The 56,080-nt window shown below is 69.4% G+C and carries 53 protein-coding genes (2 of these 53 cut by a window edge); 23 read left to right on the top strand and 30 right to left on the bottom strand.

The annotated features are described in order from the left end of the window. Positions 1-424: the 3' portion of a TIGR03086 family metal-binding protein gene (locus tag ABZX61_RS03425; RefSeq protein ID WP_350728603.1), read on the top strand. 119 nt of this gene lie to the left of the window's left edge; 424 of the gene's 543 nt are visible here — the last part of the coding sequence; its start codon lies beyond the left edge, outside the window; its stop codon occupies positions 422-424. 187 nt (positions 425-611) lie between these two features. On the opposite strand, the gene ABZX61_RS03420 is transcribed toward ABZX61_RS03425, so the two are convergent. The 4 genes from ABZX61_RS03420 to ABZX61_RS03405 all read right to left on the bottom strand — a co-directional run bounded on the left by ABZX61_RS03420 (position 612) and on the right by ABZX61_RS03405 (position 4,266). Next, a complete protein-coding gene (locus ABZX61_RS03420) occupies positions 612-1,526 on the bottom strand; it encodes a polyphosphate polymerase domain-containing protein (RefSeq protein WP_355191160.1) in 915 nt (304 codons plus the stop codon). A 44-nt stretch (positions 1,527-1,570) separates the two neighbouring features. After that, on the bottom strand, positions 1,571-2,110 hold the full coding sequence (locus ABZX61_RS03415) for a DUF4956 domain-containing protein (RefSeq protein ID WP_355191456.1): 540 nt from the start codon (positions 2,108-2,110) through the stop codon (positions 1,571-1,573). Positions 2,111-2,197: 87 nt separating this feature from the next. After that, entirely contained in the window at positions 2,198-2,866 is a 669-nt protein-coding gene (locus ABZX61_RS03410) for a response regulator transcription factor (protein ID WP_350728600.1), read from the bottom strand. Then, positions 2,863-4,266 (bottom strand): ATP-binding protein, encoded by a 1,404-nt coding sequence (locus ABZX61_RS03405; RefSeq protein ID WP_350728599.1) that lies wholly within the window; start codon positions 4,264-4,266, stop codon positions 2,863-2,865. The genes ABZX61_RS03410 and ABZX61_RS03405 overlap by 4 nt, the downstream gene beginning before the upstream one ends. Before the next feature lie 553 nt (positions 4,267-4,819). Between ABZX61_RS03405 and ABZX61_RS03400 the strand changes: the two genes are divergently transcribed. Both ABZX61_RS03400 and ABZX61_RS03395 read left to right on the top strand, forming a co-directional pair. Further along, entirely contained in the window at positions 4,820-5,020 is a 201-nt protein-coding gene (locus ABZX61_RS03400; RefSeq protein WP_355191158.1) for a hypothetical protein, read from the top strand. 397 nt (positions 5,021-5,417) lie between these two features. Continuing rightward, positions 5,418-6,206, top strand: coding sequence for an SDR family NAD(P)-dependent oxidoreductase (locus ABZX61_RS03395; RefSeq protein WP_355191156.1), 789 nt, complete (start codon positions 5,418-5,420; stop codon positions 6,204-6,206). A 309-nt stretch (positions 6,207-6,515) separates the two neighbouring features. On the opposite strand, the gene ABZX61_RS03390 is transcribed toward ABZX61_RS03395, so the two are convergent. Next, the gene (locus ABZX61_RS03390) at positions 6,516-7,181 is read right to left on the bottom strand and encodes an alpha/beta fold hydrolase (protein WP_355191154.1); all 666 of its coding nucleotides are present in this window, start codon (positions 7,179-7,181) and stop codon (positions 6,516-6,518) included. 36 nt (positions 7,182-7,217) lie between these two features. Continuing rightward, positions 7,218-8,168, bottom strand: a complete 951-nt coding sequence (locus ABZX61_RS03385) for a zinc-binding dehydrogenase (RefSeq protein ID WP_355191152.1) — start codon at positions 8,166-8,168, stop codon at positions 7,218-7,220. 80 nt (positions 8,169-8,248) lie between these two features. Between ABZX61_RS03385 and ABZX61_RS03380 the strand changes: the two genes are divergently transcribed. The 3 genes from ABZX61_RS03380 (at position 8,249) to ABZX61_RS03370 (ending at position 11,081) form a co-directional block, all read left to right on the top strand. Next, positions 8,249-8,854, top strand: coding sequence for a helix-turn-helix domain-containing protein (locus ABZX61_RS03380; RefSeq protein WP_355191150.1), 606 nt, complete (start codon positions 8,249-8,251; stop codon positions 8,852-8,854). A 218-nt stretch (positions 8,855-9,072) separates the two neighbouring features. Further along, entirely contained in the window at positions 9,073-10,041 is a 969-nt protein-coding gene (locus ABZX61_RS03375) for a hypothetical protein (protein WP_355191148.1), read from the top strand. Beyond that, positions 10,038-11,081 (top strand): hypothetical protein, encoded by a 1,044-nt coding sequence (locus tag ABZX61_RS03370; protein WP_355191146.1) that lies wholly within the window; start codon positions 10,038-10,040, stop codon positions 11,079-11,081. The genes ABZX61_RS03375 and ABZX61_RS03370 overlap by 4 nt, the downstream gene beginning before the upstream one ends. A gap of 16 nt (positions 11,082-11,097) precedes the next feature. Here ABZX61_RS03370 and ABZX61_RS03365 read toward each other — a convergent pair whose 3' ends face one another. Then, positions 11,098-11,799, bottom strand: a complete 702-nt coding sequence (locus tag ABZX61_RS03365) for a helix-turn-helix domain-containing protein (RefSeq protein WP_355191144.1) — start codon at positions 11,797-11,799, stop codon at positions 11,098-11,100. A gap of 114 nt (positions 11,800-11,913) precedes the next feature. Between ABZX61_RS03365 and ABZX61_RS03360 the strand changes: the two genes are divergently transcribed. After that, positions 11,914-13,071 carry an FAD-dependent monooxygenase gene (locus ABZX61_RS03360; protein WP_355191142.1) on the top strand — a complete coding sequence of 386 codons (1,158 nt, stop codon included), beginning with the start codon at positions 11,914-11,916 and terminating at the stop codon, positions 13,069-13,071. Positions 13,072-13,089: 18 nt separating this feature from the next. On the opposite strand, the gene ABZX61_RS03355 is transcribed toward ABZX61_RS03360, so the two are convergent. Beyond that, positions 13,090-13,785 (bottom strand): class I SAM-dependent methyltransferase, encoded by a 696-nt coding sequence (locus ABZX61_RS03355; protein WP_355191140.1) that lies wholly within the window; start codon positions 13,783-13,785, stop codon positions 13,090-13,092. An 86-nt stretch (positions 13,786-13,871) separates the two neighbouring features. On the opposite strand from ABZX61_RS03355, the gene ABZX61_RS03350 reads away from it, so the two are divergent. The 4 genes from ABZX61_RS03350 (at position 13,872) to ABZX61_RS03335 (ending at position 18,430) form a co-directional block, all read left to right on the top strand. After that, positions 13,872-14,066 (top strand): hypothetical protein, encoded by a 195-nt coding sequence (locus ABZX61_RS03350; protein ID WP_185079465.1) that lies wholly within the window; start codon positions 13,872-13,874, stop codon positions 14,064-14,066. A gap of 3 nt (positions 14,067-14,069) precedes the next feature. After that, complete coding sequence (locus ABZX61_RS03345) at positions 14,070-15,170, top strand: histidine kinase (RefSeq protein WP_355191138.1); 1,101 nt, start codon at positions 14,070-14,072, stop codon at positions 15,168-15,170. After that, on the top strand, positions 15,167-15,799 hold the full coding sequence (locus tag ABZX61_RS03340; protein ID WP_355191136.1) for a response regulator transcription factor: 633 nt from the start codon (positions 15,167-15,169) through the stop codon (positions 15,797-15,799). Before ABZX61_RS03345 ends, ABZX61_RS03340 begins: the two co-directional genes overlap by 4 nt. A gap of 84 nt (positions 15,800-15,883) precedes the next feature. Then, positions 15,884-18,430 carry a tetratricopeptide repeat protein gene (locus ABZX61_RS03335; RefSeq protein ID WP_355191134.1) on the top strand — a complete coding sequence of 849 codons (2,547 nt, stop codon included), beginning with the start codon at positions 15,884-15,886 and terminating at the stop codon, positions 18,428-18,430. Here the strand turns inward: ABZX61_RS03335 and ABZX61_RS03330 are convergent. Then, on the bottom strand, positions 18,406-18,774 hold the full coding sequence (locus tag ABZX61_RS03330) for a hypothetical protein (RefSeq protein ID WP_355191132.1): 369 nt from the start codon (positions 18,772-18,774) through the stop codon (positions 18,406-18,408). The two genes, ABZX61_RS03335 and ABZX61_RS03330, sit on opposite strands and share 25 nt — an antisense overlap. Before the next feature lie 148 nt (positions 18,775-18,922). Here ABZX61_RS03330 and ABZX61_RS03325 point away from each other — a divergent pair, with 148 nt between their 5' ends. After that, the gene (locus tag ABZX61_RS03325) at positions 18,923-19,636 is read left to right on the top strand and encodes an expansin EXLX1 family cellulose-binding protein (protein WP_355191130.1); all 714 of its coding nucleotides are present in this window, start codon (positions 18,923-18,925) and stop codon (positions 19,634-19,636) included. A gap of 6 nt (positions 19,637-19,642) precedes the next feature. Here the strand turns inward: ABZX61_RS03325 and ABZX61_RS03320 are convergent, their stop codons facing one another. Continuing rightward, a complete protein-coding gene (locus ABZX61_RS03320; protein WP_355191128.1) occupies positions 19,643-20,632 on the bottom strand; it encodes a GlxA family transcriptional regulator in 990 nt (329 codons plus the stop codon). Positions 20,633-20,763: 131 nt separating this feature from the next. Here ABZX61_RS03320 and ABZX61_RS03315 point away from each other — a divergent pair, with 131 nt between their 5' ends. Further along, the gene (locus ABZX61_RS03315; protein WP_355191126.1) at positions 20,764-21,399 is read left to right on the top strand and encodes a DUF2238 domain-containing protein; all 636 of its coding nucleotides are present in this window, start codon (positions 20,764-20,766) and stop codon (positions 21,397-21,399) included. Between the two features lie 65 nt (positions 21,400-21,464). Here ABZX61_RS03315 and ABZX61_RS03310 read toward each other — a convergent pair whose 3' ends face one another. From ABZX61_RS03310 to ABZX61_RS03300, 3 genes are all read right to left on the bottom strand, one after another. Further along, positions 21,465-22,295: a maleylpyruvate isomerase family mycothiol-dependent enzyme gene (locus tag ABZX61_RS03310; RefSeq protein WP_355191124.1), complete on the bottom strand. Its 831-nt coding sequence runs from the start codon at positions 22,293-22,295 to the stop codon at positions 21,465-21,467. Positions 22,296-22,354: 59 nt separating this feature from the next. Next, positions 22,355-22,546, bottom strand: a complete 192-nt coding sequence (locus ABZX61_RS03305) for a hypothetical protein (RefSeq protein ID WP_355191122.1) — start codon at positions 22,544-22,546, stop codon at positions 22,355-22,357. A 333-nt stretch (positions 22,547-22,879) separates the two neighbouring features. Further along, positions 22,880-23,725 carry a helix-turn-helix transcriptional regulator gene (locus ABZX61_RS03300; protein ID WP_355191120.1) on the bottom strand — a complete coding sequence of 282 codons (846 nt, stop codon included), beginning with the start codon at positions 23,723-23,725 and terminating at the stop codon, positions 22,880-22,882. 59 nt (positions 23,726-23,784) lie between these two features. On the opposite strand from ABZX61_RS03300, the gene ABZX61_RS03295 reads away from it, so the two are divergent. Beyond that, positions 23,785-25,356, top strand: a complete 1,572-nt coding sequence (locus ABZX61_RS03295) for an FAD-dependent oxidoreductase (protein WP_355191118.1) — start codon at positions 23,785-23,787, stop codon at positions 25,354-25,356. Between the two features lie 12 nt (positions 25,357-25,368). Here the strand turns inward: ABZX61_RS03295 and ABZX61_RS03290 are convergent, their stop codons facing one another. The 9 genes from ABZX61_RS03290 to ABZX61_RS03250 form a co-directional block, all read right to left on the bottom strand. Further along, positions 25,369-26,982: an FAD-dependent oxidoreductase gene (locus ABZX61_RS03290; RefSeq protein ID WP_355191116.1), complete on the bottom strand. Its 1,614-nt coding sequence runs from the start codon at positions 26,980-26,982 to the stop codon at positions 25,369-25,371. Further along, complete coding sequence (locus ABZX61_RS03285) at positions 26,982-28,094, bottom strand: hypothetical protein (RefSeq protein ID WP_355191114.1); 1,113 nt, start codon at positions 28,092-28,094, stop codon at positions 26,982-26,984. Before ABZX61_RS03285 ends, ABZX61_RS03290 begins: the two co-directional genes overlap by 1 nt. Continuing rightward, on the bottom strand, positions 28,091-29,059 hold the full coding sequence (locus ABZX61_RS03280) for an acetylxylan esterase (protein ID WP_355191112.1): 969 nt from the start codon (positions 29,057-29,059) through the stop codon (positions 28,091-28,093). Before ABZX61_RS03280 ends, ABZX61_RS03285 begins: the two co-directional genes overlap by 4 nt. A 36-nt stretch (positions 29,060-29,095) precedes the next feature. Continuing rightward, entirely contained in the window at positions 29,096-29,992 is an 897-nt protein-coding gene (locus ABZX61_RS03275; RefSeq protein WP_355191111.1) for a carbohydrate ABC transporter permease, read from the bottom strand. After that, positions 29,989-30,861 carry a sugar ABC transporter permease gene (locus ABZX61_RS03270; protein ID WP_355191109.1) on the bottom strand — a complete coding sequence of 291 codons (873 nt, stop codon included), beginning with the start codon at positions 30,859-30,861 and terminating at the stop codon, positions 29,989-29,991. Before ABZX61_RS03270 ends, ABZX61_RS03275 begins: the two co-directional genes overlap by 4 nt. A gap of 114 nt (positions 30,862-30,975) precedes the next feature. After that, positions 30,976-32,340 carry an extracellular solute-binding protein gene (locus tag ABZX61_RS03265; protein WP_355191107.1) on the bottom strand — a complete coding sequence of 455 codons (1,365 nt, stop codon included), beginning with the start codon at positions 32,338-32,340 and terminating at the stop codon, positions 30,976-30,978. Between the two features lie 44 nt (positions 32,341-32,384). Continuing rightward, positions 32,385-33,650, bottom strand: coding sequence for an enolase C-terminal domain-like protein (locus ABZX61_RS03260; protein ID WP_355191105.1), 1,266 nt, complete (start codon positions 33,648-33,650; stop codon positions 32,385-32,387). Continuing rightward, positions 33,647-34,564: an NAD(P)-dependent oxidoreductase gene (locus tag ABZX61_RS03255; protein WP_355191103.1), complete on the bottom strand. Its 918-nt coding sequence runs from the start codon at positions 34,562-34,564 to the stop codon at positions 33,647-33,649. The genes ABZX61_RS03260 and ABZX61_RS03255 overlap by 4 nt, the downstream gene beginning before the upstream one ends. Positions 34,565-34,747: 183 nt before the next feature. Next, on the bottom strand, positions 34,748-38,263 hold the full coding sequence (locus ABZX61_RS03250) for a hypothetical protein (RefSeq protein ID WP_355191101.1): 3,516 nt from the start codon (positions 38,261-38,263) through the stop codon (positions 34,748-34,750). Between the two features lie 227 nt (positions 38,264-38,490). Between ABZX61_RS03250 and ABZX61_RS03245 the strand changes: the two genes are divergently transcribed. Further along, on the top strand, positions 38,491-39,495 hold the full coding sequence (locus ABZX61_RS03245; RefSeq protein ID WP_355191099.1) for a LacI family DNA-binding transcriptional regulator: 1,005 nt from the start codon (positions 38,491-38,493) through the stop codon (positions 39,493-39,495). Positions 39,496-39,558: 63 nt separating this feature from the next. On the opposite strand, the gene ABZX61_RS03240 is transcribed toward ABZX61_RS03245, so the two are convergent. After that, on the bottom strand, positions 39,559-39,939 hold the full coding sequence (locus ABZX61_RS03240; RefSeq protein WP_350728579.1) for a helix-turn-helix domain-containing protein: 381 nt from the start codon (positions 39,937-39,939) through the stop codon (positions 39,559-39,561). Between the two features lie 146 nt (positions 39,940-40,085). On the opposite strand from ABZX61_RS03240, the gene ABZX61_RS03235 reads away from it, so the two are divergent. After that, positions 40,086-40,490 (top strand): RidA family protein, encoded by a 405-nt coding sequence (locus tag ABZX61_RS03235; protein ID WP_355191097.1) that lies wholly within the window; start codon positions 40,086-40,088, stop codon positions 40,488-40,490. A gap of 34 nt (positions 40,491-40,524) precedes the next feature. Here the strand turns inward: ABZX61_RS03235 and ABZX61_RS03230 are convergent, their stop codons facing one another. Next, positions 40,525-41,172 (bottom strand): response regulator transcription factor, encoded by a 648-nt coding sequence (locus ABZX61_RS03230; RefSeq protein ID WP_355191095.1) that lies wholly within the window; start codon positions 41,170-41,172, stop codon positions 40,525-40,527. Positions 41,173-41,176: 4 nt separating this feature from the next. Further along, on the bottom strand, positions 41,177-42,307 hold the full coding sequence (locus ABZX61_RS03225) for a histidine kinase (RefSeq protein WP_355191093.1): 1,131 nt from the start codon (positions 42,305-42,307) through the stop codon (positions 41,177-41,179). Between the two features lie 160 nt (positions 42,308-42,467). Here ABZX61_RS03225 and ABZX61_RS03220 point away from each other — a divergent pair, with 160 nt between their 5' ends. The 4 genes from ABZX61_RS03220 (at position 42,468) to ABZX61_RS03205 (ending at position 47,353) form a co-directional block, all read left to right on the top strand. Next, positions 42,468-43,181, top strand: a complete 714-nt coding sequence (locus ABZX61_RS03220; RefSeq protein ID WP_355191091.1) for an ATP-binding cassette domain-containing protein — start codon at positions 42,468-42,470, stop codon at positions 43,179-43,181. Beyond that, positions 43,178-43,939 carry a hypothetical protein gene (locus tag ABZX61_RS03215; RefSeq protein ID WP_355191090.1) on the top strand — a complete coding sequence of 254 codons (762 nt, stop codon included), beginning with the start codon at positions 43,178-43,180 and terminating at the stop codon, positions 43,937-43,939. The genes ABZX61_RS03220 and ABZX61_RS03215 overlap by 4 nt, the downstream gene beginning before the upstream one ends. A gap of 196 nt (positions 43,940-44,135) precedes the next feature. Then, positions 44,136-44,552: a hypothetical protein gene (locus ABZX61_RS03210; RefSeq protein ID WP_355191088.1), complete on the top strand. Its 417-nt coding sequence runs from the start codon at positions 44,136-44,138 to the stop codon at positions 44,550-44,552. Continuing rightward, complete coding sequence (locus tag ABZX61_RS03205) at positions 44,549-47,353, top strand: tetratricopeptide repeat protein (protein ID WP_355191086.1); 2,805 nt, start codon at positions 44,549-44,551, stop codon at positions 47,351-47,353. Before ABZX61_RS03210 ends, ABZX61_RS03205 begins: the two co-directional genes overlap by 4 nt. A 140-nt stretch (positions 47,354-47,493) precedes the next feature. Here ABZX61_RS03205 and ABZX61_RS03200 read toward each other — a convergent pair whose 3' ends face one another. Further along, positions 47,494-47,709, bottom strand: coding sequence for a hypothetical protein (locus ABZX61_RS03200; protein ID WP_355191084.1), 216 nt, complete (start codon positions 47,707-47,709; stop codon positions 47,494-47,496). Between the two features lie 366 nt (positions 47,710-48,075). Here ABZX61_RS03200 and ABZX61_RS03195 point away from each other — a divergent pair, with 366 nt between their 5' ends. Next, positions 48,076-48,927, top strand: a complete 852-nt coding sequence (locus tag ABZX61_RS03195) for an aminoglycoside phosphotransferase family protein (RefSeq protein ID WP_355191082.1) — start codon at positions 48,076-48,078, stop codon at positions 48,925-48,927. Between the two features lie 612 nt (positions 48,928-49,539). Here ABZX61_RS03195 and ABZX61_RS03190 read toward each other — a convergent pair. Further along, on the bottom strand, positions 49,540-49,965 hold the full coding sequence (locus tag ABZX61_RS03190) for a MarR family transcriptional regulator (RefSeq protein WP_350728571.1): 426 nt from the start codon (positions 49,963-49,965) through the stop codon (positions 49,540-49,542). 91 nt (positions 49,966-50,056) lie between these two features. Here ABZX61_RS03190 and ABZX61_RS03185 point away from each other — a divergent pair, with 91 nt between their 5' ends. Beyond that, positions 50,057-50,788, top strand: a complete 732-nt coding sequence (locus tag ABZX61_RS03185; protein WP_355191080.1) for an SDR family oxidoreductase — start codon at positions 50,057-50,059, stop codon at positions 50,786-50,788. A gap of 529 nt (positions 50,789-51,317) precedes the next feature. Here the strand turns inward: ABZX61_RS03185 and ABZX61_RS03180 are convergent. Together ABZX61_RS03180 and ABZX61_RS03175 are read right to left on the bottom strand one after the other, a co-directional pair. Next, entirely contained in the window at positions 51,318-53,960 is a 2,643-nt protein-coding gene (locus tag ABZX61_RS03180; RefSeq protein WP_355191078.1) for a tetratricopeptide repeat protein, read from the bottom strand. Between the two features lie 9 nt (positions 53,961-53,969). Further along, the gene (locus ABZX61_RS03175) at positions 53,970-54,383 is read right to left on the bottom strand and encodes a hypothetical protein (protein WP_355191076.1); all 414 of its coding nucleotides are present in this window, start codon (positions 54,381-54,383) and stop codon (positions 53,970-53,972) included. Between the two features lie 428 nt (positions 54,384-54,811). Here ABZX61_RS03175 and ABZX61_RS03170 point away from each other — a divergent pair, with 428 nt between their 5' ends. Continuing rightward, complete coding sequence (locus ABZX61_RS03170; protein ID WP_355191074.1) at positions 54,812-55,384, top strand: Pycsar system effector family protein; 573 nt, start codon at positions 54,812-54,814, stop codon at positions 55,382-55,384. Between the two features lie 38 nt (positions 55,385-55,422). Here ABZX61_RS03170 and ABZX61_RS03165 read toward each other — a convergent pair whose 3' ends face one another. Beyond that, on the bottom strand, positions 55,423-56,080 hold the 3' portion of the coding sequence (locus ABZX61_RS03165; RefSeq protein WP_355191072.1) for a hypothetical protein. The gene runs 113 nt beyond the window's last position; only the last 658 of its 771 coding nucleotides appear in the window; its start codon lies off the right edge, out of view — the gene reads right to left on this strand; its stop codon occupies positions 55,423-55,425.

Here is a 56,080-nt window from a genome sequence, read left to right as displayed (position 1 = left end):
CCTGATCAACCACCTCGAGTGGGTGGCGGACCTGTTCGAGTCGCTGGGCCGCCAGGGGGAGAGAATCGAGCAGGAACCGTACGCGGGCGACTTCCCCGAGCGCGCGGAGCGCACGCTGGCCGCCTGGTCCCGCCCCGAGGCGTGGGAGGGCACCAGCCCCGCCATGGGCCTGCCGATGACCACGCTGGCCCACATGTACCTCGTCGACATGGTCGTACACGGCTGGGACCTGGCCAGAGCCACCGGCCAGGACTACGAGCCGGACGCTGAGACCGTCTCGCGGGCACTCCACTTCACCGACCAGATGGCGGAGATGGGCCGGCAACGCGGCGCCTTCGGCCCACCGGTAGACGTGCCGGACAGCGCCCCGCAATTCGACCGCCTCCTCGGCATCATCGGCCGCGACCCAGCCTGGACCCCGTAAACCGCACCACCCTGATCAGCCGCCGTCACAACGAAGGGAGACACACCGATCCCCCCGCCCGCCGAACCAATCCGAGCACGGCGACCCCCCTCTCGCCGAACGAACCGGCACGCGGCGACCCTCCTCCCACCGAACCAAACCCGAGCACGGCGACCCCCCTCCCACCGAATCGAACCCGGACACCGAATCACCCCTGAATGCCGATGCCGAGGCCGCTGCTCCTCCCCCCGGCGTGTGCTCCCCGAGGCGCCGCCCACCTCCTTCCCCGCGCGGCCGCCTGGCCCCAGCACCCTGCCGAGCCCCGGGACACCAGGCGTTGGACACCCGATTCGGGACGATGGACGAGATAGCGCTGCAGCACCGGGTGCCAGCGGTTGGCGGGCAGGTTCCGAAGCGCCGCGACGGCCAGGCAGTACTTGCTCACGGTGACCGGCCGCACCCCCAGCCCGCGCAGGACCTTGTCCACCAGCGCCTTCCCGTCGGCGGACTTCGACTCCAGCAGCACCAGGTCGCGGCGCGCCGGCGCGCTGGAGCGCCCGTCGTGGCAGAGCAGGCCCGTGTCGCAGGTGAGCCTGGCCGCGCCCGAGGGGTCGATGAAGGTCACCCGCTTGTAGTCGGTGGACAGCACCGGCCCCAGCGTCTCCGGGGCGATGAGGTGTAGCTCGGCGAGAAGGGTGTCGCGCACGAAGTCGAACGCCTCCCGGGTGAGCGTCCGGCTCGGCGCGTCGTCGTACGGGATGCGGTGCTTGTCGGTGCTGCCACGGGTGCCGTTGAGCTTGAGCTCCAGCCACCGGCCGCCCCCGTCCAGGTAGGTGCGGGTGCGCAGCTTGAACCTGCGCCGCCGATCCTGCCGGTGCTGGTGGAAGGTGAGCAGGTCAGGCGTGTCGAAGTAGGTCGACGTGTAGCGGAACTGGCGTCTTGCCCCGATGCGCAGCACGGCGAACCGGTCTCCCAGCTCGGCCGCGAGTGCCGCCATGGTGGCGGCCGTCACGATGTATTTGCGATCGACCCGGCTCATCAGCTCCGGCACGTCCTCGAGCCCGATCGGCGCCACCTCGGCCGCGATCCCGGCCAGCAGCACATCCGCGTCCAACTCACCCATCACCACATCTCCACCACCTTCTGCATGACTCCGGCTCACGGGGTTCAGCGGACGCCGGCCCGTTGGGGAGGGGCCACGTAGCGGACGTCGACCACCGTTATGTCGCGGACGTAGTCGATCTGGGTGACCACGTAGTGGAGGACGTGTGCCCGCAGGCGGCTCTCCAGGTCGACCCGGAGCAGGTCCGGGTCCGAGTGGACGACGTCCAGGGTGATGACCTGGTGGCGGGTGCGGCCGAGCAGGGCCGGGTGGTCGGCGACGTACATCACCACCAGCAGGACGCCGTCCAGCAGGAGGGCGGTCAGCGGCCACGCGCCCGCGATGCCGTTGACCAGGCCCAGCACGATGGCGATGAAGTAGTAGGCGATCTCCTGCTGGGTGATCTCGCTGGAGCGGAGGCGGATGATCGACAGGACGCCGAACAGGCCGAAGCCGACGGCGACGTCGACGCGCTGGACGAGCAGGAGCGAGACCACGGCGAAGATGCCCACGTTGAGTGCCACGTAGGCGAAGAGCAGGTCACGTCGATGATGTCGCCGGTAGTAGAGGCCATAGGCCAGGGCGACGATCGACGCGAGATCCATTACCAGTCCGGCTGTCACGGCGCTCCCTCCGTCGGTGCTGCTGAGAACAGCTTTTCGGGGCGGGGTGAGGCGAGAGTGAGGTGATGATTAGGCGGCTCTCATGCGGTAGCCGGTGCCACGGACGGTCTCGATGCGGTCGGCGCCGATCTTGCGGCGTAGGTAGCGTACGTAGACGTCCACCACATTGGAGCCGGGGTCGAAGTCGAAGCCCCACACGTGGCTGAGGAGCTGTTCGCGGGTCAGGACCTGGTCGGGGTGCCGGCAGAAGATCTCCGCCAGCGCGAACTCCCTGGTCGACAGGTCCACCGCCCGGTCCCCGACGTATGCCCGTCGCGTACGCAGATCCAGCGACAGATCCGACACCCGCAGCACGGTCACCTCCGGCGTACGGTCGGCGCGCACGCGCAGCCGCAGCCGCACCCTCGCCAGGAGCTCCTCGAAGGCGAACGGCTTGGCGATGTAGTCGTCCGCGCCACCCTCGAGCCCCGCCACGGTGTCGCTCACGCTGTCGCGGGCGGTCAGGATGATCACCGGCATGGCCACTCTGGACTGCCGCAGCCTCCGCAACACCGTGAACCCGTCGCTCAACGGCAGCCCGATGTCCAGGATGAGCAGGTCGAACCCGCCCGCGCAGGCCAGATCGTACGCCGCGACCCCGTCCGTCACCACGGCGGTCACGAAGCCGTTGGCCCGCAGCCCCTTCTCCACGAACGACGCGATCCTGGCCTCGTCCTCGGCGATCAGTATCCGGTTCATCCCAGCCTCCAGAGCTCCCACAGCGGGATGGACATGACGAAACGGGCTCCGCCGCCCTGGGCCTCCGTCACCTTGACGTTGCCGCCGTGGGCCTCGGCGATCGATCTGACGATGGCCAGGCCCAGACCGGCGCCTTCGTACGTCACGGTGCGGCCCGCGCCGCGCACGAACCGTCCGAAGATCCGCTCGCGCTCGGCGGGCGCCACCCCAGGGCCGCTGTCGCGTACCCACAGCTCGACCCACCCGTCGCGGACGGCGGAGCCGACGGCGATCAGGTCGTCGTCGGTGGTGTGGCGGACGGCGTTGGCCACGAGCTGCATGAGCGCCTGCGTGAGCCGCTGGCGGTCGGCGGGCACGCGGGCCTCGGCCACCTCGTCGACCCGCCAGCGCCGGGTGCCGAGCGCTCGGGCCTTGGCGACGACGCTGACCGTGAGGTCGGCCACCTCGACGTCGTGTATGTCGAGAAAGCCCGGCTGCTCCGCTCTGGCGAGGGTGAGGAGGTCTTCGACGATGCGGTTCATCCGGTCGAGCTCGTCGGTGACCAGGGCGAGCGTCTCCTCCCGGTCGCGCGGATCGTCGCCCATGAGCTCCAGGTGGCCGCGGATGACGGTGATCGGCGTACGCAGCTCGTGGCCGGCGTCGTCCATGAAGTGCCGCTGCACGACGAAGGCGTTCTCGAGCCGGTCGAGCATGTGGTTGAACGTCGCGGCCAGCGCGGCCACGTCGTCGTCGCCCGGCACGTCGAGCCGGCGCGTGAGATCGGTGGAGTCGCTGATCTGCTCGGCCGTCTGGCCGATCAGCCGGACCGGCGCCAGCACCCGCCCCGCCACGAACCACCCGGCCGCCCCCGCTAACGCCAGCGCCGCCAGCGCGGACAGCCCGAGGACCCGAACCGCGTCCACGATCTCGTCGCGGTGGCGATCGTAGAGGATCGCCACGACGAGGTGGCCCGGGCGGGGGTCGGGCTTCACCGTCACCGGGATCACCGCATAATGGACCGTTCCTTTCGGGCTCTCGATCTCACCACCGCCGGGCTTGATGGCCGTGGCCAGCCGCGCGACCAGCGCGTCGTCGATGTCGAGGCGTACGGGTGGCGGGATCGCGGTGATCTTGTGAGCCTTACCGTCGACGATGCTGAAGAACGTCTCCCACCTGTCGGGCGCGTTGAGCGCCAGGTATCCCGTGAGCAGCTCTCCTACGTCGGTGATCGTGCGGCCGGTCTCCGGGTCGCGCGCGGTCGCGGCGTACCGGCGCAGCTTCTCCGCCTCGTTGCTGAGCTCGAGGTTCGTACGGTCGTCGAGACGAGCCAGCAGGATGGTCCAGGTCGCGAAGATCGAGACCGCGAGGGCGAGGCCGACGACGGCGAGCATCCAGCCCACGATCCGGGCACGGGCGCTCACCCGCATTCGATCGCCTGGTCAGTCGTCGCCGTCATCGTCATCTCCACCGCCACCGTCGTCGTCATCGTCACCGCCACCTGGTCTCGGCGCCGGCGGTCTGACCGGCTCGGCCCTGGTCTGGCGCGGGGCGGGCCGCACGGCGGTCCCGCGCGCCGCGGCCTCGTCGCCGTCGCGCGACCCGGTGGCTCCGGCGGGTCTCGGGCCGGTGCTCGCGCCGGCCTTCGGTCTGGCGCTCGCGGTGGGTTTCGGTTTCACGCCTGCGGTGGGCTGCGGCCTCACACCAGCAGCGGGCTGGGACCCAGCGTCGGCGGCCGGCCGGGATCCGGCATCAGCGGCAGGCTGGGATCCGGCATTCGCGGCAGGCCTGGACCTGGCATCGGCGGCCGGCTGTGACGCCGTGTCCGTGGCGGGCGGTGGCGTCGTGCCCGTTGTGGGCTCCTGTTTCGTGCCTGGGGTGAGCTCCGGTCTCGCGCCCGGGGTGAGGCCTGGTTTCGCGACCGGGGTCGACGGGCCGGAGCCCGGCCCGGGAGCGCCGCTCCCCGCGGGGGCCGACATGCCGGCCTCGCCAAGCGCGGGCGTGTGTGACACCACGACGGCCTCGCCCAGATCGGGCTCGCTGTCGGCCGCGCGCACCAGCCCCACCGACATGAACCCCGCCATCGCCGCGGCCAAGGCGAAGAGGACCAACGTTCCCCGATGCTTCATGACCTTGACCTTGACGCCCTTCGAGGAGACCACGCTGAAGCCCAGATGAGAAACCTCTCATCTGATCACGCTGAGCCGCAGTAGAATCACGCTCTAATTGCTGGGGTTCGCCGCCCATACCGCCTCTTCTCGGGCGGGGGTTCCGACGGGAGGCGTTCAGGGTGGGCTCGCCTTCTCAGGCGGAGGTTCCCGACCGGAGGCGTTCAGAGTGGGTTCGCCTTCTCAGGCGGGGGTTCCGGCGGGAAGCAGTCAGGGCGGGTTCGCCTTCTCGGGCGGGGGTTCCGGTGGGAGGCAGTCAGGGTGGATTCTGCCTGGGAGGTCGGGCTTCGGCCGAAGCGGCCAGAGGCGGTCGAGATACGCAAGGGCGGAGTCGTTCCCGGCAAGGGCGGGGCGGTGGAAGTGCCTGCCCGGCACGGCGGACGCGCTCGGGACCGGAAGGAGTGCAGATGCGGGTACGGGACAAGGTCGTCGTCGTCACGGGTGCGGCCGGCGGGATCGGGAGGGCGATGGCGCTCAGGTTCGCCGCCGAAGGAGCGGCCGGGGTCGTCGTCGCGGACCTCGACGAGGCCGGAGCGGTCGCGGTGGCCAAGGAGATCGGTGACCGCGCCACCGCAGTGCGCGTGGACGTGTCCTCGGAGCCGGAGGTGGCCGCCCTGGCCGAGACGCCGTTCGGGCCGGTCGACCTGTTCTGCTCCAACGCCGGCATCATCGGCGGCCACGGCCTGGACGCCACCGACCAGGAGTGGAGCCGCCTGTACGCGGTGAACGTGCTGGCCCACGTGTACGCCGCCCGCGCCGTCGTACCCTCCATGATCGCCCGAGGCGGCGGCTACCTGCTCAACACCTGCTCCGCCGCGGGCCTGATCAGCTGCCCCGGCGACGCCCCGTACGCGGTGACGAAGGCGGCGGCGATCGCGTTCGCCGAGTGGGTGGCCATCCACTACGCCTCGCGGGGCATCAAGGTCAGCGTCCTGTGCCCGCAGGGCGTGCGTACCGGCATGCTGGAGCAGGGGCTGGAGGAGGACCATCTGACCGCGAGGGCCGTGGCCGCCTCGGGCATCATCCTCGATCCGTCGGACGTGGCAACCGCGGTCGTCGAGGGCCTCGAAGCCGAGCGCTTCCACATCTTCCCGCACCCGGAGGTGGCCGAGTTCGTCCACCGCAAGGCCGAGAACCCCGACCGATGGCTGGCCGGAATGTCGCGCTTCGTGGACTCCCTGACCTCGACCCCCTGACCTCGGCCCGCTGACCTCGGCCCGCTGATCTCGATTCCCCAACCTCGACTCTCCGACATCGGATTACCGACATCGGATTACCGAGTCGCGAATGCCTGGCACCGATCGCGCATGGAGCGCCCGACTGCGGTCGACGGTTCGGCGATTCGGCTGTGGGGGTCGGCCGTCAGCGGGTCGGCCATCGGTGGTTCGGCGGTCGGTGGTTCGGCGGTCGGCGGCTTTTCGTTGGAGGAGTTCGAGCAGCGGTCGAACAGGGTGCTTGGTCATCGCACGTTCGACGAGGCCGCGCCGAACGGACCGGTGGACGTGCTAGGCGACGTCGAGCAGGATCTCCAGCAGGTCCTGCGGCGCGTCGCGCATGAGGTTGTGCGCGCTGGCCACCGCGTGCGTAGTCCACGCGGGGTCGCGGCGCAGCCGCTCGTATATGGACGTGAACGGCGACTCCCCCTCCCACTCCGCCGCGTACACGTACTCCCTGCGGCGCACGTGCGCGAGGTCTCCGGTGAGCCGTAGCGGCTGGAGCAGCGAGGCGATCGGATGGGCCGTGGCGCGCGGGTCGAAGAACGGCAGCGGCCGGGTCGCGTATCCGCTGTCCACCACGTCCACGTACCATCGCCGCTCCTGATCGGTGACGAGGCTCCAGCAGGAGTCCCCGTCGCCGGGCACGACGGCGTCGAGGTAGACCAGGTCGCGCACCCGCTCGGGCGCGCGGTCGGCGGCCCCGGTGATCACCATCCCGCCGTAGCTGTGGCCGACCAGGATCGCTTCGGTGAGGTTCTCGGCGGCCAGGACGCCGGTCACGTCCTGGATGTGCGTGTCGAGGTTCACCCCGCCGGTCAGCAGGTGGCCGCGCTCGGCGATGCCGGTCAGGGTCAGCGGGTACGCGCGATGCCCCCGGCTTCGCAACTGCTCGGCGAGCTCGTCGAAGCACCAGCCGCCATGACACATACCGGGGATCAAGACAAATATCGCCACAAGTCCGGATACTAACAGAGATCGAACCGATCGGTTCTATCTTGTCGGGTCGAGGACGAGTTTGCCGACGGTCCGGCGGCCACGCAGGTCCGCGTGCACGCGCCGTACCTCCGACATCGGGTGGTCGCCGCCGTGGACGACGCGCAGCTCACCCGCCGCGACCTGCCCGGACATCTCCACATACGCCTTGCCGAGGACCTCCGGATAGGCGAGGGCGTTCATCAGCCAGAAGCCGCTGACCGTGGCCGAACGGCGCTGCAGGTCGCGCGGCGGCACCGGGGTGGGCTCGACGCCGCCCGCCATCCCGTAGTAGGCGAGCCTGCCGAACGGGGCCAGCGCGGCGACGCTCTGGTCGGTGACGCGGCCGCCCGTCATCTCCAGGACCACGTCGACGGGATCGCCGTGGTTCGCCGCCCGCAACGCCCCGGTGAGGTCGTCCGCCGCGGGGTCCACGGCGGCGTCCGCGCCGAGGGACAGTGCGAATTCGCGCTTGTCCGGCGTGCCGGCCGTGGCGATGACCCGGGCGCCGCGCAGCTTGGCCAGCTGTACGGCCAGCGAGCCGACGCCGCCCGCCGCCGCGTGGACGACCACGCTCTCCCCCGGCTGCACCCGAGCGGTGCGATTGATCAGCCACCAGGCGGTCAGCCCCTGGACGAGCAGCGCGATGGCGGTCACGTCATCCACCCCGTCGGGCACTGGGAAGGCGCTGTCCTCCGCCACCACGGCCTTCTCGGCATACCCGCCGTCGGAGATCATCGCGGCCAGCCGTCGCCCGTCCGCGGTCCGGCCGACGACCTCGATCCCGGGGATCAGCGGCAGCGTGACGGCGGCGATGTAGCGGTTCTCGCGCAGGAGCGCGTCGGCGAAGTTCACCCCGCATCGCGCCACGTCGATGAGAACCTGACCGGCTCCCGGCCGGGGCTCGGGCACCTCTCGCACGGCCACGACCTCGGGCCCGCCGAACTCGGTGATCTGCACCGCTCGCATGTCCAACTCCTTGGAATGGAGTACCTAACTGGTACTGCGTACCATAATGGATCGAAGTACAGCACGACTAGACTGAGGCGGTGCCCCGATCCACCCTCCGCGCCCGCAACCAGCAGCGAGCCCGTGACGAGATCGTCGCGGCCGCCTACGAGCTGTTCGCCGAACGCGACTACGCCGGCGTGACGGTCGCGGACATCGCCGACCGGGCCGGGGTCGGCCGCACCACGTTCTTCCGCTACTTCGGCGACAAGCAGGAGGTCGTCTTCGCCGGCGAGGAGGAACTGCTGGACAACGTCGCCCGGCGACACCGAGAGCTGCGGCTCGAGCGTCCGCCGTCGCTGCCGGAGGCGCTCGCGCTGCTGCGCGACACCGTGGCGGCGGTCTGCGCATGGGCGACGCGGGACACCGACCGCTACGTCCTGCGCGAACGGCTGATCGCGGCGAACCCCGAGCTGGACGACCGCGCGGCTCGCAAACAGCGACGCCTCGTCGAGCTGGCCGGGGAATTCCTGAGGCAGCAGGGCGCCTCGGCGGAGACCGCCGCACTGGCCCCGCAGGTGGCGCTGGCCTGCTACAAGGCCGGCCACGAGGTCGCGGCGGGCGACCCGGCCGCGCTGTGGCCGAGCGTCGGCGCGGCCTTCGACCAGCTCGGGGTCACCTCAGACGCCGGGCCGGACCAGACCTGAGGGCTCGGCGTCACCTCAGACGCCGGGACAGACCAGACCTGAGGGCTCGGCATCCCCTCAGGCACCGAGCGGGACCCGACCTGAGGGCTGGAGACGGTGACCGTCACGCCGCCCTCCGGGGAACGTCGCTTTGAGTAAGGGGGTACTCATGCGATCCCAGCCGGAGGAGCCGATTCTTGGGCTTGATGAGGGATCGGCGACGCACTCCGGGAGGATCCATGACGCCATCGCGGGCACGCATGCTCATCATGGCCGGAATCCTCGGCCTCGTGGCGGTCCTCGGGATCGCCTGGCTGGCCGGCGTCGCCACCGGCAACGGCGCGGAGCCGATGGCCGGCACCGGGACGAACGCCACCGCGGACGCCCCGGACGGCTCGGCGAACGCACCCGACGCCGACGGCTCGGCGAGCGACGCACCTGACGCCGACGGTACGACGAGCGGCGCGCCGGACGACGACAGCTCGGCGACCGGAGCGCCCGACGGCTCGACCGGTCAGGGCAAGGATGCCGACGGGCAACCGACCGGCGACAGGTCCACGCCTCCGGGAACGCGCAACAACCGCCGCAGCGTCCACTGGAACGGCGTGCACCTCGACGGCTCCCCCGGCGACGACGGTTGCGTCACCATCATCAACAAGACCTCCACCGTCGGGACGATCGAGTCCGTCTCCTTCACCGTGCAGTCAGGCCCCGGCCGCGCCACGGCCCGATCGGCCCCCGGCCACTGCGACCCCACCGGCGACCCCTTGTGCCAGGGGGTCCAGCTGAGGGCCGGTTCGCAATGCCTCGCGGGCGCGATCATCACGGGCGACGCCTCTGACCGCCCGTACGTCATCCAGGCGGTGGTCCGCTTCCGCTACCTGTGCGTCAACGTCGAGGACGCGCCCTGCGACCAGGTCCGCGACTGGGGCGGCCCGCCGCCGACGGCGGAGGCGCCGGTGGAAGTGACCGGCCAGACATCCAACAACGTTCCGCAGTTCTCGTACTACATCGGCGATTCGGGCACCTCCTCCGAGGAGTCCCCGACGCCGTCGCCGGACGACGACACCGGCACCTCCACCGACGACTCGGGCAGCTCTCAGGAGGACTCGGACTCCGGATCTCAGGAGGACTCGGGCTCCGGATCGCAGGACGACGGGCCGGATACGGCGGATGACGGCACGACCACGGCTCCGGAGGGAGAGTGACCACCACGCACGAGCCCGCGAGCAAAACCGCAACCGGACAGGAGCCGGCGACCAAGCGGGAGACGGCACCCCGGCAGGAGACGGCGAGCACGCCGGAGGCAGCGGGCGCGCAAGAGACGGCACCCGGGCAAGAGGCAGCGAGCGGGCAAGAGACGGCACCCGGGCAGGAGGCGGCGAGCGGGCAGGAGGCGGTTTCGGCGCGGGTGCGGCAACTGGCCGAGGCCGTAGGCCCCACCACGCTGGCGACCGCGCTGCTGATCTACTTCGGCTACGTCGCAACCCGCGCCCGCTTCGACTACTTCGGCATATCCCTCGACATGACCGGCCTGTCCAACCAGAGCCTGCTCCTCGACGGCCTCGAAGTCGTGTACGTCCCGGCCGCCCTGATCTGCCTGGGCGCGCTGCTGGTCATCGCCGTCCACGCCACCGTCTCCTGGCAGCTCGCCCGCCGCCCCGGCGACACCGTCAACACCTTCCTGGCCGCCGGCTTCACGCTCGTCGGCCTGCTCCTGATCGGCCGCGCGATGATCGGCATCTTCCTCGGGGACGCCGACACCAGCGTCGTCATCGGCGCGACGCCGCTCGCGCTGGCGTCCGGCCCGGCCATGGTGGCGTACGGAATCCACATCCACGGCAAGAACCGCGGCCGCCCGCTCATGTCACCCCGCCTGGCCAGGAACGGCGTGCTGAGCGTGCTGGGCCTGGCCGTCGCCGGCCTGTTCTGGGCCTCGACCACGGTCGCGTGGGCCTACGGCACCGGCCGGGGCGAGCAGGATGCTCACGACCTGCCCAAACGCGCCGAGGTCATCCTCGACATGAAGGAGCCGCTGCAGGACGTACCTCCCGGCATCACCCATATCCGGCTGAAGACCACCGGCAAGGACCCGAGCTACGCGCACCGCTACCGCGGCTTCCGGCTCCTGCTCGCCTCCGGCGGCCGGCTGTTCCTGGTCAACCCGGAGTGGAAGCTCGGCCGCGACCAGACGATCGTGGTCCCGTACGACAACGGCATCCGCGTCCAGCTCATCTCCCAGCCGTGACCGGCGCGCCGGCGCTCTACCCCTCGGGGATGCCGGACTCGGCGCGGTCGGCGTCGATCACGTCGCCGAGCAAGGTGACCACGGCCGCGGCGACGTCCCGCAACGTGGCGTCGGGGACCGCGGACTCGGTCTCGAACGCCCGCCGGACGGTACGCGCGAGCAGGTCCGCCCGCTGCTCCCGGCCGTCCGAGGCGCCCCCCGCCCGCAGGAACCCCTCGAACGTCGCCTGGTAGGCGAACCCGAGCTCATCGGCGCTCATGTCCTCGCGAAGCAGGCCGTGCTCGGCGAGCAGCCCCAGGTAGTCGCGGGCCATGGCGCCGTGCCGCTCGTCGCGGGCCGGGTCGGGGGAGCTGGTCAGCTTGCCGACCAGGTCGGGATCGGCCAGGAGGAAGCTGAGCAGCAGCGGCCGGTTCGCGATGGCCAGGAAGTAGGCCCGCGCGAACCGGTGCAGCAGGCATGCCCGCGGATCCTCCCGGAGCGCCTGGCGCAGCTCATCCATCGCCCGGAGCACCTCACGCGCGAAGACCGCGCCGAACAGCTGCTCCCGGGTCTTCCAGTGCAGGTAGACGGTCCCCTTGCCGATGCCGGCCCCGGCGGCCACGTCGTCGATGGTCACCCGCCGGTAGCCGTGGCGCAGCAGCAGGTCCGCCGCCACGTCGAGGATCCGTGCGGCCCGCTCGGCTCGCTGCCGCGGGTCTCGGAGTCGTTCGGCGCTCACCCGCAGACCATATGACCAAATGCGAAATCTGGTCAACTCATCAACTAGCGATTGACTAACTTTCAAATCTCGTCATATGGTCACGTCGAACCACGGCAACCCGAGGAGTGAGTCATGAAGACAGTCCTGATCTCCGGAGCCGGCATCGGCGGCACCACGCTGGCGTACTGGCTGGCGCGCCACGGCTTCCGGCCCACCGTCGTCGAACGCGCCACCGGCCTGCGCTCCAGCGGCAACCCCGTGGACGTCCGCGGCCCCGCCGTGACCGTGGCCGACCGCATGGGCGTGATGCCGCGGCTGCGCGAGGCGGCCACGCAGGTGACGGCGATGAGCTTCGTCAACGCCTCCGGCCGCCAGGTCGGGCGGGTCAACATGCGGGCGCTGCGGCAGGCGTCCGGCAGCCGGGAGGTGGAGGTGACACGTACCGACCTGGCGGCCATCCTGTACGAGGCGAGCCGCGACTCGGCCGAGGTCCTGTTCGGCGACACGATGACCGCGCTGAGCCAGGACGGCGACGGCGTGGACGTCACCTTCGAGAAGGCCGCGCCGCGCCGGTTCGACCTCGTCATCGGAGCCGACGGGCTCCACTCGACGACCCGGCGGCTGGCCTTCGGGCCCGAGTCCGCGTTCGTCCGCCACATGGGCCTCTACGTCGCGACGATGCAGCTCGACGGCCCGGCCGACAACCAGCAGGACGTCGTCCTGCACAACGCCCCCGGCCGGCTGGCCTCCGTCCACCCCGTACACGGCCGCGCCCTGGCGGCCTTCATCTTCCGTCACCCGGAGGTGCGGGGCTTCAACCACCGCGACCTCGCGCAGCACAAGCGGATCCTGACCGACGCCTACGCAGGTGACGGGTGGCGCGTGCCGGAGCTGCTGGACCAGGTCCGCGCCACCGACGACCTCTGGTTCGACTCCGTCAGCCAGGTGCGCCTCGACTCCTGGGCCGAAGGACGTATAGCGCTGCTGGGCGACGCGGCCTCGTCGGTGTCGCTGTTCGGCGACGGTTCCACCCTGGCCATGGCCGGCGCCTACACCCTCGCCGAGGAGCTGGCCGCCACCCCCGCCGACCCGCGATCGGCCTTCGCGCGGTACGAGGCCGAGCACCGCACCCTGGTGGACCCGCGCCAGGGGAGCGTCGCGACGGCCGCGGCCATGATGGTCCCCGCCACCCGCGCCGGGATCGCCGCACGCAACCTGGCGAGCCGGTTCTGGCCGACCGCGGCAGCCGCCTCATGGGTCCGCAACCGGCTCACCCCGGTGGCCGTCTGAAGAACCCCGCGGCCGCGGTCAGGGGCGTACGAGCCTGACAGCGAGGAAGGACGGCCGCTCGTTCAGCTTGTCGTAGGCGGCCTCGTCGATCTCCCGCAGGGCGGCCACCGGGCGCGGCTCGACGACCCGTTCCAGGACGAACCCGGCGGCCAGCAGCTCCCCCAGGAAAACCTCCAGCGACATCCGCTGGAAGCGGATCGAGAACGGGCCGTCGCCCATGGGAAGCTCGACCCAGTCGCCGGCGTGGTACGAGCCCCCGAAGTGCTGCCAGTCGGCGGTCGGATGGCCGGTCGAGACCACGAGCCACCCTCCCGGCCGCAGCAGCCGGCGCAACTCGCCCAGCAACTGCGCGCGGCGGGTGACGTGGGGATACACCAGCGCGCACACGGCCCCGTCGAACGACGCGTCATCGGCGAAGTCCAGCGGCTCCTCCAGATCGCGCAGAAGGAGCTCGGCCCGCTCCCCCACCCGGGCCCGCGCGTGGCCCAGCAGCGCGGCGCTCCCGTCGACACCGACCACCTCGGCCCCGCGGGCCAGCAGCTCGGCCGCGTAGTGCCCGGCTCCGCACCCGACGTCGAGAACCCTCGTCCCGGCGAGGTCACCGGCGAGCTCCAGCATCGCGGGCCGGTCGACGTAGGCGTTGTACGGGCTCGTGGTGGCATGCTCGGCGAACTGGTCTCCGAGCGCGCCGTGGTAAGCGGTCTCCGGGGGCATCAGCCCATCATGACAGAGCGCCTCCACCCCGCTCTCCACCCTTCGGAGGTGCCGCTCCACCCCGCCCCGTCCCTACCGTCCCAGGCATGGACAAGCACTCTGGACGGCCGGGCAGCCTCTGGCTCGAACTGCTGCACCGGCTCCTGGACGCCAACGGGGGAAAGATGAACGGCAAGTTCCTGCTCGCGATCGTCGTCGTGGCGCTGCTGGTGGTCGTCGGTTTCGTGGCCTTCCGGCTTATCTTGGTGGACATGATTCTGACCTTGAAGGACTCGCGCTAGGCGATGCGAGAGGTGTGGGGGCGGGTCGTACGGCTCCTGGCGGCCGACGACCCCGAAACGGGGCGCCTGGTCAGGCTGCTGTTGAGCCTGGTCCTCGCCTGGTCGCTGGCGGCCGCCGAGCCCGATCGCGTCCCCGCGCTGCTGTGGTCCGCGCTCGGCGTGTCCATGGCGTGCTGGCTCGCCTTCGTCCTGCTCGACGGCCGGTTCCCGCGCGTGGCCGTGGCCGCGCTGGCGGCGGGTTCGGCGGTCGCGGCGTCGGTGTCGGGGTCGGTCGAGCCGGCGCCCACGGTGTTCGTGTTCGCGATGTTGCTGCTGTTCGCGGCACACATGACGCCGAGCATGGCAGCGATCGCCGCGGTCACCGCGACCGACCTGGTGCTCATGGTCGGCAGCCTGCTGTGGTGGGAGCAGCCGCGATCGGCGATCGTGGTCCGCGGGACGGTCGTGATGCTCACCGTGCTCTTCGCGTTGCAGCGCCGCCAGTACCGGCAGGCCCAGCACGACCGGGCCAGGGCCATGGCGCTCGACGAGCGGACCCGCATCGCCAGGGAGCTGCACGACGTGCTCGCGCATTCCCTCGGCGCCCTGGGGGTGCAGCTGGAGGTCGCCGAGGCCATGCTCACCGAGCGGGGCGACGTGGAGGGGGCGGTGGCGCGCGTCCGCAGAGCGCGGGCGCTGGCCAGGGAAGGGCTGGTCGAGGCCCGTTCGGCGGTGGCGGCGCTGCGCGAGGACGTGCCACCGCTGCCCGACGCGCTGAGCCTGCTGGTCACCGAGCACCGCAGGGACCACGAGGTGCCGGCCGAGCTGCGTACGACGGGCACGCGGCGGCCGATCACCCCGGCGGCGGAGGTCTGCCTGCTGCGTACGGCACGCGAGGCGCTCACCAACGCCGCCAAGCACGCGCCGGGCGAGCCGGTCACGGTGGAGATCGGCTACGGTGAGGGCGCCGTCCGGCTGGTGGTGCGCAATCCGTACGCGGCCGCGGCGCCGTCATCCGGGCACGGGCTGCAGGGCATGCGCGAGCGGCTGGCGCTCGCGGGCGGGACGCTGAACGCGGGACCGTCGCAGGGCCTGTGGGAGGTACGGGCGGAGGTGCCGGAATGAAGGTCCTGGTCGTGGACGACCAGCAGCTCATGCGCGAGGGCCTGGTGGCGCTGCTGGACCTGGTCGACGACGTGGACGTGGTGGGCGACGCCGGGGACGGCGAACAGGCCCTGCGCCTGGTGGCCGAGCTCCGCCCCGACGTCGTGCTGATGGACCTGCGCATGCCCGTGATGGACGGCGTCGAGGCCACGCGGCGGATCGCCCGCGCGCATCCGGAGGTGGCCGTCGTGGTGCTGACGACGTACGACGACGACCGGTCCGTGGACTCCGCCCTGCTGGCCGGGGCCTGCGGCTACCTCACCAAGGACGCCGGGCGCGCGGAGATCGCCGCCGCCCTGCGCTCGGCCGCCGCCGGGCAGTCGACGTTCTCGGCGGCGGTGTCCCGCCGGCTGGTGGACGCGCTGTCCCGTGCCGCGCCGCCGCCGGTCTCGGCGTGTCCCGACGGGCTGACCGTACGGGAGGTCGAGGTGCTGAGGCTCGTCGCCCGGGGGATGAGCAACGCGGAGATCGGCTCGGCGCTCTTCATCGCGGAGACGACGGTCAAGACGCACATCAACAACGCCTTCGCCAAGATCGGCGTACGCAACCGCACGGAGGCCGCCGCCTACGCGCGCGACAGCCTCCTGTAGCGCCTGCGCCAGGGCCAGCGGGCCGATGGAGAATGACATAGGCTCGTTCTTGATCCGGACAGCTGACCACTTGGAGATGGGTTCATGCCGTCAGGAGTACGCGACGGCGCCGAGGCGGGCCGTCCGGTCGGGGGGCCGGGCCTGGGCGCGTTGTTACGGAGCTGGCGTGAGCGGGCGCTGCTGACCCAGGAGCAGGTGGCGGCGCGGGCGGGGCTCAACGTCCGCACGGTTCGCCGGTTGGAGGCGGACGAGCTGCGGCGGCCGCGCAGCGCGTCGGTGCGCTCGCTGGCCGTAGCGCTGGGCCTGGACGCCGCGGAGGTGTCCGTTCTGACGCGTGCCGCGAACGGACTGTCAGACGGCGCGCGGCCGACACCGCGGCAGCTGCCCGCCGACGCGGCGGCGTTCATCGGCCGGGCACGGGAGCTGGCCGTTCTCGACGACGTCGGTGACGCCGCCACGGTGGTGGTCACCGCCATCGACGGCATGGCGGGGGTGGGCAAGACCGCGCTGGCCGTGCACGCCGCGTACCAGCTGGCTCCGCGCTTTCCCGACGGTGATCTGTTCGTCGACCTGCACGGCTACACGCGGGGCATGCCCGCGGCAGACCCGGCCGACGCGCTCGCCCGCGTGCTGGAGGTGCTGGGCGTGCCCGGGGAGACGATTCCGCAGCACCTCGACGACCGGGCCGCGCTCTATCGCAGCGTGCTGGCCGACCGGAAGATGCTGATCGTCCTGGACAACGCCGCCGACGAGGCCCAGGTGCGGCCCCTGCTGCCGGGTGCGGGCGGCTGCCTGGTGCTGGTGACGAGCCGGCGGCGGCTGGTCGGGCTGGACGACGCCCGTACGGTGTCGGTCGACGTGCTGCCGCTCGCGGACGCGATCGCGCTGTTCACCGGCACCGCCGGCGAGGAGCGGGTCGCGGGGGTGCCGCGGGAGGTGCTGGCCGCGGTGGTACGGCGGTGCGGGCTGTTACCGCTGGCCATCCGCCTGGCCGCGGCCCGGCTGAAGGCCCATCCGGCCTGGAGCGTGCGGCACCTGTTGCAGCGGCTGGAGGAGCACCAGCACCCGCTGAGCGAGCTGCGCGCCGGGCAGCACAGCGTCACCGCCGCGCTCGACCTGTCCTACCAGGAGCTCACGGACGCCGAGCGGCGGGCGTACCGGCTGCTGGGGTTGCACCCCGGCATGGACCTCGCGCCCGACGCGGCCGCCGCGCTGCTGGCCACCACCGTCAAGCGGGCCGCGACGCTGCTGGACCGGCTGCTGGAGGTCCACCTGCTGCAGGAGCCGATCCCCTGCCGCTACCGATTCCACGACCTGATCAGGACACACGCCGCCGAACGGGCCGCCGGAGAAGAGCCCGAGTCCGACCGGCGCGCCGCCTCGGCGCGGCTGCTGAACCACTACAGCCGCGCGGCCTCGGCGGCGATGGACCTCCTCTATCCCTACGAGGCGGACATGCGGCCGCGTATCGCGCCGGGCGAGGTGGCGCCGCCCGCGGTGGCCGACGCCGCCGCGTGGCTCGAGGCCGAGCTGTCCAACCTGCTCAGCCTCGCGCAGCTGGCCGCCGAGCACGGCTTCTCCGAACACGTCCGGCACCTGTCGGCCACCCTGCACCGGTGCCTGCGCACCCGCGGCCGGTATGCCGAGGCCGAGACGCTCCTGGAGCGGGCGCTGTCGGCGGCCCGGGCCGCCGAATACCGTACGGGCGAGCTGGAGGCCCTCCTCGGGCTCGGCGAGATCCGTCAGATGCAGTGCCGGTACGAGGCGGCTCTGGAGGATTCCTCCCGCGCCCTGGCCATCGCCTGCGCCATCGGTCATCGAGCGGGCGAGTTACGGGCGCTCAACGGCATCGGCATGGTCCGCGGGTTCCAGGGAGAGTACGCGCGGGCCGCCGAGCACTTCGAGCAGGCGCTGGACATCGCCCGGGCGATCGGTCACCGTACGGGTGAGCTGGACGCGCTGATCGCCGCCGGCAACGTCCACCGGATCATGGGGTGGTACGACACGAGCGCCGGCGAGCTGGCGCGGGCGCTCGTCATCGCCCGCTCGATCGGCCACCGCACCGGCGAGTTACGGGCGCTGCTCGGCATCGGCTTCATCCACCTCGGGCAGGGCGCGCACGGCCCTGCCACCGACTACTTCACGCTGGCCCTGGGCCTGGCCCGCGGCACCGGGCACCGGCTCGGCGAGCTCGACAGCCTCAACGGCCTCGGCCACCTGCACCGCTTCCAGGGGCGGTACGAGGAGGCGTACGACTGCTACGAGCAGGCCCTGCGCCTGGCGTGCGAGATCGGCAACAGCAACTGGCAGTTCGAGGCCCTCCACGGCATGGGCCGGCTGCAGCATGCCCGCGGCCAGGCCGACCAGGCGCTCGACTGCCACCGCCAGGCGCTGGACCTCGCCTCGGACCTTCACCAGCCGAGCGACCAGGCCCGCGCCCACGACGGCCTCGCCCACGCCCACGCCGCGCTTGGCCGGCCCGACCACGCCCGGCGCCACTGGAGCGAGGCCCTGACCATCATGTCCGCCCTCGGCATCGACCGGACCGAAGAGACAGGGGTGGACGCCGAGAGCATCCGCGCCCACCTGGCGTCAGCCGATTCGCATCAGCTGCCCGCCGCCGGCCCGTAGGCGCAGGGCGGGGCCGTGCCCGGCTGCATCCGGACGCGAAGCACCTGGCGGAGCTCGGGCGGCAGGCTTCCGCGCCCCACGCAGAGCACCTGGCTCGCGCCCGTACGGCCGGTGAGCACGACCTGGCAGCCGGGAACCGGCTGGTTGTCGAACGTGTCGACCTCGTACAGCTCCACCGGCTGATCCCGGGGCGGCTGGCAGGTCGTGTAGCTGAAACTGACGCCGGCGGTCCCGCTGATCAACGTCAGCCGTCCGATGGCCGCGTGCGCCGTGCCCGTCGTGCCCGCCACCGCCAGGCAGGCCAGCACCGACCCGGCGAGCAGTGCTTTCGTCATCGATTTCATGACGCGAGTGTCGATTGCCGCTGCCTGAACATCCAGGGCAATAACCGGCTATTTCCCGGACATATCACGGAAGATCTGCAGCTTTACCGTACCGAGATATACCGATTTCGCTACTGTCGCATCCATCACATATGAGAGGAAAACCTGGATGCGCCGCTTACCCACTGTTCTCGCCGCCGCGCTCGCCGCGACCTCGCTCCTCCCTGCCTCCGCCCTGGCCCAATCCGGCCGGAGCAAGGAGAGCACCGCGGCCGCCGGCGCGTCGGCGAAAGCGACCAGCGGTAAGGCGACCTTCTACGAACTCCGGTCCGGGGGCGGCAACTGCTCCTATCCGTCGCCTCCCGCCGGCGATCTCTACGTCGCGCTCTCCCGCGGCGAGTACCGCGCCGCGGCCGCCTGCGGCGGCTACCTGACCGTCACCGGCCCGAAGGGCTCCGTGCAGGTCAAGGTCGTCGACCAGTGCCCGGAGTGCCCCGCCGGGCACATCGACCTCAGCCGCAGGGCCTTCGCCCGCGTCGCGGACCCCGACAGGGGCTTGGTCGGGGTCACCTACAGACCGGCCGCCAACCCGAGGATCGGCAAACCGCTCTCCTTCCGCGTCAAGGAGGGGTCGTCGCAGTGGTGGCTGGCCCTGCTGGTCAACAACCACGGCAACCCGCTCACCTCGGTCGAGGTGAAGACCGCCGGCGGCGCGTGGCGCAAGCTGGCCAGGGCCGACTACAACTACTGGATCGCCGAGTCCGGCGCGGGCCAGGGCCCCTTCTCCGTACGGGTCACCGACACCCGCGGCCACCGGGTCACCGCCAACGGCGTCCGCCTGGCTCCCTCCGCCGTCCAGCACACCACCACGAAGATGTACTGAACGCCGTCAGCCTTGGGTCTGAGGATCCGCCACGGGCCGGTGGCCGGCCAGCCGGAACCGATTCCGGTACGCCGACGGCGCCACACCGAGCACCCGCAGGAACGCCTGGCGCATCGTCTCCTGCGAGCCGAAGCCGCACGCCTTGGCGATCTCCCGCACGATGGCGTCCCCGGACTCCAGCCGGGCCTGCGCCGCTTCGACCCGGAGCCGCTCCACGAACTGGGCCGGCGTCGACCCCAGCTCGCGGCGGAACAGGCGGGTCAGGTGACGCTCGCTGACGGCCAGGCCGGCGGCCATCGTGGCGAGGCGATGGTCCGCGGACAGGTCCGCGGCGACCAGGTCGAGCGCGCGGCGTACGGTCGGGTTGCGGGGCGCGGGAGCGGCGCCCGGGACGCTGAACTGGCGCTGCCCGCCGGGACGCTGCAGGAACACGACGAGGTGCTTGGCCACGGCACGGGCCCGGTCCTCGCCCTGGTCCTCCCCGACAAGCGCCAGCGCGAGGTCGATCCCGGCGGTGACACCCGCTGACGTGACGATCGAGCCGTCGCGTACGTAGATGGCGTTCGGCTCCACCGTGACGTCCGGGAACCGCGCCGCGAACTCGGCGCAGGCGTCCCAATGGGTCGTGGCCCGCCGGCCGTCGAGCAGCCCGGCCTCGGCGAGCAGGAACGCGCCCGTACACACGGACACCACCCGCCGAGCCCGCGGCGCCAGCTCCCGCAGCCTGTCGACCAGCGCGGACCCGAGAACCCCTGACGACCTCCTCGGATAGCCCGGCACCACCAGCGTGTCCACGTCGAGGTCCGGATCCGACAGCGCGAGGTCCACGCTCAGCGAGATGCCGACATCGCTGCGAACGGGCTGCCCGTCCGGCGAAGCCAACCGCACCCGATACCCACCGGCGTCGTTGAAGACCTGAACGGGGCCGGCCACATCGAGCAGCAACACTCCGTCGGACACGGCGAAGATCACTTCGTCGGACCGATTCGTTGTCATGTGGATAGTCTGTGGGCGCACGACGAATGTCCGCAAGGACGCCTGTCCCACGGATCCGGACATCAGGCGGTCGATGAAGATGACCTGCTCCCCTCGCTTCTCTCACCCCCACCGCTTTCGAGGCTGATCGCATGACTCCTGCTTCCGCCGCCCGGCGGCTGCCCTTGGTGCTGGCCGCCGTGGTGCTCCTCGCTCTGGTCGTCTCGGGTTTGCGTCCCTACGACCGGCTCACCTGGCTCCTGGAGACCTTCTGGGTGATCGGTGGTCTGCCGCTCCTGGTGGTGCTCTGGCGGCGCTTCCCGCTCACCACGCTGCTGTGCTGCCTGCTGGCCGTACACGCGCTGGTTCTGATCGTCGGGGGGCAGTACACCTATGCGCGGGTTCCGTTCGGGCACTGGCTGCAGGACGTGCTGGCGCTGTCGCGCAACCCTTATGACCGGGTCGGCCATCTGGTGCAGGGGTTCGTGCCCGCGATCCTGGTCCGTGAGGTGCTGGTGCGGACCTCCCCTCTGCGCGGCAGCGCGTGGCTGGCCCCGCTGACCGTCTGCGTCTGCCTGGCCTTCAGCGCCTTCTTCGAGATGCTGGAGTGGTGGTCGGCGCTCGCGGCCGGGTCGGCGGCCGACGCCTTCCTCGCCGTCCAGGGCGACCAGTGGGACACCCAGTGGGACATGGCCTGCGCCCTCATCGGCGCCGTCGCGTCCCTCCTGCTCCTCACCCGCCTGCACGACCGGCAGCTCGCGCGCCTGCACGCCGACCGGCGTCAGTGAATGTGACGGGTGAAGCGGTCCTGTGTCGCAGGTGGGGAAGTGGTCGCGGGCTGCGGTAGCTGATTTCAGGCGACGACGGCGAGCAAGGTCGTCATGGCCGCGGTGAGCTCCGGGTCGCCGCTCGGGTTCGAGCGTGCGCGGGCCTCCTCGACGCTGATGCCCCTGGTCGCCAGCCGCCAGAAGGTGTCCTGGTCCATCGAGACCCGCGCGGCCGGGCGGTCGCCGGTCATCACCGGCTGCCATCGGCCGCCCCGCCTGGCCACGCTCCACTGCCCGCCGGCCGGCCCGAGCACCTCCAGGTGAGCCGCTGTCCCCTCAGGACGTTCGTACGTCCTCAGGGTGTGCGGCAGCGCGCATGCGAAGAGGTCCAGCACCGGCGCCATGAGATCGGGCTGGGTGGCCCCGGGCCGGGAAACCGCGTCGCGGACCTGCTGCTGGTGAACCCAGAACTCGGTGTATTCGCGGCCGATGTCGAGCCAGGCGGGGCTGTCGAGGTCCGTGGCGGCCCAGGACACGTTCAGGTCGGCGGGCGCCTGCAGGTCGCGTGCCGCCCAGAGGGCGTCCAACTGCGGCCCCAGGTGCTCCAGCAGGTCGATCAGCAGTTGCGGGCTGAGCTGACGGGCGGCTCGGACGAACTCGTCGTTGGTCCGCGCGAGGTAGGCGGGAAGCGTCTCGTCGTCGGCGAAGACGGCGCCCCCGTGCCCGTCGCGGCTGCCCGACAGGCGCCGCATGTAGTCGTTGAGGACATGACCGACTACGTCGTGCACGTCCCACCCTGGGCAGATCGTCGGTCTGGCCCAGTCCGCCGGGTCCAGGGCACGCAGCAGGTCCAGCATGGCCTGCCGCTCACGCGGGAACAGGGGGCGTACGTCGATGACCGAACCGAAGAGCGTCATGACGTGACCCTATTGAACCGCCACATCCAGGGAGAACTCGTTTTCGAGCTGCCATCCGGTCAGTCCATGAAAGCGCTCCATGCCACGACGCTGACCTTGAGCCGGGCCTGCCGATTGTCGACCGGCACACCGGCAGCGGCGGCGGCCTCCCTCAGGTCCACCTCGCGCAGCGCCTCAATGGTGGAGGTGCGCAGGTCGCGGATGTACTCGCGATGCGTCTGGACGTCGTCAGGAGTGCCGAAGAGGGCCATGTGACTCGCCGTCAGGATCCGATGTTCCGGGAGGTGGATGAACAGATTGCCCGGCAGGTGCCAGTCTCCTTTGTACTCGAGGACGAACCGCTCTCCGTCGAGGTCCAGCTCGCTTCTCGTTCCGCCGAAGGTTTCGTTGGGCAGAGGCCGGTTGCCGTCGTGCGCCTCCTTGATGAATTCGGCGGTTTCCGCCCAGGTCCAGCGGGGCGTCCACGACGACCACGCCGTTCTTGGTCACCAGGAACATGGTGTTCACCATCCCGCTGGGTGGCCGAGGTCAACGGCTGGATCGCCATCGTGCCGGCGCACGCCACGGTGAGTTCCTGCGCTCGATCACCTGATGGACGGGCTCCCCGCGCGATATTCAGAAGGCGACTGACCGGTGGTGGCTTTGAAGACCCGGCTGAGGTAGAACGCGCTGCGATATCCGCACCGTTCGGCGATGGTCTGCAGGGTGAAGTCGGTCCCGGTCAACAGCTCCCGCGCTTTCTGCAACCTGACGCCACGAAGGTATTGGCCCGGCGTGACACCTCGAACGTCCCGGAAGCGTCGCGAGAGCAGCGAAGAGCTGACGCCCAGCGTCCTCGCGAGATCGCCGAGCGAAAGATCCGGCGAGGTGAAGCACTCCAGGATGCAGGCGGTCGCCTTCCGCACCAGGACGTCCTCACGCACGTCTCCCCGCGTCCGCTCCCAAAGCAGGGTGATGAGCACGTCGTCGACCACATGCGCCGCGACCATCTCCGCATCCAACCTTTGATGACCTTCATCGGAAGCGGATTGCGTGGATTCGAGAAGTGCGAGGTCGGCGCGCAGGCGATCGACGTCGCGCAATCGACTGCAGCCGATCGGCGGCTCCAGAGCGGTCAGGAATCGCGCGAAGAAGAACGACGTCGGCGTTCTCATCTGCCGCCGTAGCGTGCTGCCCGGCGGGCTGATGACGACATCGCCGAAATGCGCCTCGCCCCGAAGCCCGGCGGCACCCACCGCTCTGGTTCTGTGCGCCGCTTCATCCTCGACTTCATAGGAGAACGTTCCGTTCCTCGGCAGCAGCATGCACCACCCCTCGTACGTGTCGGAACCGTGGCTGAACTGCGGGCGCCGGGGTGCCAGCAGGTAACCATCAAGACCCATCCCATGGCCTCTCATCAAAATGTGCATGATCTCCACCAAAATCGCCATTCCGTGGTCCTGCGCAGTCCGAAAAAATATGAGGACCAATCTCGAACAGGACGGAATCGATGACGCTGAGGGCCGATATCTGCGTGTACGGTGGAACGCCCGCAGGCTGTGTCGCCGCCATCACGGCACACCAGGAAGGCAACTCCGTAATACTCGTCGAGCCAGGTCGTCGGCTCGGAGGAATGCTGGGCTCAGGAATCAAACCGCTCCAGGACTGCCCCCTTCCCGAGGCTGTCGGAGGACTGACGAACGACGTGATCTTTCGTTTCGGGGACCATCCCCCGGACATCGTGCGCGGGTTCCACGAGTGGCTTTCCGAGGCCGGCATCAAAGTGATCTTCGAGCACCGCATCCGCTCGGCGACGCGAAACGGCGACCATATCGACACCATCCAGCTTGAGCCTTCACCGCCGAGCAAATGGGGAGTGCCGCCGCCGGCATCCGAATCGGGAGAGCCTTTCAGCATATCGGCGTCGATTTTCGTCGACGCTTCTTACGAAGGTGACCTGATGGCTCTCGCAGAGGTTCCTCATCGAACCGGACGTGAATCGCGCCAGGCGTTCGGCGAGGCACCGGCAGGCGTCGGTCACATCACGAACTGGACGCCGATCGACCCCTACGTCGTACCGGGCGATCCCACCAGTGGGCTCATCCCGCTCATCGACGAGGACCACGGATTGCCGATCGGCTCGGCGGACGGCTACACCCAGGCATACAACTTCCGTTTCTATCTGACGTCGGACAAGCGTCACAGGGCTGAGATCACCGCGCCGGACGACTACTCACCTGACACATTCGAGTTGGTCCGCCGCTACGTCGAGCACATCAAGTCCGTGAGCACGGGCACCGGCGACCAGCTGGACAGACTCCGAGCTGTGTTTCCCGGATGGCTCAATTCAGGTGAATACAACTACCAGCGCGCCTCCCTTGTCACGAATGCGCCCGTCGGCGTGAGCCACGACTACCAGGACGGCGACTGGAACGTCCGGTCGCGGATCTGGCGCCACCACATCGACTATCTCCGCGGCCTGCACCACTTCCTCTCGACCCACCCTGAGGTGCCCGAGGAGTTCCGGCGAGAGACGGCCGCGTACGGCTTGGACGCCGGCGTCTTCCCGGACACCGACGGGTGGCCGCACCAGCTCTATGTACGGGTATCCCGGCGCCTCAAGGGCCGGTACACCCTTACCCACGCGGATGTGTTGAACCAGACCGATCCCGCCGATGCCATCGGGCTCGCCCTCTTCGGCGTGGACGTGTACCCCGCCCGGCGCATCGCTCATCGCGATTGCGAAACAGGGCAACTCGGGGTGGCGACCGAGGGCGACATGTTCATCGGCGGACACCTGGGAACGGGCCGGCCGTACCCCGTTCCCTACCGGGTCATCACGCCGCACAAGAGCGACTGCGCGAATCTGCTCGTGCCCGTCTGCCTGTCGGCGACGCACATCGCGTACGCGGCCACCCGCATGGAACCGGTCTTCTGCGTTCTCGCGGAGTCGGCTGCCGTCGCGGCGACGTTGGCGATCCGGAACCAGGTCGCCGTTCAGGACATCGACCCCGAGCAGCTTCGGAAACGCATCACCGAAAGAGGCCAGATCATCGCCTGGAGCCCCCAGGAATCCGGGTGAGAAACGGCCGGCTCAGCTCGCGGACCGACCGGTGCGGATGTCATCGGGCCACTCGAGAGTGACACCGAGGTCATCACGAAGACGTCGCTGCAGGCGGCGGAGGCTCGCCGGATCGGCCCGGAGCTGCGCCGGGGTCTGAGCCGTCCCGGCGACCTGGGCCGCCAGAGCGCCGACCGCCTCGCCGATGGACCATTCGACCGGATGCAACCGGTACGCGCCGTTGGCGACATGGGTGGTGCCGATGTTCTTGTTCGCGGCGACGAGGTTGTCGACGTCGACCGGGATGAGGGCTCCGAGCGGAATCTGGAACGGGAAGCAGTCGATGTCGACATAGCCTCGGCCGGAGGTGCTGGGATGCAGGTCGATGCGGTAGTGGCCGATGCCGACGCTGTCCTCGAAAAGTGCGCTTCCCTCGCCGGGCCCCCGCATTTCCACCCCGATGTGCGCCTCGGTCACTCGGAACAGGGGACGGATCCGGCGTGACTCGCGAATGTACACCTCCTTCGCCAAGCCATCCGAGGTGCCCGTGACATCGCCCCTGGGGCGCAGCTCGGGATAGCCGGTGCCGCCGTCATGGCGAGGGGCCTCGGTCTGCATCCAGTGGACGAAGCTGCGGGTGAGGGAGCGCGCCTCCGCCAGCGCCTGCTCGCGCTCCTCCGCGCTCACACCGAGCAGCGGACGCTCCCAGTAGTCGATCTGCGGCCAGTTCACCAGCGTGATCTCACCCCCGGGAAAGCTCGGGTCGAGGTTCTGCCGCGACAGGATCCGGCGGTAGTGCCACAGGTCGTCGGCGCCTGTGTGGACGGCCTGCTCGGGCGAGTGGACGAACAGCGGCCGCCACCGCACCTCACCCGTATCGGGCACGATGTCCTTCCAGGACAGCTGCGGGCCGGGCCAGCGGGGGTCCACGGTGTCGCGCCAGTGCTCATAGTCGCCGGGCCTGTCGATGGTGTGGTCTTCACCCTCGCGATATTCGAGTGCCACGCACCAGGTGACCGCCTGCTGATCCCGTGGATCCGGCTCCGGCGGTGCGTGGAGTTCGCCGGTGTCGTCGTGCGACTCCGCCCCGATCGTGAAGAACATGCCGGCCTGCTCCAGGAGGTCACCTTCTTCGGTGGCGTCGGCCACGAGGCGGGCGGTCACATCGACGAGGTCGCCTTCCCGGCTGCGCAGCCGTACGTTGGCGATCTGCCGGTCGCGGCGGTCCACGTTCACCACGTCGTGTTCCCGCAGCAAGGTGATCGCGCCCGAGGCGAGGTGCGGAGACAGCAGTTCCTCGATCGCCAGCGCGCCCACCCTCGGCTCGTGACACAGCCGCGAGACGTTGCCTCGACCCGGATTCAGCTGCGGGTCCGCGGCCGCGTCCGGGGCAAGCGGGTAAAGGCGGCGATAGTGGGCTCGGATGATCTCGCGGAGCTCGCGGTACGAGGTCGAGCCGAGCTCGGTCTCGATCCACCGGTGCTCGTCCGGCGGAACCGCCTGCGTGGTCAGCTGGCCGCCGAGCCAGTCCGACCGCTCGGCGAGCACCACCCGGATGCCGAGGCGCGCCGCCGTCAACGCGGCGGCGACTCCCCCGAGCCCTCCTCCGACGACCAGAAGGTCCGTGTGAAGCGTACGCTCGCTCATCACATGCCCCTTTCATGAACGATTGCGGGTCCGACGGTCGCCTCCATGCGCGCGAACCAGCCTTCGGCGAAGTCAATGTCGGGCGCCCGTCCGGCGGGCAGGGTGATCGTCGGCTCCGCTGCCGCCTGTCCGCGTGGCCGGTCACGCAGTTCCGCGACCACCTCGGCCACCCGCGATCCGATCGGTTTCACCCGTCCTTCGGCGTCGATGAGGCCCAGGCCGTACTCGAGCTCGTCGAAGCCGGTGAAGCGGCGGCTGATGTCGTGGGACGCCCACCACGTGACAGCGCCCAGTCCGGGGATCGCGGCGGCACGCCGCAACATCCGCTCGGCGAAGTCCTCCACGGCCATGTCCGTGAGCCAGAGCGGGGAAACCCCGAGCTCCTGGATCCACAGCGACTTGCCCGCGGCGCCAGAGGTCGCGCGGGCGACCTGCGCGAGATAGTCGGGGATGGCCCAGGCGCGCTCCTCCCCGACCCTGGCCAGAGCACCGGTGAAGAACGGCCACGCGTGCACCGGGACGAGATCGCACGCGCCGGCCACGAACGCCCGTCTGATCGGGGCGTCATCGCTCATCCACGGCACATGGTCGACTCCCACGGTGACCGGCACGGAGGCCGCACGAGCGGCATGGAGCATCCTCGCGGCCCAGGCCTCGCCTTCACCTGGCTTGAGACGGCGCATGAGGACGTTGGGCTCGTTCGCGACGTCGACGCACCAGAGCGCCGGGTGGCCTTCGACCGCTCGCGAGACGGTGCCGACGAGCAGTTCCGCGGCGCTGACGGCCGCGGCGTCGGTGAAGGGATCGACGTCCTTCAGCCAGAACGGCCGGAAGTCGAAGCCGCTCAGCCAGCCGTTCAGCACGGTCACGCAGACGTCGAGCCCGCTCTCCGCCGCACGGTCGAGCAGGCGGACGAGGCGGCGCAGCGCGCGTGGCGACACCCAGGACGGGTTGGGCTGGAAGAGCGGCCACAGGCACTGCACGCGCACGTGGTCGAACCCGAGCGAGGCGATCTGGTGGAGATCCTCCGCGAACGCGTCGTCATCGTCCTCTGCCCAGGCGTACCACCAGTTCTCCCGCGGCAGGTAGTTGACCCCGAAGCGCGCGCTCATGCCCGTGCCGTCCCCGTCAGGAGGGCGACCTGCCGCGGCCATTGGGCGGCGGCTCCGCCTTCGTGGCCGTTGAACGAGTACACGGTGATCTCCTTGGGGCCCGCGTAGGCATTGAACGCGGCGAAAACCGTCGACGGAGGGCAGGTCTGGTCCATGAGCGCGACCGAGAACAGGGCGGGAGCGGTGGCCAGAGCCGCGAGATTCACACCGTCGAAATACGAGAGCGTGTCGAAAACCCGCTCGGCGCTCTCGCGGTGCACGGAGAGATAGCGCGTGATCTCCGCGTACGGCTCGCGGTCGGTCAGGCCGACGGCGCGCTCGAAATGGCACAGGAACGGCACGTCGACGAAGACGGCCACGAGGTCCTCCGACAGGCCCGCGGCGGCGAGCGCGATGCCGCCTCCTTGGCTCCCGCCGGACACCGCCACGCGGGCGGCGTCCACGGACGGGTGCCGGCGCACCGCGTCGACCGCACGGACGGCGTCGGTGAACAGCCGCCGGTAGTAGTACGTCCCGGGATCCTCGATGCCACGGGTCATGACACCGTTCGCCGCCGGTCCGGACCCGTGCGGGTCAGGAGTGGCCCCGCCGACTCCCCAGGTGGAGCCCTGGCCACGCGAGTCCATCACGAAGCACGCGTATCCGGCTGCGACCCACGGAAGGTACTCGTGTGGCAGTCCGCGGCCGGCCCCGTAACCCAGGAACTGCACGACGGCGGGGTGGGGCCCGTCGCCGGGCGGCAGGAGCAGCCAGCCGGCGATCGGGTCGCCGGCGAACCCCGGGAAACGCACGTCAAGGACGTGGCACCCGACGAGCGGCGTCGTGGCCGGGGTGAAGTGCGGATCTCCGCCCGCCTTCCGGGCGTCGGCGAGCGTCTGCCGCCAGAAGGTGTCGAAGCCGGCGGGGACCCGGACCTCTGGCCGGTACGCGCGGAGCTGGTCGATGGGCAGGTCGAAGTGGGGCATCGGTGTCCTTGGTGCGGGTGCGGACGGAGCGTCGGCTCAGCCCTTGAGCGCGCCGGCGTTGCCTGCCGCCTGCAGGAACTGGCGCTGGAGAGCGAGGAAGAGACCGACGGGGATGATGACCGAGATGAAGAGCGCGGCCATGAACTGCGAGAAGTCGATGGAGCTCTGCAGCCTCGGCAGCGCGACCGAGATCGGCTGGTCCTGCGGGTTCGGCAGGACGAGCAGCGGCCAGAGGAACTCCTTGTAGGAGCCGACGAGCGTGAGGAGGCTGACGACGCCGAGAATCGGGCGTGACATCGGCAGGACGATGGAGAAGAACATCCTGAAGGGTCCCGCTCCGTCGATGCGGGCCGCGTTGAAGAGCTCCCGGGGGATGTTGGCGAAGAATCGCTGCATGAGCAGCACGTTGACGGCGTTGGCCGAGGACGGGAGCCACACCGCCCACATCGAGCCCAGCAGGCTGACATGGACGAGCGGAATGTCGATGACGGTCAGGTAGAGCGCCACAAGGGAGATCACGCCGGGAATGAACAGGGTGGCGAGGAGCGCCGCGAACACGGCCTTGGCGTACTTCGGCCGGAGAACCGCCAGACCGTAGCCGCCGGTCGTCGCGACGAGGAGCCCCAGGAACAGGGACCCGGCCATGAGCGCGAGTGTGTTCCAGAAATATCGGCCGAAGTCGACGCGTGTCCACACCTGAACGAACGAGTCCCAGTGGATGCCGCTGGGCCACAGGGAGAACGGCGCCGACAGCGTCTCGGTGGTGGTCGACGTGGCGGCCTTGAAGAGCCAGAAGAGCGGGCCCGCGCAGAGGATCACGAGGCCGGCGATGACGAGCGTGCCGATCGCCGCGACCGAGACGCGGACGACAGGTCTGCGACGATCGAGGAAGGAGAGGATGCCGCGTTCGGACGTACCGGATTCGGTGGTCATGAGGTGCTCCAGCGTCTGGTCGCCCAGAGGTACACGGCGGACAGGGCCGAGAGGACGACTGCCAGCAGGACGCTCAACGCGGTGGCTCGGCCGTAGTCGCCGGAGATGAAGGCGTAACGATAGATGAGCATCAAGATCGTGACGGTGCGGTTCTCCGGACCGCCGTTCGTCATGATGTACGGCTCGGTGAAGACCTGGAACGTGCCGATGACCTGGAGCAGGAACATCACCAGCAGGACGCCGCGCATCTGGGGCAGGGTGATGTGCCAGAACCGGCGCGACACCGCTGCTCCGTCGGCCTCGGCGGCGTCGTACAACTCGGTCTGGATGCTCATCAGCGTCGCCAGGTAGATGATCGTGGCGGTGCCGAACGACGCCCACGTCGCCTGCAGCACGATCGACGGCATGGCCAGATCGCCGTCGTTCAGCCAGGGGACAGGGCCGAGGCCGAACCAGCCCAGCACGGTGTTGAACACCCCCTTGGGGCTGGGGTCGAAGAACGCCTTCCACAGCAGCACGGCGACGACCGGCGGGAAGATCACCGGCAGGTAGACGAGGGCGGACGCGATCCTCCGCGCGCGCCGCAACTCGCCGATGAACACCGCCAGAAGCACCGGTACCGGGAACCCGATCACGAAGGCCAGGATCGAGAACCACAGGGTGTTCCAGGTCGCCGTCAGCAGAAGAGGGTCCTTCAGGACGCGGGCGAAGTTGTCGAGCCCGACCCACTCGGAGGTGAGAAAGTTCGTGCGCTGCAGGCTGAGCAGCAGGGAGCGGAGAATCGGCCACCAGGAGAACAGCCCGAATGACGCGAGAAGGGGGATGAAGAAGATCAATGTCGAGAGTCCGCCGCGGCGGACCCAGTGCACGACACCGCGCGAACGCTCTGTCGTAGGGGGAATGGTTGCGTCCGTCATCGTTCCGGAGGCGCCTTTCTGGACTGTCGCCCCCGTCGCACCGGCCGGCGTGACGGGGGCGACGGTTCAGCCCGCGTCGATCGCGGACTGGACCTTCTTCTGAGCGTCGTCGAGCAGGGCGGTGATGTCGGCGTCCCGCCGGGTCAACACCGCCTGCACGACGTTGTCGAGGATTCCGTACGTCTCCTGCGCCTTCGCCGCCGGTTCGGGCACGAGCGGCAGCGTCTTGGCCGAGTCGAAGTACGCCGCGAAGTGCTCGCGCGGCACGTTCACGTAATCCTTCACCCACGTCAGATACCGGTCGGTGGTGGCCTGGTCGAAGAGCGGGAGCACCGGTGCGCCCACCGGCAGCTTGTCGGCGGCGGCGGCCTTGGCGCCCGTGACGGCCGCCTGTTCGTTGTTGTACTTGTTGAACTCGGCGAACTCGATCCACTTGAGCGCGGCCTTGATCTCCTCCGCCGAGGCCCGCGGATTGATGATGGCCACGGACCCGCCGCCCAGAGTGCCGAGGCCTCCGGGCGCCTGCGGCATCGGGGCGAGGCCGAAGTCGTCCGGCTTCATCCCGAGAGACTGAACAACCGGGGTGTAGGTGTCCGCACCCTGCACGATCATGCCGACCTTGCCGCTGGCCAGGGCGTTCGTGATGTCCTTGTACCCGATGAGGAAGTCGGACCCGAAGGTGTCGTCGTCCCACCGCAGGGACCGGTAGAACTCCAGCGCGGCGCGGGTGGCGTTGTTGTTGACGTTGGCCTGCTTGCCGTCGTCCGACTGGATCTTGCTCCCGAAGGCGTAGCTCATGGTCGTGAGCGCCCAGCCTCCGGTGTTGTCCTTGGTCATGGCGCCGAAGCCCTGCACGCCGGTCTTGGCATGGATGGCCTTCGCGGCGGCCCGCACCTCGTCCCAGGTCTTCGGCGGCGCGTCGGGGTCGAGCCCGGCCTTGGTGAACAGGGCGCGGTTGTACAGCAGCCCCATGCTGTAGGCCTGGACGGGAACGCCGTAGACATGGCTGTCCGGGCTCGTGGCGACCTTCAGGATCGACGGGTTGACCCGCTTGACGGCGGCGTCCGCGCCGACGTAGCCGGTGATGTCGGCGGCCTGCTGCCGGGCGATGATCCCCTGCATCTCCGTGAAGGGCACGTAGAACACCGTGGGCAGCTTCCCGCCCGCGACCAGCGCCTGGAAGGTGTTCACGTCGAACGAGGACTCGTCACCGGTGACCGTGATGCCGGGGTTGGCCTTGGTGAAGTCGGTGATCTTGCGCTTGAACGCCTTGAGCTGATCGGGGTTTTCCTGGGTGGGCTGACCGGCGACGGTGATGGAAACGGAGCCGGACTGCGACGGGCTCTCGGCGCCACAGCCCGTAGTGAGAGCGAACGCTGCAGCACTGGCACTGAGGGCGGCAGCAAACTTCCGGACATTTGTGGGGGGCATGGGTCTCCTCAGTACTTTGTGCTGGTGTTGTCGCGGTGCTGCGGTCAGGGGGCGATGAGTCCTCCGTCCAGGCCTCGGACGCGGGCAGCCCAGGCATCGTGTCCCGACAGCCCTGCGGGGTGGCGGGCGGCGGCGGACTCGTCGAGATCGATGCCCCAGCCGGGAGCTTCGTTCGGGCGCAACCAGCCGTGCTCGATGCGCAAGGTACCTGGGAACACTTCGTGCACGGGCTCGCCGTACACGTGCCCTTCCTGGATGCCGAAGGCCGGGCTCGTCACGTCGAGCGCGACGTTGGCGGCGGCGCCGATCGGCGAGGTGTCGCCTGGACCGTGCCAGGCCGTACGGACGCCGACGAGCTCCGCGGCTGCGGCGATCTTGCGTGCGGCGGTCAGCCCGCCGATGTCCGACACATGGGAGCGGATGAAGTCCACGCCGCCACCGAGGACCAGGCGCGCGGCATCCGTCACCGAGGTCGTCAGCTCGCCGACCGCGATCGGCACGGGCGAGGCGGCGCGCACCTCCGGCAGGCGATCCCAATGCTCGGGGGCGATGACGTCCTCGAGGAAGAAGAGCCGATAAGGCTCGAGCGCGCGGGCGAGAACGACCGCCTGCTTCGGGGTCAGCCGGGAGTGCACGTCGTGGAGCAGCTCGATCTCCTCGCCGAAGCGCTCACGGGCGGCGGCGAACAGCTCCCGCGTACGCCGCAGGTACTCCGGCACGCTCCACCCGCCCGGGTACGGCGCGGACGCCTCGGTGACCTCGGCCGTCGGTGGAGCGCCGTAGGTGCCGCGGCCCGACTGTCCGACCTGGAGCCGGATGTGCCGCAGCCCGGCTTCGCGGAGGCGTTCGGCCTGGTCGAGCGTCTCCTCGATCGACGACCCGCCCGCGTGCAGGTACGTGTCGGCGGCGGCGCGTACCTTGCCTCCCAGCAGCTCGTGAACGGGTCTTCCCGCTCGCTTGCCGGCGATGTCCCACAGAGCCTGGTCGAGCCCGGAGATCGCGTTGTTGCCCACCGGCCCCTCACGCCAGTAGCCGGAGAAGCGGGCCAGCCGCACCAGGTCTTCGATGTCACCGGGGTATCGCCCGACGACGAGCCTGGCGAGATGATCCTCGACGTACGAGGCGACCGCGCGCCACCGCTGCGTGTACGTGGCGCAGCCGAGCCCGTAAAGGCCGTCGTCGCTGGTGGTCACCTTCACGACCAGCAGCGGGATGCCCTCGGGGGCGGTGGCGATCGCCCGGACGCCCGTGATGCGCACGTCGTCGGGCGCGTCCCACGGCTGTGCGAATGCCGTCGTGTCGTCGCTCATGCCGGCGTCTCCTGAAAGGTCGCGTTGATCGGGCCGCTCGGGTCGCCGAGCCGGTGCCGCGGCACCCATCCGAGGACGCGGCGGGCGGCGGAGGTGTCGATGGGGGCGGTGCGGCCCGGGAAGTCGCGGCGGCGTTCGCTCGTGGGGGCGAAGCGATCGAGCAGGAGGTCCGTCGGCTCCCCCACGATGGTGTCCTCTGCCGCCAGGAGCAAGGTGTGCATCCCGGAGATCGGGTGTGTCAGCCCGCGCAGCACCGCGTCCAGTGCGTCGGCCATCGCCAGGTACGCCCACCCTTCCCGGGCGAGACGCACCTGCTCGACCGGGTTCCGGCTCAACCGCGCGGCGATCTCCCGCAGTTCGGGAAGGTCTCTCACCAGCGGGAAGCGCAGCGCCACCACCGTGATCCCCCAGCGGCTGTGCGCCCAGGCCCCGGTCTGCTCATCGACCCACTTGGACAGCGAGTACGCGTCGTCATGCGCGACCGGCGACAACTCGTCGAGCGGGTAGTAGGCGGGAGTGAGATCGTGCCGGTTGAAGGGGACGCCGAACGCGTTGATCGAGCTCGCGATGACGGCGCGGCGCACGCCGACCTCGCCGGCGACGTTCAGCACGGTGAAGGTGGCCGAGGTGTTGCCCACGAACACCTCGCGCGCTGTTCCCAGGCCGGGGTGCGGTATGGCGGCGAGGTGCACGACGGCGTCCGCGTCCTCGAGCGCCTGCCGGACCAGAGTCTCGTCAGCGGCGTCACCGGTGAACACCCGGTCTGCCGGCGAGGGCCCTGACCATGTGGTCGAGAGTGCCGTCACGGAGATGCCCGCACTCAGCAGTGCCTCCACGACCGGCCGGCCGATGGTGCCGTCCGCACCGGTGACCAGCACGCGCGCGGGCTTCACGGGCGAGGCGGAATCAGTCAAGAGCAGTCCTAAAGATCTCAGCAAAGTCAGTTGCGAAACCGCTTTCGTAGCAGACCATAAGATCGCGGAGCGTGTCAATCACCGCGTTATCCCGTATCGGCCGCCGAATTCGCGGTTTTCAGGGCGTGCGCCATCCCGGGTTCGCCTTTCTGGGGCGAACCCGGGACGGCCCGGCCTAGACGTTCAGACGCGGCACGTGACTCGCCGGTAGTCGAGCTCACGGTCCTGGTAGGCGAAGTTCCCGCCGGCGTCCAGGTACGACGCGGAAACCACCGCGGTTCCGCCGGCGAGTTCCTTGCCCGTGCCGGAGAACGTGTGCAGGACCGCACGGCCCGGCGCGACCCGCGGGTACGCCTTCTCGCCGAGCGGCGTCACGAGGCGGAGGTCGACCGGCACCTTCTCCTGGTTCATCGCCACGACCGTGAGGCGCGGCGGGGAGGACAAGCAGGACGACAACGCCGTGGCCTTCACCCTGACGTTGCCCGCGGGGGCCGCCAGCAGGCGCAACGGCCGGAACTTCGCGGGGTCCTTCGACTCCGCCACGCCCTTGCCCCACGTGCTCCATCCGCGCCGGCCGGCGCCGTCGTTCTCGTTGACGGCGACGGTCGCCGAAAGGAGCCCGTTGCCGGGTTTCACCCCGATCGCGCCGAACGGGACCGACAACTCGTACGTGGTCGTCCTCGCGGCTTCGTCACGCGTCACCGCCGACGCGAGCCCCTCGGTCGCGGCGTTCGCGGGCAACCAGCGCGCGAGATCCACCGGGCCGGCGCCGGTGAGCGCCGTGCCGATCTCACTGACCGGCACGGCGCCTTCGCCGGGCCATCCCGGCGTCGTACCGAGCTGGACGCTGTCGCCCTGCCAGATGTTCATGGCCCGAGCGGGCTGGGCCTGCGCGTTGTCGGTGATCACGGCGGTCAGGTACAGGCGTTCGGTGTCGTGGGTGAGCCAGAGACGGCCGCTGTGGTCCCCATCGCCCGCCCAGCCGCTGATCACCTGCTCGGCCGCACCGAGCGTCTGCGCAGGAAGGACCGACACGGCATCATCGACCTTGCCGTCCACCTGCACCGGGCGGAACGCCACATCGACCGGATCCGCGCCGACGAGGGTCCCACGCGCGGTGGCGGTCGCGTCACCGGTGGCGGCGGCGGTCCAGGCACCGAGCTCGGACAGCGGCACGTCGACGGAGACGCTGTCGTCGCCGGCGACAGTGGCGCCGGGCAGCGCCCGGCCGCTCGACGAGCCCACGGTCCAGTCGATCCCGTCGATCTTGACAGGTTCGGCGCCGCGGTTCACGAGGGTGAGGCGCAGCAGGCCGGCCCCGGTGGCGTTGAGCGCGTGCGTACCGGTGAGCCCGAGCCGGGCCACCACGTCGGCGGTCGCCGCGAGAAGCCCGACCGTGCGATCGCCCTCGCGGACCTCGGCGGTCCAGGTACGCGTCCCCACGCCCGCCGGCGGCAGCGTGACGGCGACCGACCGGGTCTCACCCTTCGCCACCTGCGCCGACGTCGTGCCTGCCTCGGTTCGCAGGGACACGTCCAGCGCCCGGTCCCCCGCGGTGACCGTCCACTTCGCCGCGGGCGCAAGACCCTCGATGGCCTGGTCGACCGTGAGTGCGTACGGCGACTGCGCGGACACCTCTCCCACCTCTCCGGTGAGATACACCGGGTCCTTGCCGACGGCGACGTGGACCCGGCCGTCGGCGTCCGGCCGCAGCGTCGCCTCGGCGCCGTAGAGGTCGGTCACCTTGACCTCGCCCGCCGCCTTGATGCTCCAGGTCTCCGGCTTCAGCGCCCACAGGGCCTGCATGCGCGTGGCGGCGGGCTCGCCGGGGCGGGCGCCGAACTCCACGCCGTAGCGCCCACTGCCGAGCGCCGGCACCTGCCGGACCTCGCGGTCGTCGGTCTGGCGCGTCAGGATGCCCTGCGCGACGAAGGCCGGCTTCGGGGTGTACGCGCCTCGGGGGTCGTTCTCGTTGCGGATGATGCCGAAGCGGTGCTCGGGATTCTTCGGGTCGGTGCCGTCGTCCTTGAAGTCGTAGACGGTGTACTTGCCGATCCCCTTGCCGAGGGCCAGCAGTTCCGCACGGGACAGATTGCGGGCCTGCGACTTCTCGTCGGCGCCGAGCGGCGTGTCGGAGGTGTGCCATCCGTGCTCGCTGAGCCAGATCGGCATGTCGCGGTGCCCGGCAGCGTCGAGTTTCGCCCGGATCACCCCCACGTGATCCATGAACGACTCCGGCTCGGCGGCGAAGTCGTAAGGGTGCGTGGTGAAGGCGTCGAGGTCGTCGAGGCCGCCGGCGGCGATGAAGTCGTCCACCCACTTGGACCATTCGTCCATCGGGGCCAGCGCCGGACCGGCCAGCTTCGCGCCGGGATGAGCCGCGCGGACCCGATCGGCGGTCGTCGCCAGCAGCGCCGCGTAGTTCGCCGCGGTCGCGCCGGCGGGCCCGGTCCGGTCGCGCAGATTCCACTCGTTCCACACCTCGTAGAAGGTGTCGTCCGTCCCGAACGTGGCGACCGAGACGTCGGCGTAGTTCGCGAACGCGTCCCGCCCGGCCTGCGTGGCCGGCGCCTCGCCCTCGTGGTAGAGGCTGTTGCCGTACGCGAGGATGTCGAAGAACCGGAGGTTGTTGCTCGACAGCGCGGCGGTGTACGCGTCCACCTTCGCGGGGAAGTCGATCGTGCCCTTGACCTTCTCCGCCTGGGCCCAATAGGCCTCGTCCCGGGCGAAACCGGCTCCCGCGTCGGCAATGAGCGGGATGGTGTCGGTGGACCAGGCCTGCCCGTAATGCGTCGCGACTCCGATGCGCTCCTCGCGCGCGTCGGACGCGGGGAGCACCGACACGTCGGTGCCGCCCGCGACGCGGCGACCGTCAGGCTGCACGGCCACGAGATCGACCGAGTACCAGCCGGTGGGCAGTTCGCCGAGCGTCAGCGTGCCCCCCAGCTGCGAGGTCTCCTTCGCACCGGAGGTCACCACGGCGTTGTCGATGTCGCGTACGGTCCACTCCAGGGACTTCGCCGCGGTGTGGGCGCCGAACGACACCTCCTGCCCGGTGGTGAACGCGTTACCGGTCGTCGTCGGAACGATCGCGAGGTCGGGCGCGGGGCCCCGCACGGTCACGTCGTCCACGTCGATCGTCGCCGTCGGGCCGTTGACGACGCGGAACGCGTCCACCAGGAGCGACAGGTGCTTGAGCGGCCCGTGCCAGACGCCGTCGTTCGCACCGCCCCAGTGGAGGTACTCCGCCGCGCCGGCCGGGGCGAAATCACTCACGGTGACGGTCTGCCACTGCGATCCGGGAGTGAGCGGGCGAGTCTGCTGATGCGCCTGCCCGGTGCTGTCGATCATCCGGACGACGATGCCCTTCAGCTGGGTGCTGCGCAGGGCGAAGGTCAGCGAGCGAGCGTCGATCGAGGGGATGCCGCGCGCCAGCTCCGCGGTCCCGCTGGGCGCGTTCACCTGGAGACGGGCTGCGCCGCTGCCGCTCGCCGGCGCCTCCGAGGTCACGGTCAGCGACACGGTCGTGCTGCCGCTGGTCGCCGTGAACCAAGGGGTGACGCCGTTCTCGAAGTCTCCGAGTACGACGTCGCCCGGTGCGGCCTGGGCCGGTGTGGCCGGTGCGACGAGTGTCGCGACGGCGACACCGAGCGCGACCAGCCCGGAGACGACCGCTCGGCGTAATGGACTCCCTGTCAATCGGCGGGCTGGGGTGGGGCCAATCGACATGCTCACTCTCCTCGCTGGACGGCGACATGACCATGGTTGCGAAACCGATTTCGCAGTGAGCGAAGTGTGAGCGGCGGCCAAGGTCACTGTCAAGGAGCACTTTCCGGACGACGCGCACGCCCGCGGGAGGCCGCCCGGTCTCCCCCCGCGCCTCCAACCGGAGCGGGTCATTGACGCGCCTTCGGTACAATCGGCCGGTGCCGTCCAACCGCAAGGGCAGTGTTCGGCTGAGTGATGTGGCTGCGATTGCAGGAGTGTCGCTCTCGACTGCCTCGAAAGTGCTCAACGGAACGGACCGGATTTCCGAGGCGACGCGCGCGCGGGTGCTCGCCGTCGCCGAACGCCTCGACTTCAGGCCAAATGCGCTCGCGCGTTCCTTCGCGCTAGGCCGCAGCCGCACGGTCGGCGTGCTCACCCACCGCGCGGACAGTACGTTTTCCGGGCCCGTGGTCATAGGCGCGGTCCTGCAACTCGGCAGGCTCCAACAAGCCGCCCTCGTCTTCGACGAAGACGTTCTCGTCCATCGCGAGATAACCGAAAGCATCCGCCAGTTCCAGGCTCGCCAAATTGACGGACTCATCGTCATCGGGGACGGGCACGAGCGCCGATCACCGTCGATCACGCACCATTTCACCGTGCCGGTGACGTACGCCTTCGCGGCCTCCGACCACCCCGAAGACGTCGTCTTCCTGCCGGACAACGAGGGTGCGGGAGCTCTCGCCACCCGCCATTTGATCGAACGCGGGCACACACATATCGCGCACCTCACCGGCGATCCGTCGAGTATCGCCGTAGGCCTGCGGGAGCGCGGCATGCTCAGCGCGCTGAATGAGGCCGGGCTCCGCCCTGCCGCTCCGACGCGTTATGGCTCCTGGACCGAGGGGTCGGGAGTCAAGGCCATGCAGGAATTGCTCGAGTCCGGCGCGAAGGTCGACGCGGTGTTCTGCGGCAATGACCACATCGCCCGCGGCGTACTCGATGTCTGTGAGTCCAAGGGTCTACGCGTACCTCAGGATCTGGCAGTTGTCGGGGTCGACAACTGGGAGGGAATCATCGTCGACCAAGGGGTCCGGCGGCTGACGACAATTGACCTCGAGCTCAGGTCCATGGGACAACTCGCCGCCGCGAACGTTCTCGCCGACGACCGCACTCCGGGGGAACATTACGTCCCTCCCACACTCGTGCTCGGCCCGTCGTCTTAATCAGGCATTTTTCCGCCCCTGATCCGGTTGATCAGGCTGCCTGCCGCCGGCCTACGTGAGCAGTCAGGCGTCGAAGCCGCGGCGGGCGGCCTCGATGTGACCGAAGTACTGGTGGGTCCAGCCGCAGATCAGGTCGACCGTCGCCCGCAGGGCCTGGCCCGGCTCGGTGAGGGTGTACTCCACCCGCGGCGGCACGGTGGGGTACACCTTTCGCTCGGCCAGGCCGTTGCGCTCCAGCATGCGCAGGTTCTGGGTGAGCATCTTGTGGCTGATGCCCTCGACCTCGTCCCGCAACTCGCTGAAGCGCAGGGTGCGCTCACCGAGCGCCTCGATGATCAGCAACGCCCACTTGTTGGCGACATCCGAGAAGATCTCCCGCGCCAGGGAGTCCGCGCGCCTCAGATCCGCCTCATCGGACGAGCCCATGAACTGCTTGGTCACCATCTGGTTCCCCAGTCACTGAAAAGTTCGTTCTTCCACGTCAGCGAACACTCTCCTATGGTTTCCCAGTAACTGCAAGAGACCACGAAGTCGGGTCGTCCGCCGCCTTGCGCTCACCCGACGCAACGAAAAGACCGATGGGAAATCTCATGGCCGTCTCGCTCATCAACCCTGACCAGCATGTCCGAGTCCCGATCTACCACCACGTCGCGGTGGCGACGGGTAGCAAGCAGGTCCACATCGCCGGACAAGTCGCCTGGGACGAGAACGGCGAGCTCGTGGCACCGGGCGACCTCACCGGACAGGTCGCCCAGGTCTACCGCAACGTCGCCAAGGCGCTGGACGCGGCAGGAGCGACGTTCCACGACGTCGTCCGCTTCACGTGGTACGCCGCAGGCTGGAAGAGAGAGATGTACGACGCCTTCAACGCGGGAATCGAACAGGCGGCCCTCGAGTTCGATCTCGCCACGCCGCCGCTCGCGCTGATCGGGGTCGACATCCTCTTCGAGCCCGGCATTCTCATCGAGGCCGAGGTCACCGCCATCATCGATTGAGGGGCGTACAAGCGTCATGCGGGGCGTGTCCGCGTCAGAGGAGGCCGGCGTCGCGGACCTTCATGGCGACGTGGACCCGGTTGTCGGTGCCGAGTTTGGCGAAGATGCGGGTGATGTTGGCCTTCACGGTCGCCACGCTGACCGACAGGCTCGCGGCGATCTCGGCGTTCGAGGCGCCCCCGGCCACCTCGATCGCGACCTCCCGCTCCCGCTCGGTGAGCACCGCCAGCTCCGCCAGCGCCCGCGGCCGGCGCGGCTCGTGGCCGCCGGTGGCGGCCGCGATGACCTGGCGCGCCACGCTCGGCGACAACACCGGCTCACCCCGCGCCACGGCCCGCACGGCCTCGATCATCTTCGGCGGCGGCGCGTCCTTCAGCAGGAAGCCGTGCGCGCCGAGCCGCAGGGCGCGCAGCACGAGGTCGTCGGCGTCGAACGTCGTCAGCACCAGGATCCGGGGCGGCGCCGGCCGGCTGAGGAGCAGCTCGGTGGTGACGAGGCCGTCCTGCTCCGGCATGCGGATGTCCATCAGCACGACGTCGGGCCGCAGGTCGCGGATCACGTCCATGGCCTGCTTGCCGTCCCCGGCCTCGCCGGCCAGGTCGAGATCGGGCTCGCCGCCCAGGATGAGGCGCAGCCCCGTGCGCACCATCGGGTCGTCGTCCACGATCACCACTCTGATCACGGGTTCAAGCCTCCCACGGCAACCGGGCGTCCAGGACAAACCGCCCATCTCGTACGGCGTGCGTGAGCGTGCCACCGGCCATCCGGGTCCGTTCCGCCAGCCCCACCAGCCCCAGCCGCCCTCCGGGCCCCGTGGGAGCGCCGGGCGGGGCCGCGTTGCTCACCCGGATCCGCAGGCCCTCGCCGGGCCGTCCGCCCAGCTCGGCCGTCACGGGGCTGCCCGGCGCGTGCTTGCGCGCGTTCGTGAGCGCCTCCTGCACGATCCGGTACGCGTGCCGCCCCGTCTGCGCCGGCAACGCGTCGCGGCAGGAGATGGCGTCGTCCACCTCGACCCGCTGCCCGGCGGCCCGTACCTCGTCGAACAGGGCCTCCAGGTGCGCCAGCGTCGGCTGCGGAGGCGCGAGGCCGTCCTCGCGCCGCAGCGTGCCGAGCACGGCGCGCAGCTCGTTGAGCGACTGGTGCGCGTTCTCCTGGATGGCCAGCGCGGCCTCGCGGGTCTGCTCGGGAGACAGGTTCTCGCGGTACGCCAGCCCGCCCGCCAGCATCGCCAGCAGCGAGATCCGGTGCGCCAGCACGTCGTGCATCTCCTGGGCTATCTTGAGCCGCTCCTCCAGCTTGGCCTGTTCCACCCACTGCGCCTGCGCCGCGACCACGGCGGCCTGCCGGGCGGCGGCCAGATCGCGCCGACCGGCCAGGTAGAGCCCGAACAGGGTGCTCCCGGCCAGGATCACGGCCGCGGCCACCGCGTACACGAGAGTCAGCAGGCGGTTGTCCGACCACCGGGTGGAGGACACGACGCACAGCCAGAACACGACCGCCACCGTCGCCGTCTGCCGCCAGCGCCGGTACGCGGCCAGCGACCCGTACGCGACGACGGCCGGGCCGAGCGCCGTGAAGGAGAAGGCGGTGGCCAGCGCCGTGGCCAGCGCGGTCTGCCACGGCCCGCGATGCCGCCAGCGCAGCAGGACGAGCGCGGCGACGCCCAGGGCCATGTCGACGAACGCCTTGGGGGGAGGGGTCGAGGACGCGCGGGCGGCCAGCACGATCAGCGTCAGGCCGAGGGGCAGCGCGGCGAGCAGGTAGGGCAGCACGGCGGCCATGCGGTCGGGGCCGGGGCCGGGGGAGGAATCGTGCACGGCTCCAGCCTAAAGAGCGCCGGCCTGCGGTTTTAGCGACCTGGGTCTACCGTCGTGCAGACCTGGGTCCACATCCGTCCGCGAGGTCTGGACCCGGGGCGGTGTGGTCGTCGCCCCAGGTCCGATGAGCGGGCGGGTCCCGTTCCTGTGGACTTGCACCGTGATCGAATTCCAGCGCGTCAGCAAGGCGTACAAGGGGGTGACGGCCCTCGACGACGTGTCCTTCACCGGGCCTCCGGGCGCCGTCACCGGCTTCCTCGGCCCCAACGGGGCCGGAAAATCCACCGCTCTGCGCATCCTGACCGGGCTCACCCGGCCCACGTCGGGCTCGGCGACCGTGTTCGGCCGGCCGTACGCGCGGCTCGACCGCCCCGGCTACGACGTCGGCACGCTGCTCGACGCCGGCGCCCACCATCCCGGCCGCAGCGGCAGGGAGGTGCTCACCCTGGGTGCGCTGATGCTCGGCCTGCCCAGATCGCGCGTCGGCGAGGTCCTGGAGATGGTGGGCCTGTCCGGGCGCGAGAGCGGGCGGGCCGTCGGCGGCTACTCGCTGGGCATGCGCCAAAGGCTCGGCATCGGCCACGCGCTGCTCGGCCGGCCGCGGGCGCTCATCCTGGACGAGCCCGTCAACGGCCTCGACCCGCAGGGCATCCAGTGGATGCGCGGGCTGCTGCGCGACCTGGCCGACGGCGGCTGCGCGGTGCTGCTCAGCTCGCACCTGCTGCACGAGGTCGAGCAGGTCGCCGACCACGTCGTCATGATCGGCCGGGGCCGGGTGCTGGCCCAGGGCACGGTCGCCGAGCTGAGCCGGGGCCACGGCCTCGAACGGACCTTCCTCGACCTGACCTCCGACGCCGACAGGAGCCCCGCGTGACTCGCGAACCGGAGCCCGGCACGGGCCGCATCCCCTTCGGCCGGTTGCTGCGGGCCGAGACCCGCAAGCTGTTCGACACGCGCAGCAGCATGATCATGACGGGGGTCCTGGCCGTCCTGGCGGTCGCGCTCGTCGCCGGCCGGGCCATCGTACTGACCGGGCCGCCGAAGCTGTTCACGCTGGCCAGCAGCGCGGCCATCGCGCTGGGGATCCTGCTGCCCGTGCTGGCCGTGCTGACGGTGACGGCGGAGTGGAGCCACCGTACGGCGCTGACGACGTTCGCGCTGGAGCCGCGACGGGCGCGGGTCCTGGCGGCCAAGTGCCTGCCGGCACTGGGCACGGCCGTGGTGGCATGCCTGTTCGCGCTGGTGGCGGCGGTGCCGGCGACGGCCGTCGCGGCGGCGGTACGGGGTGTGGAGGCATCCTGGTACGTCGCCCCGCAGACCGTGCTCGGGTGGATCGCGGTGATGGTGCTGATGACCGCGCAGGGCCTGGCGATGGGCCTGCTGCTGCTCAACGCACCGGCGGCCATCGTGATCTGCATGGCCGGTACGGCGCTGTGGAGCTTCGTCGCGCAACTCGGCGGGGCGGGCGAGACCCTGGCCGCGTGGCTGGACCTCAACGCGACGACCAACCCGCTCATGGGCGGGGCTTGGACGTTGGAGGCCGCCGCCCGCCTGGCCACGTCGGTGCTGGCCTGGATCGTCATCCCCGGCGGGCTCGGGGTTCTGCGCGTCGTCAGAAAGGACGTGAACTGACGGCTCTACCTGCTCGGTTTCGGCCAGACGCCCACGGCCGGAACCAGATAACGGACCCTCAGATCATGATCGTTCGGTTGTCGGAGTAATGCGGAACGTGTCCATGGCGATAGCCGGACAAGGGGGCGGGCCTGAGATGTTGAGTGAGGCGTTGGCGGCTCTGGCGGCGGCGGGTGGCACTGCGCTGGTATCGGCGATGACCACTGATGCGTGGACGTCGGCCAAGCAGGGCTTCGCCCGGCTGCTGAGCCGGGGCAAGCACGACCGGCAGGAGATCGCCGAGCAGCGGCTGGAGCGCTCACGGCAGGAACTGGTCGGCAGCACCGGCGCCGAGCTGGATCGGATCCGCAGCGAGCAGGAGGCGGCGTGGCGGGTGCGGCTGAGTGATCTGCTGGAGGACGATCCTGCCGCCGAAGCCGAACTGCGGGTGCTGGTCGCGACGTTCGGCACATCGGCCTCCGCCTCCGGGCCGCGCTCGATCTCGATCGGGAACGACAACACAGGGATCGCCTCCAGCGGCGACAACGCGACGAACGTGCAGCTGCGGGCAGAGGCCTCCGGGTCGGGCCGCGTCTATCAGGCCGGACGCGATCAGATCATCAACGAACGATGACGGCCGGCGATCCTGGGCACCAGCACCCGCTGATCCGGTTGGAGGCCGCTGCCTCCGAACAGGGCCGGGTTTATCAGTCTGCGCATGACCAGATCATCCACGAGACGGTACTGCCAGAGGCGGCGCTGAGGCCGGTCACCGAGGTGGCCGCCCCGCCCCGGCTGGTGAATCTGCCCCGGCACACGCGCACGTTCGTGGGGCGCGGCGAGGAACTGGCCGCGCTGGAGGCGGCGTTGCAGGGCGGGGGTGAGGTGGTGGTGGCCGCGGTGCACGGCCTGGGCGGGGTCGGGAAGTCCACGCTGGCCGCGCACTACGCGCTGACGCAGGCCACAGGCCGTCACCCGGCAAAGGGCAAGGCCGGCGACGAGCTCAACCCGGTGTGGTGGATCAATGCTGATTCCGGCCAGGAGGTGCAGACAGGCCTGGCGAGCTTGGCGGCCGCTTTGCAGCCGGAGCTGGCTACGGCCTTGCCGTTGAAGGCCTTGGCCGAGCGGGCGACGGCGTGGCTGGCCGCCCACCAGGGGTGGCTGCTGGTGCTCGACAACGTCGTCGACGTGGCCGATGTGCGGCCTTTGCTGGAACGTACCCTGACCGGGCAGGTGCTGGTCACCAGCCGGCTGAGCGAGGGCTGGCACCGGCTGGACGCTCAGGTGCTGCGCCTGGACGTGCTGAGCGAAGGGGAGGCGCTCGACCTGCTGGCCCGAATCGCCGCCCCCGGCCTTTCCCGCGACGGCCTGCAGGCCGACCCCGGTGGGGACCTGCCCAAAGTCCTGGAGGGGGCGGTCGAGCTGGTGCGGGAGCTGGGCTGCCTGCCGCTGGCGATCGAGCAGGCGGGTGCGTACCTGCACCAGACCCGGCTCACCCCGCGCGCCTACCTGGAGCTGCTGAGAGCGCAGCCGGCGGTGATGTACGACCGGGCCGCCCGCGGAGCCGACGCCGAGCGCACCATCGCCCGCATCTGGCGCCTGACCCTCGACCACCTGGCCGCTGTCCCGCTGACCGGGCGGCTGCTGCGCATCCTGGCCTGGTACGGCGCCGAGCCGATCCCCCGCACCCTCCTGGCCGGTCTCGACATCCCGGCACAGGATGTGCACCACGCGGTAGGCGAGCTGGCCGCCTACAACATGATCAACCTCGACAGCGAACACATCACCGTGCACCGGCTGGTCCAAGCCGTCGCTCGCACCCCGGACCCCGGTGACCCGCACCGCCAGGCCGCCGACATCGACACCGCCCGCGACCAGGCCACCAGCCTGCTTTTCGCCACCGTCCCCGAAACGGGCAAGGACCCGGCCGACTGGCCGACCTGGCGAACCCTGCTGCCGCACATCACCGCTCTGACCGACCACGCCTCCCCCGATACCGACAGCACAACCACCGCCGTCCTGCTCAACAACACCGGCCTGTTCCTCAGCGATCAAGGCGCCATCACCCGCGCGATCGGCTGTCTTGAACGAGCCGGTACGGCGTTCGAGCGGGTGCTGGGAGCTGATCATCCCGCCACCCTGACCTCCCACGACAACCTTGCCGGCGCCTACCGGGCGGCGGGGGATCTGGGCCGCGCCATCCCCCTGTACCAGGACACACTGGCAGCCTGTGAGCAGGTGCTGGGCCCGGACCACCCCTCCACCTTGACCTCCCTCAACAATCTCGCCGGCGCCTACCAGATGGTGGGGGATCTGGAGCGGGCCATCCCCCTGTACCAGGACACGCTGGCGACCTGCGAACAGGTGCTGGGCCCGGACCACCCCTCCACCTTGACCTCACGCAACAACCTCGCCTACGCGTACCAGATGGCAGGGGATCTGAACCGGGCCATCCCACTGCACAAGGCGACGCTGGCCGATCGAGAGCGGGTGCTGAGGGCCGACCACCCTGACATCCTGCAATCCCGCAACAACCTCGCCGGCGCCTACCGGATGGCGGGGAATCTGGGACAGGCCATCCCGCTGTTCGAGGCGACGCTGGCCGATCGAGAACGGGTGCTGGGCACCGACCACCCCCACACGCTGACCTCCCGCAACAATCTCGCCGGCGCCTACGAGGCGGCTGGAGATCTGGGCCGTGCCATCCCGCTGTATCTGGGCACGTTGGCGGCCTGTGAGCGGGTGCTGGGCCCGGACCACCCCGACACCTTGTCCTCGCGCAACAGCCTCGCCTACGCCTACCAGATGGCGGGGGATCTGGGACAGGCCATCCCGCTGCACGAGGCGACGCTGGCCGATCGGGAACGGGTACTGGGGGCCGACCACCCTGACACCCTGCAATCCCGTAACAACCTCGCCCACGCCTACGCGTCCGCGGGGGACCTCGGCCGCGCCATCCCGCTGTATCAGGACACGCTGGCGGCCTGTGAGCGGGTGCTGAGCGCTGACCACCCCGAGACTCTGATCTTCCGCAACAACCTTGCCAGCGCCTACGTGTCGGCGGGGGACCTCGGCCGCGCCATCCCGCTGTTCAGGGCCATCCTCGCTGACAGGGAGCGAATTCTGGGCGCTGATCACCCCGCCACCCTGACCTCCCGCAGCAACCTCGCCTACGCCTACCAGATGGTGGGAGATCTGAGCCGGGCCATCCCGCTGCACGAGGCGACGCTGGCCGATCGGGAACGGGTGCTGGGCGCCGACCATCCCGAAACCCTGTCCTCACGCAACAACCTCGCCTACACGTACGCGTCCGCGGGGGATCTGCGCCGGGCCACCTCCCTGTACGAGGCTGCTCTCGTCGGCTGCGAGCGGGTACTCGGCGTAGATCATCCGTTGACGAAGACCGTACGGGGCAGCCTGGCGGCGCTGAGATAGGGCATCGCGAGCAGTCGCCCATCCGTCTCCGAGTTCCCGGGCAGAGCCGCCCTGGCAGAGTTGTCGTAGATCGGGGATGTGGCTGTACAGCGTGCCCGGCGAGACACCGAGCAGCTTGGCGATCGAGTTTCTCCGGCTCGCTACGCACAGCAACTCCGAGTGACAACGGTGTGACGGCCGCCGGTGCGGTCGCGGGTGCCGGCGACGATGAGCTCGCGGATGAACTCGGCCAGTGCGGCGAAGACGTGGAAGATCAGGCGTCCGCCGGGGGTGGCGTCGACGTTCTCGTGCAGTGAGGTAAGCCGGTGGGGTTCGCCGACCATGGCGATGAGGCCGGCCAGAGAACGGCGGGACAACCAGGGTGTAGGCCTTCGGCCAGGAAGGCGCGGCAGGCCGCCGGCTCGGGCCGCTCGGCGGTCTTGCCCGACTTCTTGTCGGCAAAGACGCGACCTGCAGCCGACCGCCTTCAGCGCATCGACTCGGCGTTCGAGATTCTGGCTGCCGGTGGAAACGCGGGCGTATCAGCTGCGGATCTCGCCGCAGTGGGCGGGAAGGCGGCCAGTCAGGGTGATGGCCCGGCCCAGCTCCCCAGCCGCAGATCGCCGATTCAGTCGCGCCCTGCCCATCGCGCCACCGCGGCTCAATCGACGACTTGGTATGGTGCGCAGGTTGCACCGCTTGGAGGGCACGGCAGCACTCAAGGGAGAGGACACCAGGCGAAGATGCAGGCGTCAGAGTTCCCGCGTGCGGTGGCCGCGGCCACGTCGACCGCCTCCTCACTTGGCCTGACCACCGACGACGCGATCGTTCTTCATGACTCGAACAAGCTCACTCTGCGCCTGCTGCCTTGTGACGTCCTGGCCCGGGTGGCGCCTGTAGCGCATCAGGTCGCACAGTTCGAAGTCGACCTTGCTCAGCGGCTCGCCGACTCCGGGTGCCCTGTGGCTGCTCTTGAGCCTCGAGTGGAGCCACGCGTCTATGAGCGTGATGGCTTCGCGGTCACGCTGTGGACCTACTACGAACCCGTGACACCTCAAGAGGTCTCACCAGCCGACTACGCCGATGCGCTCAAGCGACTCCATGCCGGCATGCGCGAACTCGATGTCCCGACGCCGCATTTCACGGATCGAGTCGAGCAGGCTCAGCAACTCCTGGCGAATCGCGACCAAACTCCGGCGCTCGCCGACGCGGACCGGGAGCTGCTCGACGACACGTTACGAAGCCTGAGACGAGTGATCGGTGAGCGCGGCGGCGCCGAGCAGTTGCTGCACGGCGAGCCGCACCCGGGCAACGTGCTGACCACGAAGAACGGGCTACTGTTCATAGACTTCGAGACATGCTGCCGTGGGCCTGTCGAATTCGACCTCGCCCATGCGCCCGAAGAAGTCAGCGAGCACTATCCAGGTGTCGATCAAGACTTGCTGCGCGAATGCCGGATCCTCATGCTGGCGATGATCACAACGTGGCGCTGGGATCGAGGCGACCAACTCCCGAACGGGCGCCGGCTGGGTACGGAGTGGCTCAGCCAGATCCGAGCAGCGCTCGACCGCAAAGGGCTGGATACCCCTCGCTGATCGCGGGCCTTTGAGGTGATTCCGACCTTGGCCGGTCGTGGTCGAGATCCAGTCGCATGTCGGCGGCTCGATCACCGATTCGGACTCCGTCCAGACAAGGCGAACGTCGCCGGTCGCCCGACCGGGGCCGGCGTCAAGGAGATCACGGAGGGGCCAGTGTCACTTGCTGCTGCACAGCCCAAGATCGGTACGCTCCTCATACGTGATCATGGGATCGGCTGCAGCGGATGGCGCGCCCGAAACGCAGAAGGACCTGCGTTTCCGCAGGTCCTTACCCATCTTCGATGGAGATCGCGAGTGCCCCCTGCAGGATTCAAACCTGCCCACCCGGCTCCGGAGACCGGTCGAAAGCTGCCGAGACCGGCGAATCACTCCCCCTATCACCTGACATTCGGAGCCGCCGACTCCCCGCTCTATGTGCACGTCAGCGGCCCCGTGTTGGCGCGATGCGACTGTCTGATCAGGGGACGGCTGTCGTTACTTGCCGAAGTTGTCAGTTACTCACGCTTGTTGTCCCGGAAGCCGGTGTAAATCGGGGGGGTGCGGTGGCGGTTCGGTGTGATCGGCTTTGCGGGGCTGGTGGCGTGTTGGGGTCGGAGGTGGCCGCTGAGATCAGGGACGTAGTGCTGTTCTGGCGGATTGGAGCAGGTGGACGAGGCTGTCGCGTTGGGTGGTGGGCCAGGAACTGAAGCGGGTGGTCAGCGTGGTGTTGATGGCCTGCTGGAATTGGCCGGTGACCGCCTCGCCCTGGGGGGTGAGGTGGACGCGGCTCATCCGGCGGTCGTTGGGGTCGGGTTGGCGGGTGAGCAGGCCGCGTCGCTGAAGCCGGTCGACCAGGCCGGTGATGTTGGTCTTGTCACAGTGCAGCAGGGCCGCGAGCTCGCCGAAGGACGGCTGCAGATGTTGGGCGAAGCACAGCAGTTGCGCTTGCTGGGGGGTTAGTCCCAGCCGGCGGCTCGCCGTGCTGAACAGGCCGTCGATCTCCATGAAGACGCCGATCAGCGTCTCGACGAGTTCGTCATCGGGTGCGGCGGCCATGGCAGGCAGTCTACTACCTGGACAGTTGACACCCTCTACCAAATTAGTCGATGCTGTGGACTATCCATAGGATCGACCAATTGGAGGGGTTATGCGTATCGAGGATCGGGTCGCAGTCGTCACCGGCGGATCGCGTGGCATCGGACGGGCGATCAGCGACCGGCTCGCCGCGTCGGGGATGCGCGTCCTCATCGGCTCCCGCGACCAGGAGACGGCCGCGCAGGCGGTGGACCAGATCAAGGACGCGGGCGGGCTGGCCACCGCGGTCCGCACTGACATCACCCGCCCCGAGGCGGTCAAGGAGTTGTTCGACGCGGCCGAGAGCCAGTACGGCCGGGTGGACGTGTGGGTGAACAACGCGGCCACGGCGACCGCTGGGCCGCTGGCTCGCGCCACCGATGAGGACTTCGACCAGTATCTGCACGCCAACGTGCGGTCCGCGTTCGTGGCTCTGCGCGAGGCCGCGCAGCGCATCAGCGACCACGGCCGGATCATCTTGATCTCTTCCGCGCTGACCGTGTCGCCGCTGCCCGGCATGGCGCTGCTGGCCGCAAGCAAGGCCGCCGGTGACCAGCTCGCCCGCACGCTGGCCTGGGAGGTGGGCTCCAGATCCGTCACGGTCAACAGCGTCCTGCCCGGCCTGACCCGTACCGACGTCATCGACACCGTGCCCTCGCACGTCATTGACGACGCCAAGGCCCGCACACCGCTGGGCCGCCTGGGCGAACCAGCCGACATTGCCGACGTCGTCGCGTTCCTGGCCTCCGATGCCGCCCGCTGGATCACCGGCCAGACCATCAACGCCGCCGGGGGCATGATCTGACGAGTTGGCGCTGAGCCAGGGCCGAATAACGCACAATCCTAAAAACCTTGGCCACGATCACCGGACCGTCCGCAAACTGGTCACGCGGTCGCGTTGATGGTCTGGTGCTCGGCAGGGTGGAGCGGGGCGGCGTGTCCGGGGCGCGCAGCAGGGCGGCGTGCACGCGCCGGTAGCCGTAGGTCTCGTGCGAGTCGGCGAAGATCTGCCTCGTGTGGTGGACCGTGAAGACGGTCCACCACTGGTCCACAACCTGCGAGCGGCAACGAGAACGGGCGGGACTCCGTGAGACTGGAGGCCCGCCCGTATCTACGATGTTCGCCCTGCTCAGCGGCCGAAACCGCCGGTCAAGATCGAGTGCCCCCTGTAGGATTCGAACCTACGCACCCGGCTCCGGAGAGCATTGCAGGTTTGCTGGTGGACATGACCTTGACCAGGGCCGATGCATGAATGCCACTCGATCAAGGCCATGGATGGCCCACACGTGGCCCACAGTCATGCAGAGAGCCTCCTGCCGACGTCGGTTACGGCGTCACACGCGACTGGCCTCCCCTGCCCTGCTCGGTATGGTGGACGGCGTGCTGCGGACGCTCGCCTGAAGGACTGTTAGATGCTCTGCAGCCGATATGGCCTCGGCAGCCCCAATGCGTTGGTAGATGGCTACTGCCAAGCGCAGCTCAACGAGTGCGGCTTGCTGCTGGCCGGAGCGTGTGAGGCATTGGGCAGCTCCTTCGAGAGCATGTGCCTCGTCCAGAGGACTCTGCACCTTACGTGCCAGTTGCAGAGCCTGCCGGTATGCGACAAATGCTTCCTGTATTCCAGCGGAGTCTGCCAGGAGAGCACCGGTACAGTTCAGGACTTCGGCCTCGCCTTGGTCATCACCGAAATGGTGGAACAGTGTCCGGGCCTCCTCCAGTAGGTCGGCCGCTGCCGAGTATTCCCCGGATAGATGTCGTGCCTGGCCCAGAAGCCGGAGGGCGTTGGCTTCGCCGTGGCCGAAGTCGAGGGCTTGGTAGAGGGTCAGGGCCTGCTGTGCCAGGTCGGCTGCCGCTTGGAACTCCCCGGTCATGACCCGTACTTGGCTAAAAACCAGCAAGGCTTCGGCTTCGCCATGCCGGGCGCCGAGGGAGCGATATAAGGCCAGAGCCTGCTCTGCCAGATCCGCCGCCGCCTCGTAATTCCCCAGCGAACATCGTGCCCGGCTCAAACCTCGGAGCGCGTCCGCTTCACCTTTCCGGTTACCGAGGACGCGATAGAGCACCAGCGTCTGCTCAGCCAAGTCGGCTGCCGTTGAGTACTCCCCGAGCGTATGCCGGACCCTGCGGAGATTGGACAGCGCACTGGCTTCGCCGAGGCGGTCACCGAGAGCACGATTCAAGGACAGCGCCTGTTGGATCAGGTCAGCTGCTCCCCCATAATCTCCGTACGCTACGTGCCGGATCCAGCTCTGGGCCTGTAGAGCCCGGGCTTCGCCGTGTCGGTTGCCGAGGGAACGGTACAGGGCCAGAGCCTGCTCTGCCAGAACGGCCGCCAGCTCGTATTTTCCTCTCAAACGCCGTGCCTGACTGAGATTCAGCAAGGCATTGGCCTCCCCGTTCCGATCACTGAGCGAGCGATACGAGGCCAGTGCCTGCTCCGCCAGGTTTTCTGCTGTCGGGTAGGCCCCCATTCCGCTTCGGGCCCAGGACAGATTCTGTAGGGCATCGGCCTGGGCGAGACGATCGCCGGTGTGCTGTGCGGCGGTGAGGGCCGCCTCATGGAGAACGGCGGCCTGGTCCCAGACGCCCTCCTGAGAAAGGAAGGAAGCCATGGCCTTAGCGAGACGGATGACATAGGAGTCACGCACATTGATCGCAGCAAAGCTGGCACAAGCGAGTAGGTTGGAGCGTTCGGTGCGCATCCAGGTCAGCGCGTGTTCACGGTCAGCGAATTCCGGCGTCATGGCAGAAGCATCGATCAGGGCGGCGGCACCGGGGCGAGGATGCTTGATGAGACGGTCAGCGGCCTCGGCGGTGCACTGGTAGTAGGCGCAAAGGCGGTCGGTTGCGTACTCGCGTTCCTCAGTTGGATCCTGGGCTGCGAGGGCTTGGGCGTATGCGCGCAGGAGGTCGTGCAGACTGTAGCGCCCAAGCGCTGGTTCATCGATGAAGTGGCTGGCATACAGAGCATGGAGCTGGCGACGGGCCTGGACGACGGAGATGTCATCGAGGGCGGCAGCGGCGTAGGGATCGAAATTGGAGCCGGGGTGCAGGCCTAAACGGCGGAAGAGGCGCTGCTGGTCCAGAGACAAGGAGCGGTAAGACAGGTCAAAGGCGGCCGTCACCGCACGGTCGCCTGCTTCGAGTTCACCCAGCCGATCCTGAGCAGCGGCGAACGCATCCGCGAAGGCGGCGACATCCCACGCGGGATGGTGAGCCAGGCGGCCAGCGAGCAACGTTATGGCCAGCGGTAGATAGCCACATCGTTCAACCAGATCGACAACAGCATCGCGCTCTTGCCTTACAGGCGTCCGACGGGCCACGCGAGTGAATAGCTCAAGTGCCTGACCAGACGGCAGCATGGCCAACGAGAGCGGCTCGGCACCAGGGAACGCGATCAGACGTCGCCGGCTGGTGACCAAGACCACGCATGCCGCCGCCCCGGGCAACAACGGTTCTACCTGGGCATGGTCGGCCGCGTCGTCCAAGACCAGCAGCACCTTCTTACCGGCTAGACGCCCGCGCCACCGCTGCGCTCGCCCCTCCACGCTTCCAGGGATCTCGCCCTGAGGCATGCCGGTGCAGGCCAGCAAATCTCCGAGCACGTCACGGGGGTCGGCGGGCTGCTGACCGGGGGTGTGAGCGTGCAAGTTGACGAACAACTGCCCGTCCGGAAAAGCGTCAGCGAGCACGTGCGCGGCACGGGTTACCAGTGCGGTCTTCCCCACGCCGGGCATGCCATCGATGGTGTAGACGGCCACCAGGCCAGATGTTCTCGATGCGGCAGCGATGAGCCATTGCAGCTCGGCGTCACGGCCGGTGAAGCCCACCACGTCCCGAGGTAGGGTACGCATCGTCACTGCAGGAGACGGTATGGGACCGGTGTAGATCGTTTGATCTCGACCAGCAATGATCTGCCGGGCTTGGCTCTCGGCGACTGCTTCGATGCGCACTTGGGCGGGCTCGGACTCCCCCATCCCGCCTACTCACGATCCGGTGATGTGCTGATCTCGGCCGGCGATGAACTGCCACGACTGGTCGTGAGCATGGGCGTTAATGATCTGCTGGATACGGGACTGCTCGCTGGAGAGCAGTGAGGGAGTCAGATGCTCATCCAGCAGGCGCTGTAGCTGCGAGCCGATGGTCGGGTCCTCATCGAGGATCTGCTGCAGCCGCAGCCGCCATATCCCTGCCAGGGCCTGCTCTGTGTCAGGATCCACCCGCTCACGGGCGGCGAGAACCTGAATTTGGGTCGCTTCCAGCTCGGCTTGCACGGTCTCGGCCTGTTCGGAGCGGACCTTGCGCCACCAGGCCACCACTGCGGTACGGGTCTGTTGCCAGGCATCGGTGGCCATCGCCCCCACCAGGGCCGTAGCCGCTGCCAACACGATCGGATCCATCCAACACTCCTTCGCGGACAAACTCCGAGAAATCCACTGTAGGCAGGAGAAGTCGCTTGCAAGGAGGCATCACTGAGACACGGTCTGAAATTGGTAGCGACAGAAGCCGCCTGGCCGATGTCTACCCAGCTCATTCTTGCGCCAGAAGCCCGCCGCCGGAAAATGACGAAATTAGTGCCAGAGCCAGTTTTCACGTGTCGTCGACACCGGAGAGGGTTGGAGGTTTGCCGCTGGGCATACCCTCGACCAGGGGCGACCTATCAATGCCACTTGATCAATGCCATGGTTGGCCCACATGTAGCCCACGATCATGCAGAGAGCCTCCTGCTGAGGTGGTGTACAGCAGGCGCGAAGAGCATCACGGGCTTCAACTCACGGCGGTCGTGGAATGCTCTGCGTTGTGATCGCCCCCGGCGAGGAGGTTTCTCGTGTTCCACAAGATCGTGCGAGCCTTCACCCAACCCCCTGCAGGCGAACGACAGGCAGCCGAGGACGATGCGTGCGCTTACGGAACACAGTTACTCAAAGAGGCCCGTGAGGAACTCAACCGTGCGGACGCCAAAGCCCAGGTCCTCCTCGGCATCGTCGGCATCGGCCTTGGCGCCGTCGCAGGCGGCCTGCTTGCGGGAAACTGGTCACCTTTCGAGATGTCCAATACCGTCGAATGGCTGTGGTGGGTTGGGGCAGCGGCAGCCCTGGCGTCCGTGGTCGTGCTCGCCGGCGCGGTCTATCCGCGCCTTGATCGGCGGAAGGGGAACGGCGCCGTCATGTACTACGCCGATATCTTCCACCTCGACTCCCCGGCGACCGTCGCCGGCGCTCTCATGCGGTCCTCGACACTGGACCTGGAGCGGGTCGCTGATCAGCTGTACCGGGTCAGCCACATCGTCGGGCAGAAGTATCGCCTTATCCGCTGGGGATTCTGGCTGCTCCTCGGTGGAATGGCGGCCACGGTGAGCGCGGCGCTCATCAACGTCGTGCTCACCGGATCTTCGCCGTGACCGCGCGGTCGCTGGATGGCGCCGCTCCGGCGAGCACCTTACGCTCGGCCTACCAGCAGCGTGTCGTCCTCCAGCGGCGGAACGGGCAGGCCGAGGAGTTCCAGGGTTCTGCGGAGTACAGTTTCGTTGCGGACGACGAAGTTGAGCATGTCCACCGTCTCGTAGCGCTGCATGATCGAGTCGACGGTGCCGAGCAGTTGTTGCGCTCCCTGCTGCCGCTGCTCGACGAGCTCCGCGATGATCTGCGGTAGTTGCTCCGGGGAGACAGCCAATTTGATCGCGTGCTCCACCTGGGCGCTTCCCACCACGGTGGTGAGAAAGTCCTGCCACTCCTGCCGGACCTCGTCAGTGCTCTTGATCCGGAGCAGCGCGGCGTCGGCGTCGGCTCTGATGTCATGCTGTCTTTTGTGGGCGGCCCGGTTGAGCTGGCGTATCTCCTCGGGAACGTTGACCTCGGCTCTGACCGCCCACCGGTAGACACCTGTCATCGAGCCTGAGATCGCCTGGAGTCTCTCGTTCGTGGCCTGCTCCGCCGCGCCCGGCGCGGTGATCTCGAATCGCCGGGTGGTCGAACGTACCTCCTGACACGCGCGCTGGAGGACCGCCTCCGCCTCGGGCATTTCATCACTGAACAGAGCTGAGGTCCGTTTCCCGCCCGAGGTCGCGGTACGGAACAGGGTGACGGAGAAGTCGTAA

This window comes from Nonomuraea sp. NPDC003709 (assembly GCF_040610775.1).
Taxonomy (GTDB): domain Bacteria; phylum Actinomycetota; class Actinomycetes; order Streptosporangiales; family Streptosporangiaceae; genus Nonomuraea; species Nonomuraea angiospora_A.
This window is presented reverse-complemented; position numbering and strand designations above follow the sequence as displayed.

What these genes read in the sequence shown, in the direction of transcription:
- ABZX61_RS03420 (WP_355191160.1), bottom strand. Translation starts at nt 1,526, where the DNA reads ATGGGTGAGTTGGACGCGGATGTGCTGCTGGCCGGGATCGCGGCCGAG.
- ABZX61_RS03415 (WP_355191456.1), bottom strand. Translation starts at nt 2,110, where the DNA reads ATGGATCTCGCGTCGATCGTCGCCCTGGCCTATGGCCTCTACTACCGG.
- ABZX61_RS03410 (WP_350728600.1), bottom strand. Translation starts at nt 2,866, where the DNA reads ATGAACCGGATACTGATCGCCGAGGACGAGGCCAGGATCGCGTCGTTC.
- ABZX61_RS03400 (WP_355191158.1), top strand. Translation starts at nt 4,820, where the DNA reads ATGCCGGCCTCGCCAAGCGCGGGCGTGTGTGACACCACGACGGCCTCG.
- ABZX61_RS03395 (WP_355191156.1), top strand. Translation starts at nt 5,418, where the DNA reads ATGCGGGTACGGGACAAGGTCGTCGTCGTCACGGGTGCGGCCGGCGGG.
- ABZX61_RS03385 (WP_355191152.1), bottom strand. Translation starts at nt 8,168, where the DNA reads ATGCGAGCGGTGCAGATCACCGAGTTCGGCGGGCCCGAGGTCGTGGCC.
- ABZX61_RS03375 (WP_355191148.1), top strand. Translation starts at nt 9,073, where the DNA reads ATGACGCCATCGCGGGCACGCATGCTCATCATGGCCGGAATCCTCGGC.
- ABZX61_RS03360 (WP_355191142.1), top strand. Translation starts at nt 11,914, where the DNA reads ATGAAGACAGTCCTGATCTCCGGAGCCGGCATCGGCGGCACCACGCTG.
- ABZX61_RS03355 (WP_355191140.1), bottom strand. Translation starts at nt 13,785, where the DNA reads ATGCCCCCGGAGACCGCTTACCACGGCGCGCTCGGAGACCAGTTCGCC.
- ABZX61_RS03350 (WP_185079465.1), top strand. Translation starts at nt 13,872, where the DNA reads ATGGACAAGCACTCTGGACGGCCGGGCAGCCTCTGGCTCGAACTGCTG.
- ABZX61_RS03345 (WP_355191138.1), top strand. Translation starts at nt 14,070, where the DNA reads ATGCGAGAGGTGTGGGGGCGGGTCGTACGGCTCCTGGCGGCCGACGAC.
- ABZX61_RS03340 (WP_355191136.1), top strand. Translation starts at nt 15,167, where the DNA reads ATGAAGGTCCTGGTCGTGGACGACCAGCAGCTCATGCGCGAGGGCCTG.
- ABZX61_RS03335 (WP_355191134.1), top strand. Translation starts at nt 15,884, where the DNA reads ATGCCGTCAGGAGTACGCGACGGCGCCGAGGCGGGCCGTCCGGTCGGG.
- ABZX61_RS03330 (WP_355191132.1), bottom strand. Translation starts at nt 18,774, where the DNA reads ATGAAATCGATGACGAAAGCACTGCTCGCCGGGTCGGTGCTGGCCTGC.
- ABZX61_RS03325 (WP_355191130.1), top strand. Translation starts at nt 18,923, where the DNA reads ATGCGCCGCTTACCCACTGTTCTCGCCGCCGCGCTCGCCGCGACCTCG.
- ABZX61_RS03320 (WP_355191128.1), bottom strand. Translation starts at nt 20,632, where the DNA reads ATGACAACGAATCGGTCCGACGAAGTGATCTTCGCCGTGTCCGACGGA.
- ABZX61_RS03315 (WP_355191126.1), top strand. Translation starts at nt 20,764, where the DNA reads ATGACTCCTGCTTCCGCCGCCCGGCGGCTGCCCTTGGTGCTGGCCGCC.
- ABZX61_RS03310 (WP_355191124.1), bottom strand. Translation starts at nt 22,295, where the DNA reads ATGACGCTCTTCGGTTCGGTCATCGACGTACGCCCCCTGTTCCCGCGT.
- ABZX61_RS03305 (WP_355191122.1), bottom strand. Translation starts at nt 22,546, where the DNA reads ATGGCCCTCTTCGGCACTCCTGACGACGTCCAGACGCATCGCGAGTAC.
- ABZX61_RS03300 (WP_355191120.1), bottom strand. Translation starts at nt 23,725, where the DNA reads ATGGCGATTTTGGTGGAGATCATGCACATTTTGATGAGAGGCCATGGG.
- ABZX61_RS03295 (WP_355191118.1), top strand. Translation starts at nt 23,785, where the DNA reads ATGACGCTGAGGGCCGATATCTGCGTGTACGGTGGAACGCCCGCAGGC.
- ABZX61_RS03290 (WP_355191116.1), bottom strand. Translation starts at nt 26,982, where the DNA reads ATGAGCGAGCGTACGCTTCACACGGACCTTCTGGTCGTCGGAGGAGGG.
- ABZX61_RS03285 (WP_355191114.1), bottom strand. Translation starts at nt 28,094, where the DNA reads ATGAGCGCGCGCTTCGGGGTCAACTACCTGCCGCGGGAGAACTGGTGG.
- ABZX61_RS03280 (WP_355191112.1), bottom strand. Translation starts at nt 29,059, where the DNA reads ATGCCCCACTTCGACCTGCCCATCGACCAGCTCCGCGCGTACCGGCCA.
- ABZX61_RS03275 (WP_355191111.1), bottom strand. Translation starts at nt 29,992, where the DNA reads ATGACCACCGAATCCGGTACGTCCGAACGCGGCATCCTCTCCTTCCTC.
- ABZX61_RS03265 (WP_355191107.1), bottom strand. Translation starts at nt 32,340, where the DNA reads ATGCCCCCCACAAATGTCCGGAAGTTTGCTGCCGCCCTCAGTGCCAGT.
- ABZX61_RS03260 (WP_355191105.1), bottom strand. Translation starts at nt 33,650, where the DNA reads ATGAGCGACGACACGACGGCATTCGCACAGCCGTGGGACGCGCCCGAC.
- ABZX61_RS03240 (WP_350728579.1), bottom strand. Translation starts at nt 39,939, where the DNA reads ATGGTGACCAAGCAGTTCATGGGCTCGTCCGATGAGGCGGATCTGAGG.
- ABZX61_RS03235 (WP_355191097.1), top strand. Translation starts at nt 40,086, where the DNA reads ATGGCCGTCTCGCTCATCAACCCTGACCAGCATGTCCGAGTCCCGATC.
- ABZX61_RS03210 (WP_355191088.1), top strand. Translation starts at nt 44,136, where the DNA reads ATGACCACTGATGCGTGGACGTCGGCCAAGCAGGGCTTCGCCCGGCTG.
- ABZX61_RS03205 (WP_355191086.1), top strand. Translation starts at nt 44,549, where the DNA reads ATGACGGCCGGCGATCCTGGGCACCAGCACCCGCTGATCCGGTTGGAG.
- ABZX61_RS03195 (WP_355191082.1), top strand. Translation starts at nt 48,076, where the DNA reads ATGCAGGCGTCAGAGTTCCCGCGTGCGGTGGCCGCGGCCACGTCGACC.
- ABZX61_RS03190 (WP_350728571.1), bottom strand. Translation starts at nt 49,965, where the DNA reads ATGGCCGCCGCACCCGATGACGAACTCGTCGAGACGCTGATCGGCGTC.
- ABZX61_RS03185 (WP_355191080.1), top strand. Translation starts at nt 50,057, where the DNA reads ATGCGTATCGAGGATCGGGTCGCAGTCGTCACCGGCGGATCGCGTGGC.
- ABZX61_RS03180 (WP_355191078.1), bottom strand. Translation starts at nt 53,960, where the DNA reads ATGGGGGAGTCCGAGCCCGCCCAAGTGCGCATCGAAGCAGTCGCCGAG.
- ABZX61_RS03175 (WP_355191076.1), bottom strand. Translation starts at nt 54,383, where the DNA reads ATGGATCCGATCGTGTTGGCAGCGGCTACGGCCCTGGTGGGGGCGATG.